55 protein-coding genes (1 of these 55 only partly in view) are annotated in these 55,496 nt (G+C 64.3%); 28 read left to right on the forward strand and 27 right to left on the reverse strand.

Annotated features, from left to right (window positions below):
* Positions 1 to 157: 157 nt before the first annotated feature.
* Both G0P99_RS23675 and mce read right to left on the reverse strand, forming a co-directional pair.
* On the reverse strand, positions 158 to 433 hold the full coding sequence (locus tag G0P99_RS23675) for a DUF1467 family protein (RefSeq protein ID WP_164132966.1): 276 nt from the start codon (positions 431 to 433) through the stop codon (positions 158 to 160).
* A gap of 33 nt (positions 434 to 466) precedes the next feature.
* Positions 467 to 871, reverse strand: a complete 405-nt coding sequence (mce, locus tag G0P99_RS23680) for a methylmalonyl-CoA epimerase (protein ID WP_164132967.1) — start codon at positions 869 to 871, stop codon at positions 467 to 469.
* Between the two features lie 138 nt (positions 872 to 1,009).
* Between mce and G0P99_RS23685 the strand changes: the two genes are divergently transcribed.
* Positions 1,010 to 1,729, forward strand: coding sequence for a response regulator (locus tag G0P99_RS23685; protein ID WP_164132968.1), 720 nt, complete (start codon positions 1,010 to 1,012; stop codon positions 1,727 to 1,729).
* A gap of 426 nt (positions 1,730 to 2,155) precedes the next feature.
* Here G0P99_RS23685 and G0P99_RS23690 read toward each other — a convergent pair whose 3' ends face one another.
* The 4 genes from G0P99_RS23690 to G0P99_RS23705 all read right to left on the reverse strand — a co-directional run bounded on the left by G0P99_RS23690 (position 2,156) and on the right by G0P99_RS23705 (position 7,630).
* The gene (locus G0P99_RS23690) at positions 2,156 to 3,373 is read right to left on the reverse strand and encodes a DUF1501 domain-containing protein (RefSeq protein ID WP_164132969.1); all 1,218 of its coding nucleotides are present in this window, start codon (positions 3,371 to 3,373) and stop codon (positions 2,156 to 2,158) included.
* A gap of 10 nt (positions 3,374 to 3,383) precedes the next feature.
* Positions 3,384 to 4,766, reverse strand: a complete 1,383-nt coding sequence (locus tag G0P99_RS23695) for a DUF1800 domain-containing protein (protein ID WP_164132970.1) — start codon at positions 4,764 to 4,766, stop codon at positions 3,384 to 3,386.
* A 160-nt stretch (positions 4,767 to 4,926) separates the two neighbouring features.
* Complete coding sequence (gene aspS / locus G0P99_RS23700) at positions 4,927 to 6,708, reverse strand: aspartate--tRNA ligase (protein WP_164132971.1); 1,782 nt, start codon at positions 6,706 to 6,708, stop codon at positions 4,927 to 4,929.
* Between the two features lie 325 nt (positions 6,709 to 7,033).
* Positions 7,034 to 7,630 carry a thymidine kinase gene (locus G0P99_RS23705; protein ID WP_164132972.1) on the reverse strand — a complete coding sequence of 199 codons (597 nt, stop codon included), beginning with the start codon at positions 7,628 to 7,630 and terminating at the stop codon, positions 7,034 to 7,036.
* Positions 7,631 to 7,961: 331 nt separating this feature from the next.
* Between G0P99_RS23705 and G0P99_RS23710 the strand changes: the two genes are divergently transcribed.
* Positions 7,962 to 8,423 (forward strand): hypothetical protein, encoded by a 462-nt coding sequence (locus G0P99_RS23710; RefSeq protein WP_164132973.1) that lies wholly within the window; start codon positions 7,962 to 7,964, stop codon positions 8,421 to 8,423.
* A gap of 47 nt (positions 8,424 to 8,470) precedes the next feature.
* Entirely contained in the window at positions 8,471 to 9,397 is a 927-nt protein-coding gene (locus G0P99_RS23715) for a DUF2332 domain-containing protein (RefSeq protein WP_164133109.1), read from the forward strand.
* A gap of 76 nt (positions 9,398 to 9,473) precedes the next feature.
* Here G0P99_RS23715 and G0P99_RS23720 read toward each other — a convergent pair whose 3' ends face one another.
* On the reverse strand, positions 9,474 to 10,601 hold the full coding sequence (locus tag G0P99_RS23720) for a beta-ketoacyl-ACP synthase III (protein WP_164132974.1): 1,128 nt from the start codon (positions 10,599 to 10,601) through the stop codon (positions 9,474 to 9,476).
* Between the two features lie 164 nt (positions 10,602 to 10,765).
* Between G0P99_RS23720 and G0P99_RS23725 the strand changes: the two genes are divergently transcribed.
* Genes G0P99_RS23725 through G0P99_RS23735 form a run of 3 tightly spaced genes read left to right on the forward strand, consistent with a single transcriptional unit; the run spans position 10,766 to position 15,317 of the window.
* Positions 10,766 to 11,239, forward strand: a complete 474-nt coding sequence (locus tag G0P99_RS23725) for a MarR family winged helix-turn-helix transcriptional regulator (protein ID WP_164132975.1) — start codon at positions 10,766 to 10,768, stop codon at positions 11,237 to 11,239.
* Complete coding sequence (locus G0P99_RS23730; protein ID WP_164132976.1) at positions 11,236 to 12,273, forward strand: efflux RND transporter periplasmic adaptor subunit; 1,038 nt, start codon at positions 11,236 to 11,238, stop codon at positions 12,271 to 12,273. The genes G0P99_RS23725 and G0P99_RS23730 overlap by 4 nt, the downstream gene beginning before the upstream one ends.
* Before the next feature lie 11 nt (positions 12,274 to 12,284).
* A complete protein-coding gene (locus tag G0P99_RS23735; protein WP_164132977.1) occupies positions 12,285 to 15,317 on the forward strand; it encodes an efflux RND transporter permease subunit in 3,033 nt (1,010 codons plus the stop codon).
* An 18-nt stretch (positions 15,318 to 15,335) separates the two neighbouring features.
* On the opposite strand, the gene G0P99_RS23740 is transcribed toward G0P99_RS23735, so the two are convergent.
* Positions 15,336 to 15,746: a VOC family protein gene (locus tag G0P99_RS23740; RefSeq protein WP_164132978.1), complete on the reverse strand. Its 411-nt coding sequence runs from the start codon at positions 15,744 to 15,746 to the stop codon at positions 15,336 to 15,338.
* A gap of 185 nt (positions 15,747 to 15,931) precedes the next feature.
* On the opposite strand from G0P99_RS23740, the gene G0P99_RS23745 reads away from it, so the two are divergent.
* Positions 15,932 to 16,561 (forward strand): hypothetical protein, encoded by a 630-nt coding sequence (locus G0P99_RS23745; protein ID WP_164132979.1) that lies wholly within the window; start codon positions 15,932 to 15,934, stop codon positions 16,559 to 16,561.
* Positions 16,562 to 17,025: 464 nt separating this feature from the next.
* Here the strand turns inward: G0P99_RS23745 and carB are convergent, their stop codons facing one another.
* A complete protein-coding gene (gene carB, locus G0P99_RS23750) occupies positions 17,026 to 20,394 on the reverse strand; it encodes a carbamoyl-phosphate synthase large subunit (protein ID WP_164132980.1) in 3,369 nt (1,122 codons plus the stop codon).
* 198 nt (positions 20,395 to 20,592) lie between these two features.
* On the opposite strand from carB, the gene G0P99_RS23755 reads away from it, so the two are divergent.
* Positions 20,593 to 21,714: an aminodeoxychorismate synthase component I gene (locus tag G0P99_RS23755; protein WP_164132981.1), complete on the forward strand. Its 1,122-nt coding sequence runs from the start codon at positions 20,593 to 20,595 to the stop codon at positions 21,712 to 21,714.
* Complete coding sequence (locus G0P99_RS23760) at positions 21,669 to 22,316, forward strand: aminotransferase class IV family protein (protein WP_164132982.1); 648 nt, start codon at positions 21,669 to 21,671, stop codon at positions 22,314 to 22,316. Before G0P99_RS23755 ends, G0P99_RS23760 begins: the two co-directional genes overlap by 46 nt.
* A gap of 78 nt (positions 22,317 to 22,394) precedes the next feature.
* On the opposite strand, the gene G0P99_RS23765 is transcribed toward G0P99_RS23760, so the two are convergent.
* The 5 genes from G0P99_RS23765 to G0P99_RS23785 form a co-directional block, all read right to left on the reverse strand.
* On the reverse strand, positions 22,395 to 23,348 hold the full coding sequence (locus G0P99_RS23765; protein WP_164132983.1) for a D-glycerate dehydrogenase: 954 nt from the start codon (positions 23,346 to 23,348) through the stop codon (positions 22,395 to 22,397).
* Positions 23,348 to 23,686 carry a tRNA-binding protein gene (locus G0P99_RS23770; protein WP_164132984.1) on the reverse strand — a complete coding sequence of 113 codons (339 nt, stop codon included), beginning with the start codon at positions 23,684 to 23,686 and terminating at the stop codon, positions 23,348 to 23,350. Before G0P99_RS23770 ends, G0P99_RS23765 begins: the two co-directional genes overlap by 1 nt.
* Positions 23,679 to 24,494 (reverse strand): pyrroline-5-carboxylate reductase, encoded by an 816-nt coding sequence (proC, locus tag G0P99_RS23775; RefSeq protein WP_164132985.1) that lies wholly within the window; start codon positions 24,492 to 24,494, stop codon positions 23,679 to 23,681. The genes G0P99_RS23770 and proC overlap by 8 nt, the downstream gene beginning before the upstream one ends.
* A 39-nt stretch (positions 24,495 to 24,533) precedes the next feature.
* Entirely contained in the window at positions 24,534 to 25,034 is a 501-nt protein-coding gene (locus G0P99_RS23780) for a YbjN domain-containing protein (RefSeq protein ID WP_164132986.1), read from the reverse strand.
* 411 nt (positions 25,035 to 25,445) lie between these two features.
* Positions 25,446 to 25,694 (reverse strand): accessory factor UbiK family protein, encoded by a 249-nt coding sequence (locus tag G0P99_RS23785; protein WP_164132987.1) that lies wholly within the window; start codon positions 25,692 to 25,694, stop codon positions 25,446 to 25,448.
* Positions 25,695 to 25,790: 96 nt separating this feature from the next.
* Between G0P99_RS23785 and lgt the strand changes: the two genes are divergently transcribed.
* The 5 genes from lgt (at position 25,791) to G0P99_RS23805 (ending at position 30,031) form a co-directional block, all read left to right on the forward strand.
* Entirely contained in the window at positions 25,791 to 26,678 is an 888-nt protein-coding gene (gene lgt / locus G0P99_RS23790) for a prolipoprotein diacylglyceryl transferase (RefSeq protein ID WP_164132988.1), read from the forward strand.
* Positions 26,675 to 27,742 carry a class I SAM-dependent methyltransferase gene (locus tag G0P99_RS23795; protein WP_164133110.1) on the forward strand — a complete coding sequence of 356 codons (1,068 nt, stop codon included), beginning with the start codon at positions 26,675 to 26,677 and terminating at the stop codon, positions 27,740 to 27,742. The genes lgt and G0P99_RS23795 overlap by 4 nt, the downstream gene beginning before the upstream one ends.
* Positions 27,739 to 28,494 carry a peptidoglycan editing factor PgeF gene (gene pgeF, locus G0P99_RS23800; RefSeq protein ID WP_164132989.1) on the forward strand — a complete coding sequence of 252 codons (756 nt, stop codon included), beginning with the start codon at positions 27,739 to 27,741 and terminating at the stop codon, positions 28,492 to 28,494. Before G0P99_RS23795 ends, pgeF begins: the two co-directional genes overlap by 4 nt.
* A gap of 270 nt (positions 28,495 to 28,764) precedes the next feature.
* Positions 28,765 to 28,911, forward strand: a complete 147-nt coding sequence (locus G0P99_RS24625; protein WP_203583245.1) for a hypothetical protein — start codon at positions 28,765 to 28,767, stop codon at positions 28,909 to 28,911.
* Between the two features lie 337 nt (positions 28,912 to 29,248).
* Positions 29,249 to 30,031: a Hint domain-containing protein gene (locus tag G0P99_RS23805; protein WP_164132990.1), complete on the forward strand. Its 783-nt coding sequence runs from the start codon at positions 29,249 to 29,251 to the stop codon at positions 30,029 to 30,031.
* A gap of 97 nt (positions 30,032 to 30,128) precedes the next feature.
* Here G0P99_RS23805 and G0P99_RS23810 read toward each other — a convergent pair whose 3' ends face one another.
* Complete coding sequence (locus G0P99_RS23810; protein ID WP_164132991.1) at positions 30,129 to 30,629, reverse strand: Lrp/AsnC family transcriptional regulator; 501 nt, start codon at positions 30,627 to 30,629, stop codon at positions 30,129 to 30,131.
* A gap of 238 nt (positions 30,630 to 30,867) precedes the next feature.
* On the opposite strand from G0P99_RS23810, the gene trxB reads away from it, so the two are divergent.
* The 4 genes from trxB (at position 30,868) to G0P99_RS23830 (ending at position 35,932) form a co-directional block, all read left to right on the forward strand.
* Positions 30,868 to 31,809, forward strand: coding sequence for a thioredoxin-disulfide reductase (trxB, locus tag G0P99_RS23815; RefSeq protein WP_164132992.1), 942 nt, complete (start codon positions 30,868 to 30,870; stop codon positions 31,807 to 31,809).
* A gap of 4 nt (positions 31,810 to 31,813) precedes the next feature.
* Positions 31,814 to 32,269, forward strand: a complete 456-nt coding sequence (locus G0P99_RS23820; protein ID WP_164132993.1) for an RES family NAD+ phosphorylase — start codon at positions 31,814 to 31,816, stop codon at positions 32,267 to 32,269.
* Positions 32,270 to 32,340: 71 nt separating this feature from the next.
* A complete protein-coding gene (locus tag G0P99_RS23825; RefSeq protein WP_164132994.1) occupies positions 32,341 to 34,029 on the forward strand; it encodes an adenylate/guanylate cyclase domain-containing protein in 1,689 nt (562 codons plus the stop codon).
* Positions 34,030 to 34,222: 193 nt separating this feature from the next.
* Positions 34,223 to 35,932 carry a bifunctional sulfate adenylyltransferase/adenylylsulfate kinase gene (locus G0P99_RS23830; RefSeq protein ID WP_164132995.1) on the forward strand — a complete coding sequence of 570 codons (1,710 nt, stop codon included), beginning with the start codon at positions 34,223 to 34,225 and terminating at the stop codon, positions 35,930 to 35,932.
* Positions 35,933 to 35,997: 65 nt separating this feature from the next.
* Here G0P99_RS23830 and G0P99_RS23835 read toward each other — a convergent pair whose 3' ends face one another.
* The 4 genes from G0P99_RS23835 to G0P99_RS23850 all read right to left on the reverse strand — a co-directional run bounded on the left by G0P99_RS23835 (position 35,998) and on the right by G0P99_RS23850 (position 38,488).
* On the reverse strand, positions 35,998 to 36,873 hold the full coding sequence (locus G0P99_RS23835) for a hypothetical protein (RefSeq protein WP_164132996.1): 876 nt from the start codon (positions 36,871 to 36,873) through the stop codon (positions 35,998 to 36,000).
* Complete coding sequence (locus tag G0P99_RS23840) at positions 36,870 to 37,748, reverse strand: PhzF family phenazine biosynthesis protein (protein WP_164132997.1); 879 nt, start codon at positions 37,746 to 37,748, stop codon at positions 36,870 to 36,872. Before G0P99_RS23840 ends, G0P99_RS23835 begins: the two co-directional genes overlap by 4 nt.
* A gap of 98 nt (positions 37,749 to 37,846) precedes the next feature.
* Positions 37,847 to 38,071: a DUF1150 family protein gene (locus G0P99_RS23845; protein WP_164132998.1), complete on the reverse strand. Its 225-nt coding sequence runs from the start codon at positions 38,069 to 38,071 to the stop codon at positions 37,847 to 37,849.
* Positions 38,072 to 38,074: 3 nt separating this feature from the next.
* The gene (locus tag G0P99_RS23850; protein ID WP_263388848.1) at positions 38,075 to 38,488 is read right to left on the reverse strand and encodes an Hsp20 family protein; all 414 of its coding nucleotides are present in this window, start codon (positions 38,486 to 38,488) and stop codon (positions 38,075 to 38,077) included.
* A gap of 166 nt (positions 38,489 to 38,654) precedes the next feature.
* Between G0P99_RS23850 and G0P99_RS23855 the strand changes: the two genes are divergently transcribed.
* The 3 genes from G0P99_RS23855 (at position 38,655) to G0P99_RS23865 (ending at position 40,504) form a co-directional block, all read left to right on the forward strand.
* The gene (locus G0P99_RS23855; protein WP_164132999.1) at positions 38,655 to 38,879 is read left to right on the forward strand and encodes a YdcH family protein; all 225 of its coding nucleotides are present in this window, start codon (positions 38,655 to 38,657) and stop codon (positions 38,877 to 38,879) included.
* A gap of 70 nt (positions 38,880 to 38,949) precedes the next feature.
* Positions 38,950 to 39,438, forward strand: a complete 489-nt coding sequence (gene purE / locus G0P99_RS23860) for a 5-(carboxyamino)imidazole ribonucleotide mutase (RefSeq protein WP_164133000.1) — start codon at positions 38,950 to 38,952, stop codon at positions 39,436 to 39,438.
* Complete coding sequence (locus G0P99_RS23865; RefSeq protein ID WP_164133001.1) at positions 39,431 to 40,504, forward strand: 5-(carboxyamino)imidazole ribonucleotide synthase; 1,074 nt, start codon at positions 39,431 to 39,433, stop codon at positions 40,502 to 40,504. The genes purE and G0P99_RS23865 overlap by 8 nt, the downstream gene beginning before the upstream one ends.
* Before the next feature lie 132 nt (positions 40,505 to 40,636).
* Here G0P99_RS23865 and G0P99_RS23870 read toward each other — a convergent pair whose 3' ends face one another.
* The 6 genes from G0P99_RS23870 to groES form a co-directional block, all read right to left on the reverse strand.
* The gene (locus G0P99_RS23870; protein ID WP_164133002.1) at positions 40,637 to 41,785 is read right to left on the reverse strand and encodes an alpha-D-ribose 1-methylphosphonate 5-triphosphate diphosphatase; all 1,149 of its coding nucleotides are present in this window, start codon (positions 41,783 to 41,785) and stop codon (positions 40,637 to 40,639) included.
* Positions 41,782 to 42,555 (reverse strand): alpha/beta fold hydrolase, encoded by a 774-nt coding sequence (locus G0P99_RS23875; protein WP_164133003.1) that lies wholly within the window; start codon positions 42,553 to 42,555, stop codon positions 41,782 to 41,784. The genes G0P99_RS23870 and G0P99_RS23875 overlap by 4 nt, the downstream gene beginning before the upstream one ends.
* Before the next feature lie 38 nt (positions 42,556 to 42,593).
* Positions 42,594 to 43,436 (reverse strand): DMT family transporter, encoded by an 843-nt coding sequence (locus G0P99_RS23880; RefSeq protein WP_164133004.1) that lies wholly within the window; start codon positions 43,434 to 43,436, stop codon positions 42,594 to 42,596.
* A gap of 129 nt (positions 43,437 to 43,565) precedes the next feature.
* Positions 43,566 to 44,036, reverse strand: coding sequence for a GNAT family N-acetyltransferase (locus G0P99_RS23885; protein WP_164133005.1), 471 nt, complete (start codon positions 44,034 to 44,036; stop codon positions 43,566 to 43,568).
* Positions 44,037 to 44,211: 175 nt separating this feature from the next.
* Complete coding sequence (gene groL / locus G0P99_RS23890) at positions 44,212 to 45,849, reverse strand: chaperonin GroEL (RefSeq protein ID WP_164133006.1); 1,638 nt, start codon at positions 45,847 to 45,849, stop codon at positions 44,212 to 44,214.
* 62 nt (positions 45,850 to 45,911) lie between these two features.
* On the reverse strand, positions 45,912 to 46,199 hold the full coding sequence (gene groES / locus G0P99_RS23895; protein WP_011046635.1) for a co-chaperone GroES: 288 nt from the start codon (positions 46,197 to 46,199) through the stop codon (positions 45,912 to 45,914).
* A gap of 231 nt (positions 46,200 to 46,430) precedes the next feature.
* Here groES and G0P99_RS23900 point away from each other — a divergent pair, with 231 nt between their 5' ends.
* Positions 46,431 to 47,327, forward strand: a complete 897-nt coding sequence (locus tag G0P99_RS23900) for an alpha/beta fold hydrolase (RefSeq protein ID WP_164133007.1) — start codon at positions 46,431 to 46,433, stop codon at positions 47,325 to 47,327.
* On the opposite strand, the gene G0P99_RS23905 is transcribed toward G0P99_RS23900, so the two are convergent.
* A complete protein-coding gene (locus G0P99_RS23905) occupies positions 47,324 to 47,989 on the reverse strand; it encodes a DUF2161 domain-containing phosphodiesterase (protein WP_164133008.1) in 666 nt (221 codons plus the stop codon). The two genes, G0P99_RS23900 and G0P99_RS23905, sit on opposite strands and share 4 nt — an antisense overlap.
* Before the next feature lie 113 nt (positions 47,990 to 48,102).
* Here G0P99_RS23905 and G0P99_RS23910 point away from each other — a divergent pair, with 113 nt between their 5' ends.
* From G0P99_RS23910 to G0P99_RS23925, 4 genes are all read left to right on the forward strand, one after another.
* Complete coding sequence (locus G0P99_RS23910) at positions 48,103 to 49,089, forward strand: TraB/GumN family protein (RefSeq protein WP_164133009.1); 987 nt, start codon at positions 48,103 to 48,105, stop codon at positions 49,087 to 49,089.
* A gap of 9 nt (positions 49,090 to 49,098) precedes the next feature.
* Entirely contained in the window at positions 49,099 to 50,088 is a 990-nt protein-coding gene (locus G0P99_RS23915; protein ID WP_239059925.1) for a TraB/GumN family protein, read from the forward strand.
* A 103-nt stretch (positions 50,089 to 50,191) separates the two neighbouring features.
* Positions 50,192 to 51,112 carry a manganese-dependent inorganic pyrophosphatase gene (locus G0P99_RS23920; RefSeq protein ID WP_164133011.1) on the forward strand — a complete coding sequence of 307 codons (921 nt, stop codon included), beginning with the start codon at positions 50,192 to 50,194 and terminating at the stop codon, positions 51,110 to 51,112.
* Positions 51,113 to 51,309: 197 nt separating this feature from the next.
* Complete coding sequence (locus tag G0P99_RS23925) at positions 51,310 to 53,268, forward strand: bifunctional 2',3'-cyclic-nucleotide 2'-phosphodiesterase/3'-nucleotidase (RefSeq protein ID WP_164133012.1); 1,959 nt, start codon at positions 51,310 to 51,312, stop codon at positions 53,266 to 53,268.
* Positions 53,269 to 53,293: 25 nt separating this feature from the next.
* Here G0P99_RS23925 and G0P99_RS23930 read toward each other — a convergent pair whose 3' ends face one another.
* Positions 53,294 to 53,701, reverse strand: coding sequence for a GFA family protein (locus G0P99_RS23930; protein ID WP_164133013.1), 408 nt, complete (start codon positions 53,699 to 53,701; stop codon positions 53,294 to 53,296).
* A 102-nt stretch (positions 53,702 to 53,803) separates the two neighbouring features.
* Here G0P99_RS23930 and G0P99_RS23935 point away from each other — a divergent pair, with 102 nt between their 5' ends.
* Both G0P99_RS23935 and G0P99_RS23940 read left to right on the forward strand, forming a co-directional pair.
* A complete protein-coding gene (locus G0P99_RS23935; protein ID WP_164133014.1) occupies positions 53,804 to 54,721 on the forward strand; it encodes a GlxA family transcriptional regulator in 918 nt (305 codons plus the stop codon).
* A gap of 80 nt (positions 54,722 to 54,801) precedes the next feature.
* Positions 54,802 to 55,496, forward strand: partial view of an HAD family hydrolase gene (locus tag G0P99_RS23940; protein WP_164133015.1) — the 5' portion only. Its footprint extends 181 nt past the window's final position; 695 of the gene's 876 nt are visible here — the first part of the coding sequence; the start codon lies at positions 54,802 to 54,804; the stop codon falls past the right edge of the window.

Below are 55,496 nucleotides of genomic sequence, written 5' to 3' on the forward strand. Positions count from 1 at the left end.
CTTTAAGGTAGACGATCGGCCTGCGGTCGTCATCAATTTCTTCTCAAACACCGGTTGCGGGACAGGGGAGACACCCCTCTCCCGGTTGGGTCCGGCATATCAGAGGCGGGAAACGTGTCACGCCTGCCCGCGGATGGAACGGGGGTTGCGGCGCCGGTCAGTCCAGCGGCGGCATCACCTTGAGCAGGTTGATGTCATCGACCGAGATCCAGCCCGACAGGATGATCCCGGCGATCACGCACCAGAGCACCACCGATATCCCGGTGGTGATCCAGGCCTTGCGCTTGAGATAGTGGTGTTCAGGGGCGCCGGCATGGGTTCCGGGCACGATTTCGCCCAGATCGCCCTGGGTCCTGACCCGGATCGGCAGCACGATCAGGAAGGTCATGAACCAGATGACGGAAAACAGCACCAAGGCTGATGTGATCGACATATGCGCCCCCTTGTTGGTTTACCCGAATATGGGTCAGACCTGCTCCAGTTCCACCAGGCAGCCGTTGAAATCCTTGGGATGCAGGAACAGGACCGGCTTGCCATGGGCGCCGATCTTGGGCTCGCCTGTGCCCAGCACGCGGGCGCCGGTGGATTTCAGGTGGTCGCGGGCGGCCAGGATATCCTCGACCTCGTAGCAGACATGGTGGATGCCGCCCGAGGGGTTCTTGTCGAGAAAGCCCTGGATCGGGCTGTTCTCGCCCAGCGGATAGAGCAGTTCGATCTTAGTGTTGGGGAGTTCGATGAACACCACGGTGACGCCATGGTCGGGCTCGTCCTGCGGTGCGCCGACCTTGGCGCCCAGCGCGCTGCGGTATTGTTCGGACGCGGCTTCGAGATCTGGCACGGCAATGGCGACATGGTTCAAACGGCCGATCATGATCATCCTCCAGGCTGTATCGGGTTGGCTGTCTTATGCGGGTTGCGCGCCTGTGGAGCAAGTGCGCCATATTGCCCATTAACCTGCCGTTAGCCCTCGTGACCTAGCGTTGAGCGTGTCTGCTGAAGGAATACGCTCATGGATGATTCTGATCCCTTTGCCACCGCGCACCGCCTGCCGACCAGCACCCGGCCCCTGTTGGGCCTGACGATCCTGGTTGTCGAGGACAGCCGTTTTGCCTGCGAGGCGATGCGGCTCTTGTGTCTGCGCAGCGGCGCCCGGATCCGCCGGGCCGATTGCCTGAAATCCGCCCGGCGGCACCTGCAAATCTATCGCCCTTCGGCCATCGTGGTGGATATGGGCCTGCCGGACGGGTCCGGCGCCGACCTGATCGAGGAACTGACCCAGGCCAGCCCGCGGATCGGCGTGATCCTGGGGACATCGGGCGATCTGGACGGCGAAGAGATCGCCATGGAGGCGGGTGCGGACGGTTTCCTGCCGAAACCGGTTTCCTCGCTGGCAGCTTTTCAGGCCGCGATCCTGACCCGGCTGCCGGCCGACCGTCAGCCTCTGGGTCCACGGCTGCTCTTTGACGAGGAGATCCGGCCGGACCGGCTGGCCTATCAGGACGACATGGCCCATGTGGCCGACATGCTGAGCGAGCGCAACGACGGGCGAACGCTGGACTATGTCGCGCAGTTCCTGCTGGGCGTCGCCCGCAGTGGCGAGGATCATGTGCTGGTGTCGGCGGCACAGTCGCTGGCGCGCACCCGGGCGCGCGGGGCGCCGGTGACGGCGGAAACCGCGCGGGTTGCGGGGCTGGTCCAGGAGCGGTTGCGACAGAGGCAGGCCATCTGAGCCTCGGGGCAACGGCACCGGACCCGGGGGCGGCGGGACCCACCAAGGTCCGGCGTCGGGGCGGTGGCAGGTGTGCGGCGCTGTCGTGCCCCCGGCACGGTCGCCAGCGGGCCGCCCGGTGACCTGTGCGGCCTTTGCCAGCGCTCTGTTTGACCTGCATGTGTTTGGGCTGTGCGGCACCCGGAGCGGAACGCCTTTGCTTCGGGTGTTCCCGGGGCTTGTACGCGGCTGCCACGGGTGCCTTTTGGGATCGTGCCTGGCTGGCGTGGGTGCCCTTCCGGGATCGTGCGGGGCTGGTATGGACGCCCTTCAGGTCCGCGTCCCTGGTGTGGGAAAGAGCTTGATCTGCCTGGGTCCGGCAGAAACAGCGCATGGCGGAACGGATATTGGTGGCGCCGCGCAGGAGGCGCAGGGCGGCGGTGGCGATCAGAGCAGCAGGCCGGGGTTCTGTCCCATCTCCAGACCCGGAAAGACCCGTTGTTCGATAACCGGTTGCGGCAGGCCCGTCGCGCCGTAGAGCACCCAGCCAGCGGCGGCGCGGACATCCGAGGTCGGCATCAGGTCGCGGCGGTCGAACAGGTCGGCCTCGGCCAGTCCGGGCCAGCGGCCCAGTACTCTGCCGCCGCGCAGGGCGCCGCCGGCAAGCAGCAGGGTTCCACCGGTGCCGTGATCGGTGCCCGCGGTGCCGTTTTCGCGCACGGTGCGGCCGAACTCGGTCATCGCCATGACCACGGTCTTGCCCCAGACCTCGGGGCCGGTTCCGGCGCGCAGCGTGAGGATCGTCTCTGCCAGCCGATCCAGCGCCCGCGGCAAGGCCACGCCCTGGCGGTTATGCGTGTCCCAGCCGGTCATGGAAAAGGCCACCAGCCGGGTGTCATGCCGCAGGGCCTCGGCCGCGAAATCGGCCACCCGGACATGCGCGCGCCCGTTGGGTGGTTGCAGCATCTGCATGGCCGGTTCAGTGTCATCCGGCGCTGCGGCAGCCATCGACGGCAGCCCGTCGGAAAGCTCCAGCGCCTCGGAAAGCGAGGCGTGGAACAGTGGATCGCCCTCCATCACGATCTCGGCCAGGCGCCGCGCCTGCGGGCTGATGGCAAGGCGCACGTCAGGCGACCAGTCGGACACCGGCGCCGCCCCGTCCAAGAGGCGCAGCTCGCCCGCGCCGATGGCGAAGGCGGTGCGCGTCTCGACCCCGCCTAGGTTCTGCAAGGAGCGGTTGAGCCAACCGTCGCGGGCGCCCAGCAGGGTCTCGGTCCCTGCTTCCAGCAGGTCCTGGCCGTCGAAATGGCTGCGCTTGTTGCGATAGGGCGTGGCCACCGCATTGACAAAACCCAGCTCGCCCCCCTGCCACAGGGGCAGGAGCGGACCAAGCGCCGGATGCAGGGCAAAGAAGCCGTCGAGGTCATGCGCGCCGGTCTCTGGGCCGCCCGCCAGTGTCGGGCGGAGACCGGCATACTCACGGTCGCCATAGGGCTGGAGCACATCCAGCGCGTCCATGCCGCCGCGCAGGATGATCACGACCAGACGGGTGTCCCAGGGGGCCGCGGCCAGGCTGACCGGGGTGATCAGCGGGTTGGCCGCGAGGCAACATCCCAGGGCCCCTGATCTGAGCAGGAAACGCCGGCGGTCGATCTGATCTGGCATGGGCGGTCTCCTATCTGCGCTGAAAGGCCGGTGAGGCCAGCACCAGGCCGATCCCCTCGGCCCGCGTTTCGGCGGCGCGGGCGGCAAAGCGCACCGGCTCGGCCAGGACCGGGCCCAGGGTGCGCTCGGCAAAGGGGGCGGGATCGGGCAACGTGCCCAACAGCCGCTGTGGCATCTCCAGCGCCCAGACCAACCGGACGGCCAGGCCCTGCGGCGTAATCCAGGCGGCGTCCTGTTCGGGCCAGCCGTCGGGCCCCGGTGGCCGGGTCCAGGGCTGGCCCATCAGGGCCATCGGGTCGAGGAACATCCTGCGGATTTCCCTGGGGGTCTGGAAGGTCACTTCCAGGTCCGGCGGCGCCAGGGCGCGACAGGCCGAGACCATGAAATCGGCGGGCGGCTTGACGTTGCCGACCTCGGCCTGCCAGCTGAACGGGTGTTCGAGCAGGGCGGCATAGACCTCGGCCAGATGGCCGCCGGTGTCGCGGTAACGGGCGGCGACGTGTTCGACCAGGGCCGGGTCGGGCTGATCCGAGACAAAATGCGTGGCCAGTTTGCGGGCGATATGCGCCGCCGTGGCGGGGTGAAGGGCCAGATCGTCGAGCAGCCGGTCGAGACCCGCGACCCCGCCGCGCCCGCCATAGCGCCGACCCAGCACGGTTTCCGGCCCCGGTTCGGCCATCCTGTCGCGAAAGGTGAAGCCTTGTTGCAGGTTGAAGGTCATCCCCGTGAACAGCTCGGCCAGCTGGCGAACATCGGTCTGGTCATAGGGGCCGCCGACGCCCAGCGTGTGCAGTTCAAGGACCTCGCGGGCCAGGTTCTCGTTCAGCCCGCCGGGACCGTCTTTGTCCCGGGCCGCCACGCTGTTGGGGCCGATCGAGTATCGCTGGTCGAGAAAATGCAGCATCAGCGGGCTTTTGACCGCGGATTTCAGCAGGTCGGCGAAGCGTCCGGCCACATGCGGGCGGATCGCCTCTTCGACATAGGGTAGTGCGGCGGGCAGGAACAGGTTGGTCTTGCCCTTGGCGGTGAAGTGATCGGCCCAGAACCAGACCAGCCGCTCGCGGAACGCGTCCCGGGTACGGATCGCGCGCAGGAAGGTCTGGCCGCTCCAGCGGACATGGTCGGCATTGGCCGCGCGTAGCAGCGTCTTGGCCTCTTCGGTCAGGCGGGTGCGTTCGGCCTGATCCTCGGTCTTGCGGGCGGCGCGGCGCAGCAGGAATTGCTCGCGGATCCGGGGCAGGAACGCGGCCAGCGGCGCGATGGGATAGGCATCGGCCATAAGGTCAGGTCCCGCCAGGCGGGCCAGCATGTCCGGGAGCGTATCCGGCGGCGATATCTCGGGCGCCAGCCCGAAACCGAACCGTATCTCTGCAAGAGCGGGAGAGAATCGCACCAGTCCAACACCTCGACACGTCATCGGATGCAGTCTAGCACCGTTTGGGCCAGCAAGGATCCCGCCGCGACAGCGGCGGCCCCGCCGACCGGTTCCGCCTTTGGGCATGAAAAAGGGGACGAAATTCGCCCCCTTTAGTTCCGGTCTGGTTGCTGACGCCTCAATCGCGCGGGATGACGCGCAGGCCCAGTTCCATCAGCTGGTCCGAGGTCGGATCGGAGGGCGCGGCCATCATCAGGTCCTCGGCGCGCTGGTTCATCGGGAACATGATGACCTCGCGGATATTGGCGGTATCGGCCAGCAGCATCACGATGCGGTCGATGCCCGCGGCACAGCCGCCGTGCGGCGGCGCGCCGTAGTGGAAGGCGTTGAACAGCGCGCCAAAGCGGGCCTTGACCTCGTCCGCGCCGTATCCGGCCAGCTCGAACGCCTTGAGCATGATCTCGGGCTTGTGGTTGCGGATCGCGCCCGACACCAGTTCATAGCCGTTGCAGGCGAGGTCGTACTGGAAGCCGCGCACCGCCATCGGATCGCCGTTCAGCGCCTCCATCCCGCCCTGCGGCATCGAGAAGGGGTTGTGTTCAAAGTCGATCTCGCCGGTTTCCTCGTCGCGTTCGTAGATCGGGAAATCGACGATCCAGGCGAATGCGAAACGGTCGGTCTCGGTCAGGCCCAGCTCGGCGCCGATCACGTCGCGCGCCTTGCCCGCGACCTTTTCAAACGACTTGGGCTTGCCGCCGAGGAAGAAGGCGGCATCGCCCACGCCCAGGCCCAATTGCTGGCGGATCGCCTCGGTACGTTCGGGCCCGATGTTCTTGGCGAGCGGGCCTGCGGCCTCCATCCCATCACCCTGATCGCGCCAGAAGATATAGCCCATCCCCGGCAAGCCCTCTTTCTGGGCGAAGGCGTTCATCCGGTCACAGAACTTGCGGCTGCCGCCGGTGGGGGCGGGAATGGCGCGGATCTCGGTGCCTTCCTGCTCCAAAAGCTTGGCGAAGATGGCAAAGCCCGAACCGCGGAAATGCTCGGAACAATCCTGCATCTTGATCGGGTTGCGCAGGTCGGGCTTGTCGGTGCCGTACCATTTGGCGGCATCGGCATAGGCGATCTGCGGCCAGTCCTGCGGCGCGTCCACCTTGCGGCCGCCGCCGAATTCCTCGAACACGCCCGCCAGCACCGGCGCGATGGTGTCGAACACATCCTGCTGGGTGACAAAGCTCATTTCCAGGTCGAGCTGGTAGAAATCGGTGGGCGAACGGTCGGCGCGCGGGTCCTCGTCGCGGAAACAGGGGGCGATCTGGAAATACTTGTCAAAGCCCGAGACCATGATCAGCTGCTTGAACTGCTGCGGCGCCTGCGGCAGCGCGTAGAAGCGGCCCGGATGCAGGCGCGAGGGCACCAGGAAGTCGCGCGCGCCCTCGGGCGAGGAGGCGGTGATGATCGGCGTCTGGTATTCGCGGAACCCCTGCCCCCACATGCGACGGCGCATCGAGGCGACCACGTCCGAGCGCAGCGTCATGTTGCGCTGCATCGCCTCGCGGCGCAGGTCGAGGTAGCGATAGCGCAGGCGGGTTTCTTCGGGGTATTCCTGATCGCCAAAAACCATCAGCGGCAGTTCGCCTGCGCGGCCCAGCACCTCGAGATCGCGGATGAAGACCTCGACCTCGCCGGTGGGCAGGTTCGGGTTGACCAGGCTGGCGTCCCGGGCCAGCACCTCGCCGTCGATGCGGATGCACCATTCCGAGCGGACCTTTTCCAGCTCGGCAAAGACCGGGCTGTCGCCGTCGGCGATCACCTGGGTGATGCCGTAATGGTCGCGCAGGTCGATGAACAGCACGCCGCCATGATCGCGCACCCGGTGGACCCAACCGGACAGGCGGACGGTCTCGCCGACATTGGCGGCGGTCAGGGCGGCGCAGGTGTGGCTGCGATAGGCGTGCATCGGTGATATCCCTTCGGGCGGAGAATTGGTCGCGCCGATACACCGCGATAGGCGGGGGAAGTCAAGGCCGCGCCGCGCGCAAGCTTGGTTTGTGGCGTATTCGCCCGGATTTTACGGGTCGGCGGGGCGCTCCCGCCCGTCGTTGACCTGTCCTTGCGGACAAGTCGCCGCCCGTTGGGCCGGGCAGCGCGGCCGCGGGCCGCGCTGCGGGTGCCACGGCGCGCGCGCCCGGGGCGCGGGCATGGCCCGCGCCCCGGGCGCGCCGGGCCCAACGGCCGCAGGGGTATCCGAAGGATGCACCGAGGCGGGCGGGAGCGCCCCCCGCTCAGGTCAGCGTGTGGCCACGGTCGCCGGTCGCCTCGCGCCAGTGCTTGCGGCAGAGCGAGACATAGGTTTCGTTGCCGCCGATCTGCACCTGTGCGCCTTCGGTGATCGCCCGGCCCTCGGCGTCCTGGCGGATCACCATCGTCGCCTTGCGGCCGCATTTGCAGATCGTGCGCACCTCGCGCATTTCGTCGGCCAGGGCCAGAAGCGTGGCCGAGCCCGGAAACAGCTTGCCCCGGAAATCGACGCGCAGGCCAAAGGTCAGCACCGGGATATCCAGGTCGTCGACGACCCGGGCCAGTTGCCAGACCTGTTCGGGGCTGAGGAACTGCGCCTCGTCCACGAAGACACAGGCGATGGGCCCCTGCCCTATCCTGGTTGCGATCATGGCAAAGACGTCGTCTTCTGGGGTGAAGATATCGGCTTCGGCCTCGATCCCGATCCGGCTGGCGATACGGCCATGTCCGGCGCGCCCGTCGATCGCGGCGGTCAGCAGATAGGTGTGCATGCCGCGCTCGCGGTAATTGTGCGACGCCTGGAGCAGCACGGTCGATTTGCCGGCGTTCATGGTCGAGAAATTGAAGTACAGTTTTGCCATGCACGCGGTTTATTCCGTCGGGAAAGACAGGGCAAGATATCTGGTCGGCACCGCCCCCGCCCTGGTCCTGTCCGAGGATACACCTCTGGGGATGGACCACGAACCAGAGACGGAAACGGTGCCTTCTGCCACCAGGGCAGACCGTACGGACGCCGAGGCTGATCCGAAACCACTCACTACAGGCGAGAAACGTTCGCCACTCGTAGACATCCCAACTATCCTTTGGGATAGAAAAAAAATGGCATTTCCGTATTAAGAAGGTTATGGGAAATTTCCCTGTGGTTTCCCCCAGATGCCACGGCGGGACAAAAACAGGACGGAAAGGGCGAGGATGGCGGACATAGGGGCGTATCTGAAGAAGCATACCGAAGCCTTGGTCAAGGATGTCGGGATCGAGGCGGCCTGTGTCCTGACCGGCAAGTCCAAGGCGACCCTTGGGCGGTATTACTCGGACAATGCCGAGCATTCGGACCGTTTCATGCCGGTCGATGCCGTGGCCCAGCTTGAGGCCGCCGCCGGCTATCCGCATGTCACCTCGGCGCTGGCCGAATTGCGCAACATCACGCTCAGCTATTCAGGCCGGAACGACAACGACACGCGGCGGGGCGGGGTCAATGCCGATGTCATCGCGCTGAGCCAAAGATTCGCCATGCTTATGAGCGAATACCAATCCGCGATCGAGGACGGGATCATCACGGTGAACGAGGCCAAGCGGCTGTTGAAGGAAACGGTGCAGTTGCAGCAGGTGCTGATCGACATGAAGCTGCATCTGGAAGAGGAAAGCACCAGCTGAGGCCGGGGGCCTCACCCGCAGCCCAAGCGGCGCTTGCAGAGCGATATCTGCGGTTTGCCCGGGTCGAGGCGGAGGGGCATTCGCCGCTTTACACCGACTGGGCATGCCACGTGGCGGGATCGGCGCGGGCGCTTGCGTTTCTCGGGGACCTGCCGCCCGACCGGCGTCAACCCAACCTCTTCTTTGCAGCGCTGCGCCTGGTGGGCGGGTTGCCCCGGACCGAGGCCGCATTTGACGATATTCTGACGCGCGAAGGCGATGCCATCGCGGCGGTGATGCGGGCGCGCCGGACCCAGACCAACGAGCCGGGGCGCTGTGCCTGTCTGCTGCCGCTCTTGGCGCGGCTCGACGGGCCGCTGGCCTTGATCGAGGTCGGCGCCTCGGCCGGGCTCTGCTTGCTGCCCGATCACTATGGCTATGACTGGGGCCGTACCCGGCTTGACCCGCCGGGCGGGACCGGGGCGCCGGTGTTTCCCTGCCGGGTGAATGATCGTGCGCCCCTGCCCGACAGGCATCCGCAGATCGTCTGGCGGGCGGGGCTGGACCTGGCGCCGCCCGATCTGAGGGACGCCGGGGATGTGGCCTGGCTTGAGGCGCTGGTCTGGCCGGAACAGACCGACCGGCTGGCACGGCTGCGTCAGGCTGTTGCGGTGGCCCGGCAGGCGCCGCCACCGGTGGTGGCGGGTGACCTGACCCGGGATCTGGAGGCGCTGTTGGCACAGGCACCCGCCGATGCGCGGTTGGTGGTGATGCATTCTGCGGTGCTGACCTATGTCAGTGACCCTGACGCCCGGGCAGATTTTACCCGGCTGATGCGGTCGCGCGATCTGCACTGGATCAGCAACGAGGCGCCCGGCGTCTTTCCCAACCACGCGAAGGGGCTGACCCCGCGCGCGGGCAAGTTCCTGATGGCACTGGACGGTCACCCCGTCGCCTGGACCGGTCCGCATGGACAAAGCCTGGATTGGCTTTAGAGGCTCGTGTGGGGGACCGGATTGAGCGCGCAGCCCCCAGGAACCGGGCCTGAGTGCTGGCGCTCAGATCGCTTCTTCAGGACATATGCCGTCGCAGGATCACCGAACCCACCGAATAGCCCGCGCCGAAGGAGCAGATCAGGCCCAGATCGCCTTCGGCCAGATCGTCGGAGTTCTGCGAGAAGGCGATGATCGACCCGGCCGAGGAGGTGTTGGCGTAGTCTTGCAGTATGTTGGGCTGTTCGCCCGGTTCCGGCTCGCGGCCCAGAACCTTTTTGCCGATGAAATCGTTCATCGTCTTGTTGGCCTGATGCAGCCAGAGCCGTTTCAGATCGGTATTGGCCACGCCCTCGGCGGCCATGTGATCGGCGATATGCTGGCTGACCATCGGCAGCACTTCCTTGAACACCTTGCGGCCGTTCTGCATGAACTGCATGTCGCGGCGGTCTTTCAACCCGTCGGGACGCGAACGGCGCAGGAACCCGTTGTTGTTGCGGATGTTGTTGGAGAACTGGGTGGCGCAGCGGGTCGAGAGGATCTCGAAATGCGGGCCCTTGGCGTCCTCGATGCGTTCGATCAGGGTGGCGGTGGCCACATCACCAAAGATGAAGTGGCAATCGCGGTCGCGCCATTCCAGATGGGCCGAGCAGATCTCGGGGTTGACCACCAGCGCCGAGCGGATGGATCCTGCGCGGATCATGTCGGCGGCGGCCTGGATGCCGAAGGTGGCCGAGGAGCAGGCGACGTTCATGTCAAAGGCAAAGCCCTGAATGCCCAGCGCCTGCTGGATCTCGATCGCGACCGCCGGATAGGCGCGTTCCAGGTTCGAGGCGGCGCAGATCACCGCGTCGACATCGGCGGCCGTCTTGCCCGCCTGCGCCAGCGCCTTTTTCGCCGCATCCACCGCCATCTCGGTCATGATGCCCGGCTCGTCATCGTCGCGCTGACGCAAGAGCGGGTGCATGACCGCAGGATCGAGCACACCGGTCTTGTCCATCACATAGCGGTTCTCGATCCCGCTGGCCTTGACGATGAACTCTTCCGAGGAGTGCTGCATCGGTTCCATCTCGCCTGCGGCGATGGCCCCGGCATTCTCGGCATTCATCCGGTCGGCATAGGCGTTGAAGGCCGTGACCAGCTCGGCATTGGTGATGACGTTCGGTGGCGTGAACACACCGGTGCCGGTGATCGCAGGTCTGAACATGTGAAAGTCCTCGAAAAAGGGGTTTGCCCAAAATGCAGGCGAAACCCGTTGCAATCAAGTGGATTGCCCCAAGGGAAACCGGGCCAAACGGGCGATATTTCAGTTCTGATATTGAATGTTTCATTTTTTGAAGCACATCGCAGGGCGAAACAGGGGGCTGCCCGATGACCGACCACGCTTCTCCTCCACCAAAGACCTACCCGCCCGAGATCGAGGCGATGATGGGTGTCTATGCGCTGTACTGGAAACTGGAAGAGGTGATTGCCAGCGAGGTGGACGAGACCGGCCTCAGCCGTCCCGAGGCGCATATGCTGATCAAACTCGGCACACCGATGCGCATGGGGGTGCTGGCGCGCGAGATGCTGGCGCTGCCCTCGACCATCACCGCCACGGCGGATTCGCTGGAAAAAGCGGGGTATCTGACCCGCAGCCGCGACCCCGACGACCGCCGCGCCTGGCTGTTGGAGCTGACGCCCGAGGGCCGGGCGCTGCGCGCCGAGTTTGTCGCTGATGCGGGCGCGCTGTTTCACGAGGTGTCGGGGCTGGATGCCTGCGAGACCGAGGAATTTGCGCAGCTGGCGCGCAAGATCCGCCTGACCATCCTGGAAACCGGACTATCCGAAGGGTTCAAGACATGAGATTTCTTTTTGCGTTGGGGGCTGTGCTGAGCCTTGCCGCGGCCCCCTTGGCGGCGGACACGCCCGCCAAGCCGGTCAAGCTGATGGTGGTGAGCGAGGCCGCGCCCGGGTTTTCACGCCAGTTCTTTGGACAGGTGGCGGCGCGGCGCACGGTCGATCTGGCCTTTCAGGTGGCGGGGCAGATCGTCGAATTTCCGGTGAACGAGGGCGTATTACTGCCCAAGGGCAGCCTGATCGCGCGGTTGGATCTGGAGCATTTCGAGCTGCAACTGGATCGCGCCCGGCTGCAAAAGGAACAGGCCGACCGCACGGTGGCGCGGCTGAGCCGGCTCCAGGGGACCACGGTCAGCCAGGTGTCGCTGGACGACGCGGAAACCAATGCGCAACTGGCCGCCATTGCGCTGCGTGATGCAGAATATGCGCTGGAACATGCGACGCTGACCGCGCCCTTTGACGCGCTGATCTCGCGCCGCAACGTGGCGGCCTTTACCACAGTAGAGGCGGGGACGCCGGTGGCGCGGATCCATGACATGTCGGAGCTGCGGATTGAGGTGGACGTGCCAGAGATCCTGTTCCAGCGCGCGGGCGAGCCCGAGGATGTGCGCATTACAGCGAAGTTTCCGGCCTCGGACCAGGAGTTTCTGTTGCAGATCCGCGAGTTCGATGCCGAGACATCAAGCGTCGGCCAGACCTTCCGCATCAATTTCGGCTTTACCCCGCCGCCCGATCTGAACGTGTTTCCCGGCTCATCGGTGACGGTGAATGTGCGGGTTCGGGATGGCGAACCGGGCATCGCGGTGCCGCCCTCGGCGATTGTCACCGATGCGGGCGGCGGTCCTGGCGTGATGATCTTTGAGCCCACCGGCGCCGATACCGGAACGGTGCGGCGGCAGGCCGTCGAGATCGCACCGCTGCCGGATGGGTCGGTGCGGGTACTGTCGGGCCTGGCCGAGGGCGACGAGATCGTCAGTGTCGGCGGTGCCAGCCTGAACGACGGGCAATCGGTGCGCCGGTTCACCGGCTTTGGCAACTGAAGGGCCGGGTCATGAACATCGCGCGCCTGTCGATTGAAAAGCCGCTTTATACCTGGCTCATCATCCTGATTTCGCTGGTTGGCGGCATCTGGGGCTTTGCCACGCTGGGCCGCCTGGAAGACCCGGCCTTTACCATCAAGGAGGCGGTTGTCATTACCCGCTATCCCGGTGCCACCGCCGAACAGGTAGCGCTGGAGGTTTCCGAGCCGCTGGAATCGGCGATCCAAAAGATGGACGAGGTGGAGACGATCACCTCGGTCAACCAGCCGGGGCAGTCGCTGATCTCGGTCGAGATCAAGTCGACCTATGACGGGGGCGAGTTGCCCGCGATCTGGACCAAGCTGCGCGCCCGTGTGGGCGATGCTGCCCGCGCCCTGCCCGATGGGGTCGGCGCGCCTTTTGTCGATGACAGTTTCGGCGATGTCTATGGCCTGTTCTATGCGGTGACCGCGCCCGGATACAGCGATGCCGAGCTGCACGAACTGGCCACATGGCTGCGGCGCGAACTGTTGGCGGTGAGCGGTGTGGCGGGGGTTGAGGTGGCCGGTCTGCCGGACGAGGCGATATTCGTCGAGCCCGATCTGGCGCTGTCGGTGAACCAGAACGTGCCGGTACAGGCCATCGCCAACGCCATTGCCACCGCCGATTCCGTGCGCGACGCGGGCACCCTGCGCAACGGGGACGGCAAGACCGCGATCCTGCGGCCCGAAGGCTCGGACAGTGTGGACGCCATCGCGGGCCTGTCGGTGGGCACGCAAGGCAAGGTGATCAACCTGTTCGACATGGCGCAGGTGCATCGGGGGCGTCAGGCTGACCCCGACCTGATCATCCGCCATAACGGGGGTGAGGCGTTCACGCTGGGCATAGCGGGGCTGGCGACCGAGAATATTGTCGAGGTGGGCCAACGGGTGGATGCAAGGCTGGCGGAACTGGACGGCGATATCCCGGCCGGTGTGACGCTGGAACCGATCTATCAGCAGCATGTGGTGGTCGAGGAGGCGAGCAACGCCTTCCTCGTCAACCTGGCCATGTCGGTGGCCATCGTGGTGTCGGTGCTGGCGCTGTTCATGGGCTGGCGCGCGGCGGTTGTAGTGGGGGCGACCCTGCTGCTGACCGTGGTGGGCACGCTTCTCTTCATGGCGCTGTTTTCCATCGAGATGGAGCGCATTTCGCTGGGGGCGCTGATCATCGCCATGGGGATGCTGGTGGACAATGCCATCGTGGTGGCCGAGGGGATGCAGATCGCCATGCTGCGCGGCAAGCCCTCGCGCGCGGCCGCCGACGAGGCGGCGGGCAAGACGCAGATCCCGCTGTTGGGCGCCACCGTGATCGGGATCATGGCCTTTGCCGGGATCGGCCTCAGCCCAGATGCGACGGGTGAGTTTCTGTTCTCGCTCTTTGCCGTGATCGGTATTTCGCTGCTTTTGAGTTGGGTGCTGGCGCTGACGGTGACGCCGCTTTTGGGGCATTACTTCTTCAAGCAAGGGCATGCGGATGCCGCCGATGCCTATGGCGGGCCGCTGTTCCGGGCCTATGCCGCCACTTTGCGCGGCGCGCTGCGGTTGCGCTGGCTGGTGATGGTGGGGCTGGTCGCGGTGACGGCGGCCTGTTTCGCGGGGTTTGGCCTGATGAAGCAGCAGTTCTTTCCCAATTCGAACACCCCGCTGTTCTTCGTGCATTACAAGCTGCCGCAGGGCACGCCGATCGAGACCACCGCAGGCGATCTGGCCCGGGTCGAAGCCTGGCTGGCCGAACGCCAGGATGTGGTGGCTTACACCACATTTGCCGGGCAAGGCGCGACGCGCTTCATGCTGACCTATGCGGCGGAAAAGCCGAACCCGTCTTACGGGCATATGATCGTGCGAACGGCGAGCATCGAGGATATCCCCGCGCTTCAGGCCGATCTGGAGGCGTTTGGCACCGCAGCCTTCCCCGAGGGCGAGTTCCGCACCAGGCGGCTGGTCTTTGGCCCCGGCGGCGGCGACCCGATCCAGGTGCGGTTCTCAGGACCCGATCCGGCTGTGCTGCGGCAACTGGCCGAAACGGCGATGGGCGAGATGCGCGCGGCCTCGGGCGATATCACCGGTGTGCGGTCTAACTGGTACGAGCAGGAACTGGCGCTGCGCCCCATCTATGCCACCGAGCGGGCGCAGATCGCGGGCGTCAGTCGCGACGATATCGCCGACATGCTGCGGTTTTCCACCGATGGCATCACCAGCGGGGTACTGCGCGAGCGGGACCGGCTGATCCCGATCATCGTTCGCCGCCCTGCCGATGGCCCCTATTCCATCGTCGATCAGGTGGTTTATTCACCGCTGTCCGAGAAATTCGTGCCGGTCGAACAGATGGTGGACGGGTTCGAATACGAGGCGGTCAACACGCTGGTGCATCGGCGCGACCGACTGCTGACGGTGACCGTGGGTGCCGACATTCCCGCCGATCTGACCGCGGCACAGGTGCATGCAGAGGTCCGCCCGGCGATCGAGGCCATCCCGCTGCCGCCGGGCTATCGGATGGAATGGGGCGGTGAGTTCGAGGATTCGGCCAAGGCGCAGGAGAGCCTGGGCAAACAATTGCCGCTGAGCCTGTTGATCATGGTGCTGATCTCGATCCTGCTGTTCAACGCGATCCGCCAGCCGGTGATCATCTGGCTGTTGGTGCCGATGTCGGTGAACGGGGTGGTGATTGGCCTGTTGGGGACCGGGTTGCCGTTCACCTTTACCGCGCTTCTTGGGCTCTTGAGCCTGTCGGGGATGCTGATCAAGAACGGCATCGTGCTGGTCGAGGAGATCGACCTGGTCCGGGCCGAGGGCAAGCCGCTGCGGGATGCCATTGTCGAGGCCTCGGTGTCGCGGATCCGGCCGGTGATGCTGGCGGCCGTCACCACCATTCTGGGCATGGCGCCGCTGTTGTGGGATGCGTTCTTTGTCTCGATGGCGGTGACGATCATGGGCGGGCTGGCCTTTGCCACGGTGCTGACCCTGATCGCGGCGCCGGTGTTCTATGACCTGTTCTTTACCCGCGAGGCGCGGGCCGAGGGCTGAGCGGTTCGGGCGCGGGCGTCAGGCGCCCGCGTCCTCTGCCGCGTCGTAGTGGTAGAAAAAGCAGGAGATCTTGTTGCCATCCGGGTCGCGCAGATAGGCCACGTAGAAATCCGGTGTGTAATAGGGCCGGGTGCCGGGCGCGCCCGCATCCGTGCCGCCATGGGCGAGGCCGGCGGCATGAAAGGCGCGCACCTGCGCCGCGTCGCGGGCGGGGAAACCCACCATGGTGCCATTACCGGTGCTGGCGGGTGAACCGTCAAACGGCGCGCAAACCCAGAAGCCGGTGCCATTGTCATAGTCCTGGCCCCAACCGGCCCAGCCTTCGGGCCAATCCGGCAGGCGGGGCTGATCCAGCACGGCAAAGACCGCGTCATAGAACCGGACCGCGCGGGCCAGGTCGTTGGTTCCGAAGGTGGTGTAGATGTTCATGGGGGCCTCCACGAATGGTTAGCCGCATTCTGCGAGACGGAAGAGACGGATGCAATTCCCCCCACGATCAAACAACCCGCTCTTTCTAATTGGTTAAATGTCCGTTGGTGAAGTATTGCTTGGGGTTTGGTTGCGAAAAACACAATTCTATAACTATACTTGGAGTAATTTTTTGGGGGGCGAATATGAGGGCATTCATCTGTTTTCTTGCAATTTCAGTAATTTCTTTGACCTCAGGTTGCGTTAACCGAAGCCAGTTGGCAGAAAAGGAAGGAAACAATGCCGCCACGTATTTCTCGGCGACGACAAACGCCGAGTTGCTTGAGGCAGGACTGACGGTCGCCAACGAATACTTGTCGCTCTCGGATTCCGTTGCGACACAGCAGGATGGGCTTACGGTCTTCAACATCCTGCTGGCCGCCGGGGCGGCAGCCGGTGTGGTCAACGGGATGAGCGCCGACAGTCTGGCACGGATAGGGATCGGCGGCCTGGCCATCAACCAGACCAGTTCCTATTTCGATCCCACAACGACCAGAAATGCGCTGACCACCGCGGCCAAACGGCAATACTGTATCGTAAATGCGGGAAAAACCTATGCTCCGGAAGATGAGGTCGCCCGGGCGGAAATCAGGGAAGCCTTTCTGAATGTACGGTTTCAGTTGCGCGAGGACCTAAACAGAAACCCCGAGTATTATGCGGATTTGTTCAAACAGTATCAGGAAAGAGGGGCTGTGAACGAAAGAGCCCCGCTGGATCACCGCACAATGGAAAGCCTGCATGCCGAGATCCTGAAATGCCTTGCCACACAGGAATGAGCGCAGTTCGGCGGCGCCCGGAGTGAGATGCACCGCCAGCGCTCAGGAATACTCCGGACAATAGCATTGACGCGGTACCCTCGGAAGGCTGCCCCGTAATCGCCCCTTCGGCCTGGGCCTCTCGGTATGTCATCATCGGCAGGTGGACGCGCGGTCGGTGGGCGTTGCCTCAGATAAAAGGGATCAGGGGAATGCCGTTGCAGGCGCTGAGCGCCAGCAGGCTGGCGAGAAAGAGGGTCAGGCGCATTGTCGCGCTCCTTGTGCTGCTGCGATGAGGGTAGCCTGCGGGGCAATCCCTTGCAGGTCAACAGCGCGGGGGGACTTCGGTCGGGGACTGCGGCCCGGAGGGCGCACCCACGCAGATTGCCGGGGGACGCCGTCCCCCGGCCCCCCCTGGGAGTATTTTTCACCAGAAAGAAGCAGGAGAGACCGGGTTTTCGCCGGTTTCTCCTGAATTTAGGGTGTCAGCCCTGAAGGCTGCGCACCTCGATATCCCCTTCGGCCTGCGCCTTGATCGCCAGGGCGGCGGCGTTGCTGCCCGCGGCGGTGGTGAAATAGGGGATCTTGTCGTAGAGCGCGATGGAGCGGATGGCCTTGCTGTCGCTGACGGCCTGGGCGCCCTCGGTGGTGTTCATCACCAGATGCACCTGCCCGTCCTTCAGCATGTCGACCACGTCGGGGCGGCCTTCATAGACCTTGTTCACCACCTCGCAGGGTACGCCGTGACCGGCGAGCCAGCTTTGGGTGCCGCGGGTTGCGACCAGGGTAAAACCCTGATCCACCAGCACCTGCGCGGCCTCGAGCATGGCGGCGCCCTTGTCGGCGTCCTTGATCGAGATGAAGGCGCGGCCTTCGCTGGGCAGCACCATGCCCGCGCCCATCTGCGCCTTGAGGAAGGCGCGTGCAAAGGAGCGGTCCCAGCCCATCACCTCGCCGGTGGAGCGCATTTCCGGGCCGAGGATGGTGTCGACCCCGGGGAAGCGGGCGAAGGGCAGCACCGCCTCCTTGACCGAGAACCAGGGCATGTTGGGATCGGCCAGCGTCATCTGGTCGGCGATCTTGGTATCTTCGCCCTCTTTGTAGGGGGGGCGCATCGGGAAGGCGCTGAGTTTCTCACCCGCCATGACACGCGCGGCGATGGAGGCGATGGCTGAGTCCGTGGCCTTGGCCACGAAGGGCACCGTGCGGCTGGCGCGGGGGTTGACCTCGATCAGGTAGATCTCGTCCACGCCCTGCTCATTGGCCTTGATCGCAAATTGCACGTTCATCAGGCCGACCACGTTGAGGGCGCGGGCCAGCTTGTTGGTCTGATCCTTGATCTGCTCGATGATCTCGGGCGAGAGCGAATAGGGCGGCAGTGAACAGGCGCTATCGCCGGAGTGCACCCCCGCCTCTTCGATATGTTGCATGATGCCCGCCACATGCACCGCCTCGCCATCGCAGAGCGCGTCGACGTCGAGTTCCACCGCGCCGCTGAGATAGCTGTCGAGCAGCACCGGGCTGTCGCCCGAGACCACCACCGCCTCGGCGATGTAGCGGCGCAGCTGATCCATGTCGCGCACGATTTCCATGGCGCGCCCCCCCAGCACGTAGGAGGGGCGGATCACCAGCGGGAAGCCGATAGTCTCGGCAATCGCCAGTGCCTGGGCATCGGTCGAGGCGATGCCGTTCTTGGGCTGTTTCAGGCCCAGACGGTTGACCAGATCCTGGAACCGCTCGCGGTCCTCGGCCAGGTCGATGGCGTCGGGCGTGGTGCCCAGGATCGGGATACCGGCCTGTTCCAGCGCATTGGCGAGTTTCAGCGGGGTCTGGCCGCCGAACTGCACGATGACGCCGTGCAGGGTGCCGTTCTGCTGCTCGACCCGCAGGATTTCCATCACATGTTCGAATGTCAGCGGTTCGAAATAGAGCCGGTCCGAGGTGTCATAGTCGGTCGACACGGTTTCGGGGTTGCAGTTGACCATGATGGTTTCATAGCCGACATCGGTCAGCGCGAAACAGGCGTGACAGCAACAATAGTCGAATTCGATCCCCTGGCCGATCCGGTTGGGGCCGCCACCCAGAATGACCACCTTCTTGCGGTCGGAGGGGCGTGCCTCGCATTCCACCTCGCCCATCATCGGCGCCTCGTAGGTGGAATACATATATGGGGTCTGCGCCTCGAACTCGGCGGCGCAGGTGTCGATCCGCTTGAACACGGCGGTGACGCCCAGGTTGTGGCGGGCGCGGCGCACGTTGTCCTCGTCGCGGCCGGTGAGCTTGCCCAGACGCGCATCGGTGAAGCCCAGCATCTTGAGCGCGCGCAGGCCTTCCTCGGTGGTGGGCAGGCCGGTCTTGCGCAGGACGCGTTCCTCTTCGACGATCTCGCGGATGCGGGCCAGGAACCAGGGATCGAATTTGGTGACGCCAAAGATCTCGTCATCCGACAGGCCGTGCCGCATCGCCTGGGCGATGGTGCGCAGCCGGTCGGGGGTCTGGCGGCTGATCGCCTTGATCACATGCGCCTTGTCATCCGCACCCTCGACCGCGTCCCAGAGGCCGACGGAGAGGCCGGCAATGGTGACCTCGTCAAAGCCGGTCAGGCCCGATTCCATCGAGGCCAGCGCCTTTTGCATCGATTCGTGGATGGTGCGGCCGATCGACATCGCCTCGCCTACCGATTTCATCGCGGTGGTTAGGTAAGGCTCGGAGCCGGGGAATTTCTCGAAGGCGAATTTCGGGATCTTGGTGACGACATAGTCGATGGTCGGCTCAAAGCTGGCCGGTGTAACCTTGGTGATGTCATTGTCCAGCTCATCCAGCGTATAACCCACCGCCAGCTTGGCCGCGATTTTGGCAATCGGGAAGCCGGTGGCCTTGGAGGCCAGCGCGGAGGAGCGCGACACCCGCGGGTTCATTTCGATCACCACCATGCGGCCGTCAGCCGGGTTCACCGCCCATTGCACGTTCGAGCCGCCGGTTTCGACCCCGATCTCGCGCAGCACGGCGATCGAGCCGTTGCGCATGATCTGGTATTCCTTGTCGGTCAGCGTCAGCGCCGGGGCCACGGTGATCGAGTCGCCGGTATGCACGCCCATCGGATCGACGTTTTCGATGGAACAGACGATGATCGCGTTGTCCGCCTTGTCGCGGACGACTTCCATCTCGTATTCCTTCCAGCCCAAGAGGCTTTCGTCGATCAGGATCTGCGCCACGGGCGAAGCTTCAAGCCCCGAGCGGCAGAAATGCTCGTAATCGTCGCGGTTATAGGCCACGCCGCCGCCAGTGCCGCCAAGGGTAAAGGCAGGGCGGATGATCGCGGGCAGGCCGATTTCCTCGAGCGCGTCCATCGCCTGGGCCAGGCCCGCGCGGATGTCGTATTTGCCTTTGTCGGTCTTGGGGGCCGACACGATGGTCGCCTTGGGGTTTTCCAGCCCGATCCGGTCCATCGCCTCGCGAAACAGTTTGCGATCCTCGGCCATTTCGATGGCATGGCGCTTGGCGCCGATCATCTCGACCCCGAATTTCTCAAGCACGCCCATTTCTTCGAGCGCCAGCGAGGTGTTGAGGCCGGTCTGCCCGCCCATGGTGGGCAGCAGTGCGTCGGGGCGCTCTTTCTCGATGATCTTGGCGACCACCTCGGGCGTGATCGGTTCGATATAGGTGGCGTCGGCCAGGCCCGGATCGGTCATGATCGTGGCCGGGTTCGAGTTCACCAGGATCACCCTGTAGCCCTCTTCGCGCAGCGCCTTGCAGGCTTGCGCGCCGGAATAGTCGAATTCACAGGCCTGCCCGATGACAATTGGCCCGGCTCCAATGATCATGATCGACTGGATGTCGGTTCTCTTCGGCATGGCTGGCCCCTTTGATTTTCATGCGAGTCACGAGCGCCCGCCCAGCGCTCAAATTGTCGTGCGTTATAGGCGCCTCGGGGAAAGGTGCAAGAGGGATCGGAAAGCGGCGTGAATTTGCCGCTTTCGACTCTTTCGCCCGGGCGCGAAATCTCTATACCGCCTGCTCACGCCAAATGGCAGTGCAGACGGAGACCGGCAGTGCAGTTTCGCTTTGATCATGGGCCGTGCGGGCCGGGAACCGGATTCGCCAACCCGCAGGACGTGATCCGGGCGGATAGCGCCGATCAGGTGCCCGATGCGCTGGCTGCGCTGGACCGCGCGCGTGCGTCGGGGGCATGGCTGGCGGGCTATGCCAGTTACGAGCTGGGTTATGCGCTGGAGCCGCGCCTTTTGGCGCGTATGCCCGGGGGCCGGCGCCTGCCGCTTCTGTGCTTTGGCCTTTATGACGCGCCCCAGGCACTGCCGCTGGCCGACCCGTCCGGTGGCATCGCCGATTTCGCCCCGCGCTGGTCCGAGCCGCGCTATACCCGCGCGTTCGACAAAGTGAAGCAGGCGATCGGGGCGGGCGACATCTATCAGGCGAACCTGACCTTTCCGGTCGATCTGCGCGTGGCGGGTGACAGTGCCGCGCTTTATGCCGCCCTGGCCGCACATCAGCCGGTGGGCCACGGGGTGCTGGTGACGCAACGGGGTCTGCCCGATATCCTCTGCCGCTCGCCCGAGCTGTTCTTTCGCACCGATGCGGCGGGGCGGATCGAGACACGCCCGATGAAGGGCACCCAGCCGCGCAGCGACGATCCGGCCGAGGATGCGCGCCGCCGCGCCTGGCTGGCGCGTGACGAAAAGAACCGGGCCGAGAACCTGATGATCGTCGATCTCCTGCGCAACGATATCAGCCGGGTGGCCCTGCCCGGATCGGTGCATGTGCCCGAGCTGTTCCAAGTCGAGACCTATGCCACCGTGCATCAGATGGTGTCGCGGGTGGCCGCGCGGTTGCGGCCCGATGTGACTCTCTCGGATATCCTGCGGGCGCTGTTTCCCTGCGGCTCGATCATCGGCGCGCCCAAGATCCGCGCGATGGAGATCCTGGCCGATCTGGAACCCTGGCCGCGCGACATCTATTGCGGCAGCATCGGCTGGGCCGCGCCCGACGGTCGGTCGGAATTCAACGTGGCGATCCGCACCTTGCTGGTCGATGAGGGCGGCGCCACGCTCAATCTTGGCGGTGGTGTCGTCTGGGACAGCACCGCCACATCGGAATACGAGGAGGCGCTGTGGAAAGCCCGCTTTGCCCGCCAGCTGACCCTGGCTTTCGCCTGATCGAGACGCTGGGCTGGCACCCGGACGAGGGGCCGCGCCGGGGCGCGTTGCATCTGGCGCGCATGGGGCGGTCCGCCGCTGCGCTGGGGATGCGGTTCGACCGGACAGAGGCCGAGCGCCTGCTGACCGGGATCACCAGCGCCTTACCGCTGCGCTGCCGCCTGACGCTTGATGCGGGCGGAACCCTGGCGCTGGAGACCGCGCCGCTGGCCCCGGGGGCGCCACACTGGCGTGTGGCGATCCTGCCGGACCGGCTGGAGGCGCGCGATCCCTGGCTGCGGCACAAGACAACCCAGCGCGCGCTTTACGACCGCGCCCGCGCCGCCTTGCCTGCGTGCATCGACGAAGGGCTGTTTCTGAACACGGCGGGCGCGCTTTGCGAGGGCAGCATCACCAATGTTTTTGTCGATACCGGAGACGGCCTGCTGACCCCGCCCCTGTCTGCCGGCCTGTTGCCGGGTGTGCTGCGCGCCGAATTGCTGGCCACCGGTCAGGCGCGCGAGGCCAGCCTGACGCCCGAAGATCTGCATCAGGCCCACGCGATCTATTGCGGCAATTCCCTGCGTGGGCTGATCCGCGCCACGCTCGTCGCCAGCGCGTAACCCGCTCTTTCCTCTTGCTGAAAATATCCCGGGGGTGAATTGGCCAAAGGCCAAGAGGGGGCAGCGCCCCTGCCCCGCTCAAGCTACCGGGTTCGGCAGATCGCGCCCCGCGACAAAGGCCGCCACATTATCCATCGCCATGTGACCCATGCCGGTGCGCACCTCCTCGGTGGCGGTGCCCAGATGCGGCAGCAGCGTCACCTGTTCCATCGCGCGCAACGCCTCGGGCACCTTGGGTTCGAACTCGTAAACGTCAAGCCCTGCCCCAGCGATCTGGCCCTCTGACAACGCGGCAATCAGGGCCGCCTCGTCCACCACTTCGCCACGCGCGATGTTGACCAGAATGCCCGAAGGTTTCATCGCGGCCAGAACCTGCGCGTCGATCAGATGCCGGGTCTCGGCCCCGCCGGGCACGGCGACCACCAGGAAATCGACCGCTCCGGCCAGGACCGCGAGGCTGTCCATCCGCGTTGCCGGGAAATCCACGTCCTTGTCGCTGCGTGCCACATAGGACACCTGCATGCCGAACCCGAAATGGCAGCGCCGGGCGATGGCCTGGCCGATCCGGCCCAGACCAACGATGCCCACATGTTTGCCGGTCACATGGTGGCCCAGCATCTGGGTCGGGTGCCAGCCTTCCCAGCGGCCCGAGCGGACCAGCCGCTCGCCTTCGCCCGCTCGGCGCGCGGTCATCAGCAGCAGCGTCATCGCGATATCCGCCGTGGCATCGGTCACCGCGCCGGGCGTATTGCTCACCGCCACCCCTGCGCCGCGCGCCGCCGCCACGTCGATATGATTGTACCCCACGCCGAAATTGGCCAGCAGCCGACAGCGTGGCTCTGGCACCTGGGCAAAGACGCCTGCGCTGAACATGTCGCCCAAAGTGGGCATGACGATGTCGAACTCGCTCAGGGCGCGCAGCATCTCGGCCTCGGTCATCGGTGCAGTGCTAGTGCGGATCTCGGTGTCGAACTCGGCCCGGGCGCGGGCTTCGACTGCGGCGGTCATCGGCCGTGCGATCAAGAGTTTCATCAATGCATCCTCCCGCCCAGCGGCACCTTGCCATCGGGGCCGATCAACACGATTTCGCCGTTCTCGTCAGGCAGGCCGAGCACCAGCACCTCGGACATGAATTTGCCGATCTGGCGTGGCGGGAAGTTGACCACCGCCATCACCTGTTTGCCCACCAATGCCATCGGATCGTAATGCGCGGTGATCTGGGCCGAGGTCTTGCGCTCGCCGATCTCGGGGCCAAAGTCGATCCACATCTTGATGGCGGGCTTGTGGGCCTCGGGGAAGGGTTCGGCGCGGATCACCTCGCCGACGCGGATATCGACCTTGAGAAAGTCGTCAAAGGAAATCTCAGCCATGGGACAGCTCCCTGGATCGGTTGGTTGCGGCGGCGACGGCGCGGTTGAGCAGGCCCGGGAAGCCGGTCTCGGGCTCCATCAGCACCTCAAGCGCCGCCTGGGTGGTGCCATTGGGCGAGGTCACGTTGACGCGCAACTGCGCGGGGTCCTCGTCGGCCGCCTCGGCCAGGGCGCCTGCGCCCGCCACGGTGGCCTTGGCCAGCTGCATCGCCAGTTCGGCGGGCAGGCCCTGGGCGGTGCCAGCGGCGGCCAGCGTCTCGATCAGGTGGAACACATAGGCCGGGCCCGAGCCGCTGACGCCGGTGACGGCGTCCATCTGATCCTCGCGTTCCAGGCGCACGGTCTGGCCCACCGCCTTGAGCAGCGCCTCGGCCAGGTCGAGATCAGCGGCAGACGCGCGGGCGTTGCCGATGAGCGCTGTGATGCCGCGCCCGATGGCGGCGGGCGTGTTGGGCATGGCGCGCACGATGGGCGTGTCGCCCCCGAGGATCTGTTCGTAGGTGGCGATCGAGGTTCCGGCGGCGACCGAGACAAAGAGGGTCGTGCCGTTGCCCAGCGCCTGCATCTGCGGCAGCGCGGCGCCCATCATCTGCGGCTTGACCGCGATCAGCGCGATGGCCGGATCGGCGGGCAGCTCGGCGTTCACATGCACGCCCTGTGCCTTGACCCAGTCCGACGGATAGGGGTCGATCACCCAGACCGAGCCTGCGGGCAGCCCGCCGTCGAGCCAGCCGGCGAGCATCGCCGACCCCATCTTGCCACAGCCCAGCAACACCAGCCCGCGGCGCGCGATATCAGACATGTCCACGATATGCCCCTCTCCTGTTATCCGGTTCGGGGCACAGGTTTAAGCCCGGCCATAAGCCTCTGCAATGGCGACCTGCATTGCGTCGGACGGGCTGCGGTTACCCCAGACCATCAGCTGGATCGCGGGATAATAGCGCTCGGCGCTCAGGACGGCCGCATTGATCATCGTGTCGATCTGCTCGGGGCTGGCGACCTGACCGCCGGCCAGCACGAGGCCATAGCGATAGACCATCAGGTTCTGCGCCGCCCAATAGGTGAAGGAGCCCGCCCAGCATTGGTCGTTCATCGCATTGATCAGCTCGTAAAGCTGCGGCAGTTTTTCGGCCGGCGGCTCCATCTCGAAGGTGCAGATCAGGCGCAGCGTCTCGTCATAGCCAGACCAGGCCAGTGTCAGCGAGTAGGTCCGCCACTGACCCTCGACCGCCATGGCGATCTGATCGTCGCCGATCCGGTCGAAATCCCACTCGTGATGCTCGGCCAGATGCTCGACGATGTCGATCGGATGGATGTCTTCTTCCAAATAATGTTCGGACAGGGCCATGGTGCCACCTCACTGATCTCTAGCGGTGCGGGGCGGGTAGCGCCCCCAGCGCTAGGTGCCTGCTCAACAGTCCGCGAGTTTTCTCGCCGCCTGTACTAGATATGGTGATACTCAATCCGTTGTCTGGCAACCCTTTATTTGGGGATAAGCGCAATAAGTTGTGGATGGGATGAATGTTGGCCCGAAATAACGGCAGCCGCCACTGTGGATCAATGGACGTAGTTGCGTCGCAGGATCGGCGAAAACAGGATTGAAACGGAGGACATATCGCGCCGATCGAATGGCGCGGAAGAGGGGTGAGCCGGTCTGGCCGGCTCGCCTTGCAGAATGGGTTCTTGGCAATTTGGAAAGCGGGCGGGTGCAGTCCACGTCATGCAAACAGGACGTGACAGCCAGTCCCCGTGGGGCGGGTCACTCGCCCTGCTTTGCCTCGAGCGCGGCGACGCGGGCGGCCAGCGCCTCGTTCTCTTCGCGCGCCTTCTGGGCCATGGCGCGCACGGCGTCGAATTCCTCGCGGGTGACGAAATCGCGGTCGGCCAGCCAGCGGTCCATCAGCGATTTCATCGCCGTTTCGGCCTCGTCCCGCGCGCCCTGGGCCACGCCCATCGCATTGGTCATCAGTTGCGAGATATCGTCCAGAAACTTGTTGCGGGTCTGCATCGGTCTTCTCCGTGTCGAAGTTGACCTCTATATGGGCAACAATGGCGCCGGGCTCAAGGTTGACTTGTGCCGCAGGCCAAAGGCAATGAGGCACATATGCAGGCAGTACTACGTTTTCCCGAGATATCTCCCGAAATTTTCGCAATATCTCTTTTCGGGATGGAGTTCGCGCTGCGCTGGTATGCGCTGGCCTATATTGCCGGGATCCTGATTGCATGGCGGCTGGCGGTCGCCGCCGTCCGGCGTCCGCAGTTGTGGCCCGGCGATGCCGCCCCGATGACCGCGCAACAGGTCGAGGATCTGCTGACCTGGATCATCCTTGGTGTGATCCTGGGCGGGCGGCTGGGCTTCGTGCTGTTCTATCAGCCTGCCTATTACCTGGCCAATCCGGCGGAAATCCTGATGGTTTGGCAGGGCGGCATGGCCTTTCACGGCGGCTTGCTGGGCGTGGTTGCGGCCGCCTGGATCTATGCGGCGCGGCACGGCATCGGGCGGCTTCAGATGGCCGATCTGGTGGCGCATACGGTGCCGCCCGGGCTGCTTTTGGGGCGGCTTGCGAATTTCATCAACGCGGAACTTTGGGGGCGCCCGTCGGACCTGCCCTGGGCAGTGATCTTTCCGGGTGCGGCGGCGCAGGACTGTCCCGATGTTGTAGGGCTCTGCGCGCGCCATCCCTCACAGCTTTACGAGGCGGCGCTGGAGGGGGTGCTGCTGGGTGCCCTGGTTCTGTGGCTGGTTTGGCGGCGCGGGGCGCTGAAACGGCCGGGCATGGTGACCGGCGTCTTTCTGGCCGGATACGGGCTGGCCCGGTTCATCGTCGAGTTCTTTCGCCAGCCGGACGCGCAATTTGTCAGCCTCGGCAATCCGCTGGGGCTCGCCTGGCAGATCAATGGCTATGGCCTCACTATGGGGCAGGCGCTTTCACTGCCGATGATCGCACTGGGTCTGTGGCTGATCCTGCGGGCAAGGCAGGCGGCGGCATGAGCCTGCGCGCGCGGCTGCTGGAACGGATCGCCACTCAGGGGCCGATGAGCCTGGCCGATTACATGTCGGAATGCCTGTTGAACCCCGACTACGGCTATTACGCGACGCGCGACCCGCTGGGCCGGGGCGGCGATTTCACCACCGCGCCGGAAATCAGCCAGATGTTCGGGGAACTGGTGGGGCTGGCGCTGGCGCAGGCCTGGATGGATCAGGGCAACCCGGCCCCGTTCGTGCTGGCCGAATTGGGCCCGGGCCGGGGCACCCTGATGGCCGATGCCCTGCGCGCGACGCGCGCGGTGCCGGGATTTCACGCGGCCGCGCGCCTGCATCTGGTCGAGGCCTCGCCCGTTCTGAGGGCCGAACAGGCCAAGTTGCTGGCCCCCTATGCGCCGGTATGGCTGGATGATGTGCAGTCGCTGCCGCAACTGCCGCTGTTCCTGATCGGCAACGAGTTCTTTGACGCCCTGCCGATTCGTCAGTTCGTGCGGGACGGGGAGCTGTGGCGCGAACGTCTGGTGGGCGCGCGTGCCCAGACCATCTGTCTGGGAAAGGGGGCGGCCGTGGCGCAACCGGCGCTGAACCACCGGCTGGAGGATACGCGCGACGGCGATCTGGTAGAGCTGTGCCCATCGGCACCGGCCATCGTGGCCCCGATCGCCGAGCGGATCGCGACACAGGGGGGCGCCGCGCTGATCGTCGACTATGGCGACTGGCGGTCGCTGGGGGATACGTTTCAGGCGTTGCAAAACCACCAAGCCACCGACCCGTTTGCCGACCCCGGTCAGGCCGATCTGACGGCGCATGTCGATTTCGAAGCGCTGGCGCTGGCCGCCAGCGGCGGCGGATGCGCCCATACAAGGCTGACACCGCAGGGCGTGTTCCTGGAAAGGCTGGGGATCACGCCGCGCGCGCAACAACTGGCGGACCGTTTGACGGGTACGGAACGTGACCTGCTTGTTTCCGCACATCGCAGGTTGACGCACCCCGATGAAATGGGAAACTTGTTCAAGGTGCTGGGACTGTTTCCCACTTCGGCCAATCCGCCTCCGGGACTGGAAAGATGACGCTCGAAATACTGACCGCTGACAGCCTGTCCTTTGTTCGCCACGGCTTCTTTACGCGCCGGGGGGGCGCCTCGTCGGGCGTGTTCTCGGGGTTGAATTGCGGCACCGGCTCGTCGGATCAGACCGATGTCGTTGCCCTGAACCGGGCGCGGGTCGCCGATGCCATGGGTTTGAACGGCACCCCTCTGCAAGCGGTGCATCAGGTGCATTCGAACACGGTGGTCACGGTCACCGAACCCCTGCAAGAGAAACTGCGCGCCGATGCGATGGTGACCAACGTGCCCGGTCTGGCGCTGTCCGTTCTGACCGCCGATTGCCAGCCGGTGCTGTTTGCGGATCGCGACGCAGGCGTCGTCGGTGCCGCCCATGCCGGGTGGCGCGGCACGCTGGATGGCGTGCTGGAAGCCACGCTGGACGCGATGGAGGATCTGGGCGCCGAGCGGGGGAACGTGGTGGCCGTCATCGGCCCGTCGATCTCGCAGCGGGCCTATGAGGTGGGACCCGAGTTCTTCGAGACGTTCTTTGACGAAGACGCTGAAAACGCAAGGTTCTTTGCCAATGGTCCTGGCGACAGGATGATGTTCGACCTGCCCGCCTATGGGCTGTCGCGGTTGCGCGACGCCGGTGTCGGAGAGGCGGAGTGGACCCGCCATTGCACTTATTCTGACGCCGATCGCTTCTATTCCTACCGGCGCTCGACCCATGCTGGTGAGGCCGACTATGGCCGCCTGATCTCGGTCATCCGTCTCTGAGGCAAAGGCAAGCGCGGCGTGTGGCCACCGCTGCCACATTGTTGCCCCGCTTTGCCGCGGCCGTCGACGGCCACAGGATTTTCCCCAAAGGGAATTCACCTTGTTTTTCAAGGCCGGAAATCAAAACATCACTTGATCGCGCAACTTTTCCCCGGCTTGTCCCTGTCGTCTAATTTTCAAGGAACGGCCCCAGACCTGCCTCAAACCTCTGTCAGTTTACGGGCAAGCAAGTTCGAAACCGCAACGGCGGCGCCACGCAGGAGAATACACATGGCCAAAACACGCTTCGTCAAATCCGTGATCGCCTCGGCGGCCAAGACCGAAGTCCAGATGCCCTGGTCGCGTGGTGCGCGCAGAGCGGCGATGATCGCGCGCAGAAAGACCCCTGAAGCATTGCCCCAGGCCCGTTCGGCCTGAGCATGGGACAATCCGGAGGGCCGTTGCTTGCCCCTCCGAGGACCCGGGACCGGACGCTGCCCCTGACCGGCCCGGCACAAGAGCCCGCCTCGCCAGATTTGGCGGGGCGGGTCTGGGGCAAAGGTAGTGAGTTCGGGCAATAACCCGCCCAGTTGGAAACAGTTTTGCAGGGAATCACGTATTGGCCACGGGAACACGCCTGATCTGACGGTTTTTTTGACAATTTGAACCGTCATACGGCATGTTCTAGCCGATCAGATAAGGACAACTCGTCCGTCTGACGTCGTCGGTGGGGGCCGATGCAGATGCGACCCGAAATGGAAAGGGCCGAATAGCCATGACGATCCCCCACTCGCTTGCGCGTGCCGCACGCAATGCTTTGCATACAAGTCCGCTTTTGCAGGATCCGGCTGCCCTGCGGGCGCCGCAGCGCCCCCAGATGCGCCGGTACGAGGTCAGCACGCTGCTCGGCAAGGGGAACGTCGTTCAGACCCGTCATATCGCCCCGGCCCTGCCCTTGTTCGAGGATGCCTTTTGCGCGTTTTCGCGGGGGTCGCTGGTCGATACCGATTGCGGGCCCATGGCGATCGAAGACCTGCTGCCGGGCGACCGGGTAATCACCCAGGACGGATCAGCGCAGGAGATCCTGTGGAAAGGCTCTACCGTGATCGTGCCTGGCCGTGTTTCGGCGACCGGCCGCGAGTACAAGCTGACCCGAATCATGTCGGATGCCTTTGGCATGCAGCGCCCGCTGTCGGGTGTGGTCGCGGGACCGTCCGCCCGGCTGCTTGCAACACCCGGGCATCTGCGCGCCCTGGCAGGAGATCAGCCGATGCTGACCCCGATCCAGCATTTCGTGGATGGCATGGGGATCATCGAAACTGCGCCGCCGACGCCGGTCGAGGTGTTCCACATCTGCCTGCGCCGCCATGCGGTGATCCGGGTGGATGGGTTGCAGTTCGAGACATACCATCCCGGGGTTCAGGCGGTTCGCGTTCTGAGCCACGCCATCCGGTCGCTTTACCTGAACCTGTTTCACCATATCGACCAGTTGACCGATTTTGGTCCGCAGGCCTTCCCGCGCGCGGGCGATGGTGAAATCGACGCAATCTCGGCGTGAGAGGGGACAATGGGTTTATTGATTAACTGGTTGCTTTGTACGATTGCCGCCCTGGCCCTGCCGCCCATTGCGGGCAGACAGAGCAAGGCTTCGGCCCTCACGCCGAACGGCTCAGGCGCTCCTCGAGAACATCGAATGGAACGCCGGGTTCGTCCTTCGCACCGCGAATGACCAGCGAGGTCTTGACGCTGGCGACGTTGGGGGTCGACAGAAGCTGACCGGTCAGAAAACTCTGAAAGCTGCTGAGGTCGGGCGCCACGCATTTGAGCATGAAGTCCACCTCGCCGTTCAACATGTGGCATTCCCGAACCAGCGGCCAGTTGCGGCATCTCTCTTCGAAGGCGTTGAGTTCAACCTCGGCCTGGCTTTCCAGCCCGACCATCGCGAAGACCTGCACCTCGAACCCCAGTTCGCGCGCGTTCACCTCGGCGTGATAACCGCGGATCAACCCCTGTTCTTCGAGCGCGCGCACCCGCCGCAAGCAGGGTGGCGCCGAGATTCCCACCCGCTTTGCCAGCTCGACGTTGGTCATCCGACCATCGGCCTGTAGTTCTGCCAGAATCTTGCGGTCTATTTCGTCCAGTCGATGAGCGACCATGAACAACTCCCGTATTTTTGCAGTTCTTATAGCAGCAGGCTGCGGCTGCGCAATATTATTTCGCGGTTGCGCAATTTTCTGATTTCAACTGCTTTTGCGTCGCCCCGGGAACGCGATGCCCCTGTTGCGGGCAAAGCGATACACGAGCATGTGCAAAGGGGTTTAAGACCGCGCCCCGGACCGTTATATGCGATCCTCGACAGGCGGCATGCCGCCAAGCCAATTGAATGGGGATATCATGGCCGAGACACGCCACACCAGGGTTCTGATCATCGGGTCCGGGCCTGCCGGATATACCGCCGGCGTCTATGCCAGCCGCGCCATGCTGCAACCGATCCTGGTGCAGGGGATCGAGCCGGGCGGCCAGCTGACCACCACCACCGAGGTCGAGAACTGGCCCGGCGATACCGAGGTGCAGGGTCCCGACCTGATGGTACGGATGGAGGCCCATGCGAAGGCGATGGGCTGTGAGATCATCGGCGATATCATCACCTCGCTCGACACCTCGGCGCGCCCCTTTGTCGCCAAGGGCGACAGCGGCACCACCTATACCGCCGACGCGGTGATCCTGGCCACCGGCGCCCGCGCCAAATGGCTGGGGATGGAGAGCGAGGAGAAGTTCAAGGGCTTTGGCGTTTCGGCCTGCGCCACCTGCGACGGGTTCTTTTATCGCGGACAAGAGATCGTGGTGATCGGTGGCGGCAATACCGCTGTCGAAGAGGCGCTGTTTCTGACCAATTTCGCCTCCAAGGTGACGCTGATCCACCGTCGCGACGAGCTGCGCGCCGAGAAGATCCTGCAAGACCGCCTGTTCAAGAACGAAAAGATCGTGCCGCTCTGGTTCCACCAGCTGGAAGAGGTCTATGGCACCGACGCCCCGCTGGGCGTCGAGGGGGTCAAGGTGCGTAACGTCAAGACCGGTGAGATCACCGATATCCCCTGCAAGGGCGTGTTCGTGGCCATCGGCCATGCGCCCGCGAACGAGTTGGTCAAGGATGTGCTGGAGCTGCACAATGGTGGTTATGTCACGGTCAAACCCGGAACGACCGAGACCTCGATCCCCGGCATCTTTGCCGCCGGCGACCTGACCGACCACAAGTACCGCCAGGCGGTGACCAGCGCCGGCATGGGCTGCATGGCGGCGCTCGATGCGGAACGGTTCCTGGCGGAGCAGGAGTGATCCGGTGATCCCCTTCTCCGGCACCGTCTGGAGAATAGTGTTCGCCGATCAGGCCGGGGCGCCCACCGCCCCGGCGCGTGCGCCCGAGGGGCGATTTCACCATTCCGGCCAATCGGCGCTTTATGCCTCACTGACGCCCGAGGGCGCGGGCGTGGCGATCCGGCGCTATGTGGGTCCACAGGACCCGCCTCGTGTGATCCTGCCACTTCTGGTGACCGGTGTCCGTCTGGCCGACCTGCGCGGCCGCAGCGACGCCTCGATCATATGGCAGGATATCCACGAAGCCGGTGCCCCCTCGCCCACCTGGGCATTCTCCGACGCCGCCCGGGTGGAGGGCGCGCAGGGCCTGCTCTATTCCTCGCGGTCGCGTCCGGACCTGACCCATATCGTTCTGTTCGATCTACGCGCGCCTTTGGTCTGTCAGGCCGGAGACGCCAGCCCCTGGCTTGCGGTCACCTGACCCGGCTGTGACTTGACCAAAGCCGGACCACCACCCAGACTTTGCACAAGAGAGCGCAAAGCGAGGGCAAGGTGGCAAGCGTACTTTGGCGGGGCAGTTTGGCGACACGTCTCAGGATCGCGAGCGGACTGGTCCTGTTCACCTATGCCTTTTTCCATTTCATCAATGTTGGCCTTGGCCTGATCGACCCCGTCTGGATGGAGGAATTTCAGGATGCCAGACAGATCTTCTCCCGCAGCCTGATCGGCACGGTCATTCTATATACCGCGCTTTTGCTGCATGCCGGTCTGGCGATGGTCACGCTGGCGCGGCGGCAGACCCTGCGGATGACCCGCGCCGAGGCGGCACAGGTTGTCCTGGGCCTGCTCATCCCGCTGCAACTGATCGCGCATGTGGTTCACACGCGGTATGCCCACGAGGTCTACGGCGTACAGGATGAGATGAGTTATCTCATCATCCTGATGTGGCCCAATATCTCGGTCTGGCAGCAAAGCGCCCTGCTGCTGGTGGTCTGGACCCATGGCTGTATCGGACTGCATTTCTGGCTGCGTCTCACTTCATGGTGGAAGGCCTGGGTGCCCTGGATGATCGGCGTGGCGGTTCTGGTGCCCTCTTTCGCCCTGGCCGGGTTGCTGACCGAGGGACGGCGCATGTTCGCCATATTCAGCGATGACGCGCTGCGACCCGGGTACATGGAGGCGTACAACTGGCCCGATCTGGCCACGTTCGGTGCGCTGTTCGATGTCAAGGATGCGGGCCTTGCGATATTCTGGGGGCTGCTGGCGCTGACGGCGGCGACCTATGCGGGGCGCAAGCTGCTGCGGCGGCGCAACGCGGTGCGCATCCGCTATGTGGACGGGCCAGAAATCGTGTCCGAGCGGGGCCTCACCCTGCTTCAGATGTCGCGCCTGCATGGCATCCCGCACACCGCGCTTTGCGGTGGCAAGGGGCGCTGCACCACCTGCCGGGTGGTGATAGAGGAAGGTTCCGACTTGCTGCATCCGCCGTCTGAGGTGGAACTGGCCAGCCTACGCGCGGTGAAGGCGCCGCCGAACACGCGCCTGGCCTGCCAGATTCGCCCGACCGACCCGGCCACCGTTTTTCGGGTTTTCCGGCCCGAAGGTGGCCGGAACAGGGCGCATGCCAGCCAGGGGCAGGAAGGGCAGCTTGCGGTGCTGTTTCTGGACATGCGCGGGTTCACCGCGCGCACCACCGGGCAGTTACCCTATGACGTGGTGTTCCTGTTGAACCGGTTCTTTGACGCGATCGTGCCCTCGGTCATCGGGGCGGGTGGTACGGTGGACAAATACCTGGGCGACGGGTTTCTGGCGGTGTTCGAAGCTCGGGACGCCGCGACTTCGGCCCGGGCCGGATTGGAAGCGGCGCGCAGCATTGGCGCGGCGCTGAAGCTGTTCAATCGGACGCTTGTGGCCGAAGGCGCCGCACCGGTGCGGATCGGCATGGGCCTGCATCTGGGCAATCTGGTGCTGGGCGAGATCGGGGCGGGCGGCCATGCCCCCCGCACCATCATCGGCGATACCGTAAATGCCGCCAGCCGGCTTGAGGCCGAGACCAAGGGCTTGGTTGTAGAACTGTTGATCTCGGAGGCTGTGTTGCAGGCGGCCGGGGTCGATACAGCAACGCTCGATCTCCAGGAATTCTCGCTGCGGGGGGTACCGGAACCCGTTCTTGCCCTGCCCGTCCCGGATGCCGCGACCCTCTTCTTGCCGCAAACAGCGACGGAACAGAGTTCTGATTGATTTCGGTTCTGGCCTCAAAGCCCTGAAAAAGTTTGCATCCCGGACGCCAGAACGGCACCCTGTTCCCGTTTTTTGGCCAAATGCCACAATTTACCCTTTGTTCGCCCAGAGGCCTAGACATTCAGAGGCAACAGGGACTATTGCATGGCCCGAATCCGCCCACGAAACCGATCTCAAGTATCAGAGTATTCCCATGACCATGTTGAGTAATCTCGCTCCCATTCCGGAGCTGTATGTTTCCTACGAGTCCGCGCAAAAGCTGAAGCTGGAAGCAGCCGACCTGCAAAGCCACGATCTGACGCCGCGCCAGATCTGCGATCTCGAACTGCTGATGAACGGTGGTTTCAATCCGTTGAAAGGGTTCCTGAGCGAAGCCGATTACGACGGTGTTGTCGAGAACATGCGCCTGACCGACGGTACGCTGTGGCCGATGCCCATTACCCTGGATGTCAAGGAAGAGTTTGCTGACAAGATCGAGATCGGCCAGGACATCGCGCTGCGCGACCAGGAAGGCGTGATCCTCGCCACCATGACCGTGACCGACAAATGGGTGCCGAACAAAGCGCGCGAAGCCGAGATGGTCTTTGGCGCTGACGATCTGGCGCATCCGGCTGTCAACTACCTGCATCACACCGCAGGCAAGGTCTATCTGGGCGGCCCGGTCACCGGGATCCAGCAGCCGGTGCATTACGATTTCCGCGCCCGCCGCGACACGCCTAACGAGCTGCGCGCATTTTTCCGCAAGCTGGGCTGGCGCCGTATCGTCGCCTTCCAGACCCGCAACCCGCTGCACCGCGCGCATCAGGAACTGACCTTCCGCGCCGCCAAGGAAGCGCAGGCCAACCTGCTGATCCACCCGGTTGTCGGCATGACCAAGCCGGGCGACGTCGATCATTTCACCCGCGTGCGCTGTTACGAGGCGGTGCTGGACAAATATCCGGCGGCCACCACCACCATGTCGCTGTTGAATCTGGCGATGCGGATGGCAGGCCCGCGCGAGGCGGTCTGGCACGGGATCATCCGCCGCAACCACGGGTGCACCCATTTCATCGTCGGCCGCGACCATGCCGGCCCCGGCAAGAACAGTCAGGGTCAGGATTTCTATGGTCCCTACGACGCGCAGGAACTGTTCAAGAAGCATCAGGACGAGATCGGCCTGGAAATGGTGGACTTCAAGCACATGGTCTATGTGCAGGAGAAGGCCCAGTATTATCCGGTTTCCGAGGTTCCCGAAGGGTCGACCGTGCTCGACATCTCGGGCACAGAACTGCGCCGCCGCCTGCGCGAAGGGCTGGAGATCCCCGAGTGGTTCTCGTTCCCCGAAGTGGTCAAGGAACTGCGCCGCACCTCGCCGCCGCGGTCGAAACAGGGCTTTACCGTGTTCTTCACCGGTTTCTCGGGCTCGGGCAAATCGACCATCGCCAACGCGCTGATGGTCAAGCTGATGGAAATGGGCGGTCGCCCGGTCACCCTGCTGGATGGCGACGTGGTGCGTAAGCATCTGTCAAGCGAGCTGGGCTTCTCGAAAGAGCACCGCGACATCAACATCAAGCGCATCGGCTATGTCGCAAGCGAGATCACCAAGAATGGTGGCATCGCCATCTGCGCCCCGATCGCGCCTTATGCCGCCACTCGCCGCGCCGTGCGCGAGATGGTCGAAGCCTATGGCGCCTTCTGCGAAGTGCATGTCGCCACCACGATCGAGGAATGCGAACGCCGCGACCGCAAGGGGCTCTACAAGCTGGCCCGCGAAGGCAAGATCAAGGAGTTCACCGGTATTTCGGACCCCTATGACGTACCGGAGAACCCCGAGCTGCGCGTCGAGACCGAGAATGTGGATGTCGACAACTGCGCGCATCAGGTTCTGCTGATGCTGGAAAGCATGGGCCTGATCACAGGCTGAATTCAAACGGCCCGGGAGAGAACCTCCCGGGCCTTTTTCTTTGGTGCGCTGTAAAACTGCGGGAGTCAGCCGCCGATCTCATTCCGAATCATGCGCGCGGCCCGCAATTCATGATCGGCAAACGGCGCAAGCTGTTCCCTCAGGGCCCGCAGGGCGGGTAGGCGCGCAGCGTAATCTTCTGGACCAACCTGAAGCACGGCGGCGCGAACCTCTTCCTCTGTCTCGCACAGGATCATCGCCGCAGGATCGACGAAATCGTCGATATTCGGGCAGCCCCAATAGATCGGCACCGTTTCACAAAACACCGCGTCGAGAAGTTTTTCGGAAAAGTAGTTCCGTTCCCGCACATTTTCGATCACGACGGAATAGCGGTAAGGTGCGAGACCGTCGGCCTTGGTCTCGAACGGCTGATAGCCGCGACCCAGAACATCCATCGCCTGCCCCGTTGCACGCGCCCAGTCCACGACGGCATGGCGCAGCTTGTGACCCTCGCTGTCGCGCTTGGCAGAGGCGATCAGGGAGCAGTTTTTCGTTTTCGACGGGGTCAGGCCGCGCCATTCGGGAACCCAGGTCGTGCCGAAGGGCACAAGCCGTGCGTTAGGCAGGCGGCCGAGTGCCTCCTGGTTGAAGGTCAGAACCCGAAAGAACCGCCGCCAGGTCAGGCGCAACAGCGCATAGTGCTTGCCATGGATCACCGCCGGTTCGGCCATGATCAGCGAAATCTGCGCCCGGGTTCCCCGTTGCAGGCGGAAATGCGTATCCGTCCGGGGGTAGACGATCAGGTGATCATCCGGCCCAAGGTCGCCGACAGTGGCCCCGGAGAGGCGCGCCGGACAGCCCAGCGGCCAACTGAGCCGATCCACCGGCATCCGGGCTAGATCCGGCCCTAGACGCTGGCCGTAGGGGAGGATGGCAATGGCGGTATCGCGGGCCGGTGTCATTGGGGTAAACAGACCTGTCCACGCATCAGGACAAAGCCCTGACCGGCAACCTTGACCCCTGTCATCGCCTGCGCCGGACCAACGCGCGTGACGCGCGCCTGCCCCGGCCGCCCCATGCCGTGCCCCTGCTCGGCGGTGAAGGTCTCCTTGTCCATCAGACCATGTTTCCAAAGATAGGCGGCCATGGCGCCGGTGGCCGAACCGGTAAAGGGATCCTCGGGCGGGCTGGGCGGCGCGATCAGCAGGCGGGCATAGGTGTCGCCCGCCAGGGTCGCGCCGGACAGCGTGACCATGAAGGGTTCGAGCATGTCGGAGCCCTTGTACCCCTGGCTGGCGGCCAGGTCACGCAAGGCGTCGACATTCAGCACCGCCGCATCAAGCGCGGCGCGGTCCCGCAAGACGGTGATGCAGAACGGCAGGCCGGTCGAGACCATCTGCGGCGGCGAGACGATAGCGTCGGCGGGCAAGCCGATGACGCGCGCCACCAGATCCACCGGGATCTGCGCCCCGAACCGGGGCGCGATCTGGGTCATTTCGATATCGTCCCCCCGGATGCGGATCGGTACCAGTCCCGCCCCGGTTTCCAGCACCAGGTCATCCTTTTCGAGGAATCCGCGCGCGCGCATGGCCGCGACTGTGGCGATGGTGGGGTGACCGGCAAAGGGAATCTCGCGGCTGGCCAGGAAATAGCGTACCCGCACGTCGGCCACGTCGGAGGGGCCGGTAAACGTGCATTCCACCAGAGAGGTTTCGCGCACAAAGGCCATGCACGTCTCGACCGACAGATGCGAACCGCCATGCACCACAGCACAGCCGTTGCCGCCAAAGGGCCGCGCTGAGAAGGCATCCACCCAGTCGAAATCGTGCCAATCCATGGTGCTGTTCCTGGTTCATGTCACAGGACTGCATGTTTCGGCGGTTTTGGTCCCGTTGTCACGCGGGAAACGCCGGGCACCATAACGCTATACGGGGATCAGTGCACCGTGACCGGCGACAGGTCGTTCTGGCGGGCCAGGACAAAGGCCATCTTGCGGTCGGCAACCAGGGCCAGCCGCTCTCCTTGCGCGTTGTGAACCGCATAGAGATGGTCGCGATCCCCGGCCTGCTGGCGCACCTCGTCCGGCAGATCGGCGACATCCACCGCCTTCACATAGACGATCCGGTCGCCGTCATCCTTGAAATCATAGGGAGTGTGCATTTCTTACCCTTTCCTGATGTTGATCGTCTGCACCACCGATTGCGGCACAGCCCGGGTCAGGTCGACATGCAGCAGACCGTTTTCCATCACGGCCTCGCCCACTTCGACCCCGTCAGCCAGCACGAACATGCGCTGGAACTGTCGCGCGGCAATGCCACGATGCAGGAAGATCCGCCCTTCGCTGTCGTCGCGCTGACGTCCCCGGATCACCAGCTGCCGGTCTTCGACAGTGATCACCAGATCGTCTTCGGCAAATCCCGCGACGGCCAGGGTGATGCGATAGGAGTGATCTGAGGTCTGCTCGATGTTGTACGGCGGGTAACCCTCGTTTCCGGATTTGGCCGACCGTTCCAGCAAGCGTTCCAGTTGCTCGAAACCCAGCATGTGAGGGTAAGAGTTCAGAGTAAGTTTCGACACGTGTATCTCGTCCTTATCAGAAAAGCGACGTTCTGGCGCGACCCCGACAACGGCAGCCGCATGTAAGGAATATGGGAAGAAAAGGCGCGCATCACAAGGTCTGGCCGAAAACTGTGTGAATGCGTATCCTTACGGACACCTCTGGCACCGTCTTGCGAGTCGCTTCATGAATGCACCCAGCGATCTTTCGATGAAATCCGATGACGTGCTGCGCGTGGAACTGGAAGTGTTCCGCCGCCAGCATCGCGACCTGGACGAGGCGATTTCCGCGCTCGAGGAAAAAGGCACGGCGGATCAGTTGACCATCAAGCGGCTGAAAAAGCAGAAATTGCGCCTGAAGGACATGATCGCCCTGATCGAGGACCGACTGACCCCGGATATCATTGCCTGACGCCCTTGCCGCATTGCCAGCCGGTGCGATTTGGCTATAGTGCGCGCTCCTTTCAAAGCGAGCGGAGCGCATGGCCGGGGTCAAGGTAGGGATCATCATGGGCAGCCAGTCGGACTGGCCCACCATGAAGCAGGCAGCAGAAATTCTGGATGAACTGGGCGTGGCTTACGAGGCGCGGATCGTCTCGGCGCATCGCACCCCGGACCGGTTGTGGGACTATGGCCGCGCCGCTGCCGGGCGTGGCTTGCAGGTGATCATCGCCGGAGCCGGCGGGGCGGCGCATCTGCCGGGGATGATGGCCTCCAAGACGCGGGTGCCGGTGATTGGCGTGCCGGTGCAGACCCGGGCGCTGTCGGGGGTCGATTCGCTTTATTCCATCGTGCAGATGCCCAAGGGCTATCCGGTCGCCACCATGGCGATCGGGGCGGCGGGGGCTGCCAATGCGGGGCTGATGGCGGCCGGCATCCTCGCCTTGCAGGACGCGGATCTGGCCGAACGGCTGGACGCCTGGCGCGCGGCACTTTCGGCCTCGATCCCCGAGGAGCCGGTCGATGAGTGAGGCGCTGAAACCGGGGGCGCGGATCGGTATTCTGGGCGGCGGCCAGTTGGGCCGGATGCTGTCGGTTGCCGCCGCGCGACTGGGTTTTGTCACCCACATCTACGAGCCGGGTGCCAACCCGCCCGCCGGTCAGGTGGCCGACCGCGTCACCACCGCAGGCTATGACGATGCCGAAGCGCTGGCACAGTTCGCCGCCGCGGTCGACGTGATCACCTACGAGTTCGAGAACATCCCGACCGAAGCCCTGGATATCCTCGAGGCGCACCGCCCGATCCGGCCCGGACGCGAGGCGCTGCGGGTGAGCCAGGACCGGTTGACCGAAAAGAGCTTTCTGCGCGATCTGGGCCTGATGACGGCGCCTTTTGCCGATGTCACCGATCTGGCGAGCCTCGAGGCCGCGATTGGTGAGATCGGCACGCCAGCGATCCTCAAGACCCGGCGCTTTGGCTATGACGGCAAGGGGCAGGCGCGGCTGAAGTCACCCGGGGATGCGGCGGCGGCGCTGGCCGATATGGCCGGTGCGCCCGCGATCCTGGAAGGGTTCGTGGAGTTCAGCCACGAGGTCTCGGTCATTGCCGCGCGCGGGCTCGACGGGCAGGTTGCCTGTTTCGATCCCGGCGAGAATGTGCATCGCGACGGTATCCTGCACACCACCAGCGTGCCCGCACGGCTAAGTGCGGCGCAGCGCACCGACGCGGTGCTGCTGGCGGCGCGGATCCTGAATGCGCTCGATTATGTGGGCGTGATGGGGGTGGAACTGTTCGTGACGCCGGCCGGGCTGATCGTGAACGAGATCGCGCCCCGGGTGCATAACTCAGGCCACTGGACCCAGAACGGCTGCGCCGTGGATCAGTTCGAGCAGCATATCCGCGCGGTGGCGGGATGGCCGCTGGGCGACGGGCAGCGCCATGCCGATGTGGTCATGGAGAACCTGATCGGCGCCGACATGGAGCGTGTGCCGGAGCTGGTGGCCGAGCGCGATCTGGCGTTGCATCTTTACGGCAAAGCCGAGGTGAAACCCGGCCGCAAGATGGGCCATGTCAACCGGATCAAGCGCAAAGGCTGAAACAGGCTGCGAAATCCGTCCCGGATTTCGCGCGCGACGCCGATGGCCCGCCGGGCCTGAGGCGGGGCGCAGCCCCTGTCGCGCTGTGCGCGATGCCTCCGGCGGGAGTATTTCCCGGCAAGGTGAAAGCGCTTAGCTCAGGAAGCGGGTCGCCACATCGCCGGACAAATAGCTGACGCGGCCACCGGCAAAAGTCGCAGCGACCCTATGGTTCTGCGCATCGAGGATCACCAGATCTGCACGTTTGCCGGGCGCCAGCTCTCCCCGGTCGCTCAGCCCGAGGATCTTTGCGGGGCCGGAACTCACCAATGCCCAGGCCGCTGGCAGGTCGAGAACGCCGGTGCGGGCCAGCATCAAGGCGGCCCGGCGCGGGCTGGGGTAGTGATAGTCCGAGGCCAGCGCATCGCAATAGCCCATGGCGATCAGTTCCACCGCGCTGGCATTGCCCTTGTGCGAGCCGCCGCGCACCACGTTGGGCGAGCCGAGGATGACATGCCCGCCTGCCGCACGCCTGGCCTCGGCCGCTTCGGCGGTTTCCGGAAACTCCGAGATGCGCAGGCCACGCGCTTGCCAGGCGGCACAATCGGCCGCACTGTGGTCGTCATGGCTGGCCATGATCACCCCCCTGCCCTGTAGCTCCAGGCAGAGCGCATCGAGCGCGGCGGGCACTCTGTCACCGTTGGCATGCAGCGCCATGAGCATCTCCAGATGCGCCTCGGGGCTGCGGCCCGCCTTCAGGGCCTGCCCAGCCAGTCGCGGCGGCTTGCGCCCTTCTGCCAAGCGGTCATGCGGCAGGTGATCGTTGAACACCAGATAAGGAACCTGCCATTCCTCCAGAAGGTCCGGCAACGCCTCATAGTCATCGAGCATATGGGTCTCGAACCGGAGTTGAGGGATCAAGTCCGTCACCAGCTGTTCGCGCACTTGCTGAATCGCCCGGAACACTCCGGCCGCGAACTCGGGGCTGCGCAAGCCGCCCTCCCAGCTCCAGAACTGCGCCATGACGGCGGTGGTGATGCCGTTGGCGGCCAGTTCGGCCTCGGCCGCGACGACGCCCTCGGCCATCTCTTTCATGGCGCCGCGCCGTGGCGCCATGTGCCGTTCGAAACCGTCGCCGTGCAGGTCGACAATCCCCGGCAGCACCAGATATCCCGCAAGGTCGATCCTGCGGCCGGTTGCCGAGGACACAAAGCAGCCATCGGCGAGGCTCAGATCGGCCCGTTCCAGTCCGCTCGGAAGCAGGACCTGCGCGCCGGTGAGTGTCAGTTCAAGAGAGGTCATCGGCCACGGGTCCCCGATCCATTCGCGCAGTTTGCGCCCAGGCATCCCTTGTCGAACGCGCCGAACACGGAATCGATCCAGGTCAGCTCGGGATCGAAACGGCCGTTTTCGAGAAAGAAGAGGGTCTGGGCGATCACACGCGGGTTGTTCATCATGAATGTATGCGTGACAGGCAAGACGATGTGGTCCGTCATGCCGGCAACCTTGGTCGAGGCGACCGAAACCTTGCCATCGTCGGGCCCGGGAATGATCGACGAAAAGACCGGGTTCAGCGTGTTGTCCCCGGCGATCACGCCCAGCGGAAAATCCACCGGCGGTAGTTTGCGCGGCACGCTGTCCGGCCCGGTTCCCAGCGCCAGCCCGGCCGGGCCGTTCAGACGGCCGAACACCTCCCAGGCGCCCAGTTCGTCAACCAGTTCGCTGCCCTGGTTCGGCGGCCCCAGCATCACAACGCGGCCAAGCCCGGCGGGGCGATTTGTCAGCAGCCACTGGCGGATCAGGATGCCGCCCATCGAATGCGCCACCATGTGGATCGTTTCGCCCGAACATTGCGCCACCGCCGCAGGCAGAGTGTCTTGTGCCAGTTCGGGGATCGGCAGGTCCGTCGAGGGGTAGCCCGGACGCACAACGCGCAAACCCCGCGCCTCGAACACCTCGTCCATCAGGGTAAAGGACGCCTCGGTGCGTGCCAGCCCATGCAACATCACGACGCAATCCGCCCAAAGCGGCGCAGGCAGAAGCAACAGAAACAGGGACAATACCAGACGCATAGGCGGGAGATACTGCGATTTACCGGCGTGCGAAACCCTCAACGCGCGGGCGTGCGACGGATGGAAAGCGCGATACCGCCCAGCAACAGCACGCCCCCGAGGAGCAGCCGGAGCGGGAGATCCTCTCCCAGCAGAAGCACGCCAGCCAGGACGGCGATGGCAGGGGCGGAAAGCTGCACCGTTGCGGCGCGCGCGGATCCGAGGCGCGGCACCAGACGGTACCAGAGCGCATAGCCCAATCCAGACGTCACCGCGCCAGAGATCACGGCCAAGGCGGCCCCTTCCCAGGTCAAGGCAAGAGATGTGCCCAGCATCAGGATCGCGGCAGCCGAAACCGGCAAGGCCATGACAAAGTTCGCGCTGGTCGCCGACAACGCATCCGTTTCAAGACGCCCGGCAAGCGTGTATGCGGCCCATCCCAGACCTGCCAGCCCCATCAGACCGGCGCCAACCAGATCAACGCGCACGCCACCGGCTGGCCATAGAATCCAGGTCAGGCCGGAAAAAGCGACCACAGCCCCGATGATCTGACGGACCGTAGGCGGGATACCCGACACGGCGGTCCAGCCGAACATGGTGATCTGCACAACGCCAAACAGGATCAGCGCGCCCAGACCCGCATCCAGGCTGAGGTAAGCGAGTGAAAACGCGACCATGTACAATGATAAGGCCCCGGCGCCCACTATTCTCTTGCGATGGAAAAGCGGCAGCGGCTTGTGTTGCCAGAGGACCAGACACACCAGCATGGCAGCGCCCGCGAACAAGCGCAGCAGTGCAAACGCCCCTGGGTCCGCCAGATTTCCGGCCACGGCAAAACGATTCAGAATGGAATTGGCGGCAAAGGCCACCATGGTCAGGGTTGTGAGCAAAAACAACTGCATGAGGGCCCCTTGGATCGCTCTACCGGGACGTTGGTCCCGCTTCCGCCCATCTGTTTGGTCGAAACCGGCGGCAGAAAGCAACTCTTTCTACATCACGACTACGATGGATGGCCGGAAGAGAACCTGCCTTCATGCCTCTCCGAAGGCAATGGGGTAGATCAGCCGCGACGCCGGTGCGTTCTGGCCTGGTCCGGCCAGCAACAGATGTTCGACCGGATAGGGGGCGGTCAGGTTGGCTGCCCGCTTGGAGGAAAAACCGCGCTTGCCGTAGTAATCCCGATCCCCAAGCACAACGATGGTGAGATCGCGTTCCTTTGCCCAGGCAATTGCCAGTTTCAGGACCTTGGACCCGATGCCGCGGTTCTGATGTTCCGGCGACACGGCGACAGGCGCCAGGCACAGCCACCCATCCGGCGCCCGCATCCAGGACAGGGCGGCATAGCCCAGCAACTGGCCGAATTCCTGATAGACGATCTCGGTCGCCAGATCCCGGTCGGCCCGCAACGCGCGCACCAGTTCCGCCTCTGCCTCACCCTCAAAAGCCGCGCGCAACAGGGCGTCGACCATGTCAGGGAATACTGCGGGGGGAAGCGGGTTCATGTCTGGATCTGCTCGGGATATGCGGTGCTGCGCTTTCTTGCATGAAACAAACTGTGATTACAGGCCGCACACGCAGAATTCACGGGTTCCCAAGTGCTTTTGTTCCCCATTAACCGGAAATGAATAAGGGGCCGCCCGAAAGCGACCCCTTGTTTTCCGATCGGCTCGGACGTGCTTACATCATGCCGCCCATGCCGCCCATGTCGGGCATGCCGCCTGCGGGGGCATCTTTTTGCGGCTTGTCGGCCACCATCGCTTCAGTGGTGATCAGCAGGCCAGCAACCGAGGACGCGTCTTCCAGAGCGGTGCGGACAACCTTGGCCGGGTCGATCACGCCGAACTTGAACATGTCGCCATATTCTTCGGTCTGCGCGTTGAAGCCAAAGGCCGGATCGCCCGATTCACGCACCTTGCCGGCAACCACGGCGCCGTCGACGCCTGCGTTCTCGGCGATCTGGCGCAGCGGTGCTTCGATGGCCTTGCGCACAATGTTGATACCGGCGGTCTGGTCGGCATTTGCGCCTTCCAGGTCGGCCAGAACCTTGCCCGCCTGAACCAGAGCGACACCGCCGCCCACAACGACACCTTCCTGCACGGCAGCGCGGGTGGCGTTCAGGGCGTCATCGACGCGGTCCTTGCGCTCTTTCACTTCGACTTCGGTCATGCCGCCGACGCGGATCACGGCAACACCGCCGGCCAGCTTGGCCACGCGCTCTTGCAGTTTCTCACGGTCGTAGTCGCTGGTGGTCTCTTCGATCTGGGTGCGGATCTGGGCCACACGTGCTTCGATCTCGGCCTTCTCGCCTGCGCCATCAACGATGGTGGTCTCGTCCTTGGTGATCGAGATTTTCTTGGCGGTGCCCAGCATGTCCATGGTCACGGACTCGAGTTTCATGCCCAGGTCTTCGCTGATCACCTGACCGCCGGTCAGGATGGCGATGTCCTGAAGCATGGCCTTGCGGCGGTCGCCGAAGCCCGGTGCCTTGACGGCTGCGATCTTCAGGCCGCCGCGCAGCTTGTTGACCACCAGGGTTGCCAGGGCTTCGCCCTCGACATCCTCAGCAATGATCAGAAGCGGTTTTTGCGACTGGATCACCTGCTCGAGCAGCGGAACCATCGGCTGGAGCGAGGACAGTTTCTTTTCGTGCAGCAGGATCATGCAGTCTTCGAGTTCTGCGATCATCTTGTCTGCGTTGGTGACGAAATAGGGCGACAGGTAGCCACGGTCGAACTGCATGCCCTCGACCACGTCGGTCTCGGTTTCCAGACCCTTGTTCTCTTCGACGGTGATGACACCCTCGTTGCCGACCTTCTGCATGGCTTCGGCGATCTGGCGGCCGATTTCGGTTTCGCCGTTGGCCGAGATGGTGCCGACCTGCGCCACTTCGGCGCTGTCGTTGACGGGGCGCGAGGCGGCCTTGATGGCCTCGACAACCTTGGCGGTGGCCAGGTCGATACCACGTTTGAGATCCATCGGGTTCATGCCGGCGGCAACCGATTTCATGCCTTCCTTGACGATGGCCTGGGCCAGAACCGTCGCGGTGGTGGTGCCGTCGCCGGCCTCGTCATTGGTGCGGCTGGCGACTTCTTTCACCATCTGCGCGCCCATGTTCTCGAACTTGTCTTCCAGTTCGATTTCCTTGGCGACCGACACACCGTCCTTGGTGATGCGGGGCGCGCCGAAGCTCTTGTCCAGAACCACGTTGCGGCCTTTGGGGCCCAGGGTCACCTTGACCGCGTCGGCCAGGATGTTGACGCCCTTGAGCATCTTGTTGCGGGCTTCGGTGTTGAACTTGACGTCCTTAGCAGCCATGTTCTTTCTCCTTGAGAAATTTGATTGGAATGTTGCGACCAGAGATCAGAGAAGCGCGCGGCTTACTCGATGATCCCCATGATGTCGCTTTCCTTCATCATCAGCAGTTCTTCGCCATCGACGGTGACTTCGGTGCCCGACCATTTGCCGAACAGAACCCGGTCGCCCGACTTGACGGCCATCGCGATCAGCTCGCCGCTATCCTTGCGGGCGCCTTCGCCACAGGCGACAACCACGCCTTCGCTGGGCTTTTCCTTAGCGCTATCGGGGATGATCAGGCCGCCAGCTGTTTTCTCTTCGCTTTCGGTACGGCGAACCAGCACGCGGTCATGAAGCGGTTTCAATGCCATCTTTGCAGCTCCTTGAGGCTCAAAGTTTGTTTCCCTCCCCCTGCTCTGTGTCAGAGGCATTAGCACTCTCTCTTGCTGAGTGCTAACGGCGCATAGCTAGGGACATGAAATGCCTGAGTCAACATCTTTGCCCGGAAAAAAATCACCCGGTTTTGTCGGGACGGAGACGGTTTACAACCGGGTGCCCCCGAAGCAGAGTGCATGCCGTATGACAGACGCGGGACAATCGACATGCAGATCAAGGCAAACGGCATTCGGATCGAGGTCGAGGAGCACGGACCGTCGGACGGCGTACCGCTGATCCTTATCCGGGGGCAAGGCAGCCAGCTGGCGCATTGGCCGACCGAGCTGTATGACGGTTTTGCCAAGGCCGGATACCGGGTGATCCTGTTTGACAATCGCGACGTCGGCCTGACCCAGCGCTGCCCGGCAGAGGGCGTGCCGGGGGATGCCGACAGAATTCTCGACCTGCTACGCGGCGGCGCGGATATTCCCAAACCCTACGGGATCGAGGACATGGTCGGCGATATCACTGGCCTGATGGATGCGCTGGGGATCGAACGCGCGCATATGTTCGGCATCTCGATGGGAGGGGCAGTGCTGCAACAGCTGTGCATCGACCACCCCGGCCGCATTCTGTCAGCGACCATTGTGATGACCGCTTGCAGCCCGTTCACCGAGCGGGCGCCCGACGATCATGCGAAAATGCTGGCGCTGGTTGAAAGCCTGTTAGTGCGCGACGTGACGCGCGCAGAGTATCTGGATGCGCAGGTTGCTGAACATGGGTTGTGGGGAAGTCCCGGTTATCCGATGCCCGAGGCGGAGATCCGCGCCATGGCCGCACGCGCCTGGGATCGAGGGGTCGATGCGGCCGGAAAGAACCGCCAGGTACTGGCCATCCTGCACGCCCCCGACCGGCGGCCGGACTTGCGCAAAGTCACCCTGCCCTGCCTGGTGATCCACGGCACCGACGATACGCTGATCCCACTGGCGATGGGTGAAGAGATCGCCGAGACGATTCCCGGTTCCGAATTTCACGCTGTGAAAGGCATGGGCCATATCATCACCCCCGCGCTCGCCCCGGTCATGGTTGACATGGTGACCGACTTCATCGCGCGGCGGGCCTAGGTCCAGCTATAGGCCCAATGGACCAATCCGGCGCGGCCTTCATCCGTAATGCCATAGATCCCCTTCTCGACCCGTAGAAACCAGCCATAGTGGTTTTCGCGCATCAAGCGGGTTGCCGTGGTAACGCCCGTGGCGCGGGCGACCTCGCTGCCTTTGCTCTGCCCGTTCTCCGCCAGATGCGCGGCACAGCGCAACGCATCCTGGCGATAGGCGGTGACAATGCCATGCCGGGTCGAACCACCCGCGTTTGGATCGCCAGTCAGGCGGTCGAATTCTCGGAGCAACTTGTCCGTCCGCGCCCTGGACTTGCGCGGCTGGTAGGGCCCGGGGTCGCACAGCACCTCGACCCGCCCATCGGCGCGCACTGTGATCAGGCCCAGCCCCAACCGCCGGCACAGCGCGAGATTGTCGCGTAATGCCCGCCGGGCCGTTTTTCCCTTGGGCCGCAGGACCGCCATATAGACGGTATCGGTCAAGGCCAGACGCGCCACGGCCTGATGAAACAGCGAAAGGGAGAACCGCAGTTTCAATTCCACCACTACCGGCGGCTCATCGCCCCGCCGCGCGACAATGTCGGCGGCGCCGACCTCACCCTTGACGGTGTAGCCCTGCCGTTCCAGCATCTGTTTGATTGGTGGGTATAGATCCTGCTCTCGCTGCATGGTTGCAGGCTAGGCACATTGGAGGGGCAATACAATCGCGCACCCAAGCGTGACTTGCCCCGGGCCAATGTGAACCTTAGCTGTTGATTCAGTTCGCGATTGAAGGAGGCCCCATGCTGCGCGCCCTGATACTCTGCCTGGGCCTGCTGGCCGCAACCGGGGTCGAGGCCCGCTGTACCGGCACCGATCTGCGGACACGGTTGACGCCCGAGGGCGAGGCGCTGCTGGCGCGCGAGATAAAGAAGGTCCCGTTTGCCTATGGCAACCACTGGATCGCGACAAAAGGGTCGCAACGTATCCATCTGATCGGAACCCAGCACACAGGGGACAGCCGTATGCGGGCGGTGATGCGAAAGCTCACGCCGGTGATCCAGACCGCCGATGCCGTGCTGTTGGAAGTCACCGCCAAGCAGCTTGCCACGCTCGAAGACACGTTGCGCAAGACGCCCTCGATCCTGACGATACCCAAGGGCTCTCCGGGACTGGACAAGCTGATGGAACCGGAAGAGTGGCAGATGCTGAGCCTTCAGATGCGGGTGCAGGGGGTCGATGAAAGAGTTCTGGCCCGTATGCAGCCCTGGTTCATCTCGATGAACTTGTCCCGCTCGGGCTGCGGCGGGCGCGGGCTGTTTGCCTATCGCGGCCTGGATGACCGGATCGAGCTGTTGGCGGCGCGGGCCGGTGTGCCGGTTGGGTCGCTGGAAGCGGTGGGAACCGGCATGAGCTCGTTATCCGCCATCCCGATCCGCGACCAGGTCAAGCTACTTGTGCTGGACATGAAGAGCGAGCTCAATTTCGACGATCAGGTCGTGACCCTTTCGAACGCCTATTTCGAAGAGAGGTTGGCCGAGGCAATGCTGATCGAGGACTGGACGCTCTATCGCGACCTGGACGTTTCGCGCAAGGAAGTGTCCCGCCTGCTGCGCCAGTTCGATACGCATATCCTGGACAAGCGCAACCGGGCCTGGATGCCGGTCATCCAGCGGACCAAGGCGCAGACTCTGGTCGTGGCGGTCGGGGCCGCGCATCTGCCGGGAAAGGCCGGCCTGCTGAACCTGTTGAAACAACGCGGCTACAGCCTGAGCCGTGCGGAATTTTAAAGAGTGCGAATGACATCCATGCGATTTCTGGCCGTTTTCCTGTTTCTGACAATGCCAATGGCGGCCTTTGCCGCCTGCGAAGGGCGCGACCTGCGGGACGACTTGCCGAACGACGTCCGCGCCGAGATGGAACAGGCCGCTGCCGCGACCCCCTATCCCGAGGGCAACCATTGGGTCGCGACCCGGGGCATAACCGTGCTGCACCTGATTGGCACCCTGCATGTCAACGATCCCCGAATGGGGCCTGCCGCCGACAGGCTGGAACCGCTGATCGAGCGGGCGAATTCTGTCTGGTTCGAGCTGAACGCCGCCGACCTTGCCGCGTTCGAGCGCGAGGTCATGAGCAACCCGAAGGTGGCACTGATCACCGAAGGCCCGACTCTGATCGAACTGATGAGCGAAGAGGGATGGAACCGCGTCGCCCAGGCCCTGGCCGAGCGCAATGTCCCGGCCTGGATGGGGGCAAAGATGCAGCCCTGGGTGTTGGGATCCGTCCTGTCGCTGCCGCCCTGCCTGATGCGCGATCCCGAGGCAAAGCGCGGCATGGACAAGCGACTGTCGGTTCTGGCGGACATGCATGACGTGCCGCAGCATTCGCTGGAGACCGGGGCGGAGTTGCTGGCGCTGTTCACCGCCACCCCGATCGAAGAGCAGGCGCGCGAGTTGGAGATGTTCTCGGGCAGTCTGGGGGCCGATGCCGACCAGTTGGCGACATTGAGCGAGATCTACTTTGAAGAGCGCCATGCCGAGTTCATCGAATTCTCGCGCCGTGACGCGCTGGCGCGCACCGGTTTGTCGCCCGAGTCGTTCGATCCGCTCTGGGAAAGTTTCATGTTGGACCTCGTAGAGGGGCGCAACCGCAACTGGATGCGCCATATTCTGGATATCCGCGACAAGACTGCGGTAATCGCCGTTGGCGCGGGCCACCTGCACGGCGAAAGTGGATTGCTGAACCTCCTGGCGCTGGAGGGGTATACGTTGGAACGCGCCGCGTTCTAAGGCGGAAACCTGACCAAGGGTCGCAGCCTGCGCGGCCCCCCGTGACAATGCCGATCCGCGCCCCTATAAGGCGCGCAAATTTGACCTTGCGCAGGATAGACACATGACCATTCAGGTATTTGGCCACAAATCCCCCGACACCGATTCCACCGGCTCGCCCATCGTCTGGGCCTGGTATCTGAACGAGGTAAAGGGCGAGGCCGCCAAACCGGTGCTGCTGGGCGAACCCAACACCGAAGCGGCCTTCATGCTGAGCCGCTGGGGTTTCGACAAGCCCGAGATCATCTCGGACGTGGACGCAGGCGCCCCGGTAGTGATCGTGGACACCAACAACCCCGCCGAACTGCCCGCCAGCGTCAATGACGCCGATATCCGCCAGATCATCGACCACCACGCGCTGATCGGCGGGCTGAAAACCAAGGGCCCGATCGACATCACCGTGCGCCCGCTGGCCTGCACCGCCACCATCATGGTCGACCTGATGGGCGACGATGCCGCGCGCATGCCCGAGGCGATCAAGGGCGCGGCGCTGACCTGCATCCTCAGCGACACGCTGGAGTTCCGCTCGCCCACCACCACCGATCATGACCGCGCCGTGGCCGAGAAGCTGGCCGCCGATCTGGGAATCGACATCCCCTCCTATGCCGCCGAGATGTTCGCAGCCAAGTCGGACGTGTCCTCGTTCTCGGATGCCGAACTGCTGCGGATGGACTCGAAAGAGTACAATGTCGACGGCAAGGAATTCCGGGTCTCGGTTCTGGAAACCACAGCGCCCAAGGTGCTGCTGGACCGCAAGGACAGCCTGATGGCCTCGATGATCGACGTGGCCAAAGAAGACGGCGCCGATCAAGTGCTGCTGTTCGTGATCGACATCCTGAACGAGGAAGCCACCCTGCTGGTGCCCAACGATCTGGTCAAGACAGTGGCCGAAAAGAGCTTTGGCGCCTCGGTCTCGGGCGATACGGTTGTCCTGCCCGGCATCATGAGCCGCAAGAAGCAGATCATCCCGAACCTGAAGGTCTGACGACACCAGGATCGAAACCCGACAAACGGGTTGGAAAGGGCGCGGATACGCGCCCTTTTTTTGTGGCCACGATAATGAGACACTTCGGTCAACGACCCCGGGAATCGGGTCGTTCCATTATTACGCCGCAGGCAGGGCTCTGCGTCCTGCCCGGCCAAACTGATAAAAACAAAATCTCACCAACCGGAGGTACTGACATGCCGCTTCTCCTAGACCGCCGTTCCTTTATCGGCGCAACCGCTGGCTTTATCGCGCTGCATCCGTTCTCGGCGCGGGCATCCGGGATGCAGGCCCATTTGCGGATCATGGAGACGACAGACCTTCATGTGCATGTCTACCCCTATGATTACTACGCCGACAAACCGATCGACACCGTCGGCCTGTCGCGCACAGCAGCGCTGATCCAGTCGATCCGGGACGAAAGCACCAACTCGCTGCTGATCGACAACGGCGATTTTCTGCAAGGTAACCCGATGGGCGATTACATCGCCTATGAACGCGGTATGGCCGAGGGCGACAACCACCCGATCATCACCGCGATGAACACGCTGGGGTTTGACGGATCGACCTTGGGCAATCACGAGTTCAACTATGGGCTGGATTTCCTGACAAAGTCTCTGGCGGGTGCGAATTTCCCGGTTGTGTGCGCCAATATCGCCCGCGAGGCGGGCAGTTCCCCGCGCGAGGACAAGACGCTGTTGCCGCCCTATGTCATTCTGGATCGCGAGGTCATCGACGGCGACGGGACACCCCATCCGATCCGGATCGGTCTGATCGGTTTTGTCCCGCCACAGGTGATGAGCTGGGATCGGCGGCATCTGGAGAACAACGTGGTCGCGCGCGACATCGTGGACACCGCCCGGGCCTATGTGCCGCAAATGAAGGAGCAAGGCGCAGACATCATCATCGCCCTCTGCCATTCCGGCATTGGCGAGGCCAATCACGTGGACGGACAGGAGAACGCCGCAATTCCACTGGCGGCCGTCGACGGTATCGACGCGATACTGACCGGCCATCATCACCGCGTCTTCCCCGGCCCGCAATATGAGGGAACCGCAGGCGTCGACTCGACCGCCGGGACCATCATGGGCAAACCTGCGACCATGGGCGGTTTCTGGGGCTCTCACATGGGGCTGATCGACCTGATGCTGGAACGCGACGGCGGGGCATGGCGCGTGGTGGCCCATACCGCCGAGGCGCGCGCCATCTCGAAGCGCAACGAAGACCGCTCGATCACGCCGCTGGTCGAAAGTGTCGCCAAGGTCGAAGAGGCGGCCAGCGCCGAACACGAGGCGACGCTTGCCTATGTCCGCCGTCCGGTGGGCAAGACCGACGCGGCGCTGCACAGCTACTTCGCTTTGGTGGCCGACGATCCCTCGGTGCAGATCGTGTCGATTGCCCAGACCTGGTACATCGGCGAGATGATGAAGGGCACCGAGCATGAAGGTCTGCCGATCCTCTCGGCCGCAGCGCCGTTCAAGGCGGGCGGGCGCGGCGGGCCGCAGTACTATACCGATGTCCCGGTGGGCGACGTGGCGATCCGCAACGTTGCTGACCTATACTTGTACCCCAACACGGTGCGCGCCGTGCGCGTGAACGGGGCGCAGCTGCGGGGCTGGCTGGAACGGTCTGCCGGGATCTTCAACCAGATCACGCCAGGCGAGGCCGATCAGGTTCTGCTGAACCCCGATTTCCCGTCTTACAATTTCGACGTGATCGACGGGGTGACCTATCAGATCGACCTCAGCCAGCCGTCCCGCTTTAGCGCCAAGGGCGAGATGGCCAATCCCGAGGCCCAGCGGATCGTCAACCTGTCCTTCAATGGCAAGCCGGTGACGGATGACATGGAATTCGTGATCGCAACGAATAACTACCGGGCCAGCGGCGGCGGAAACTTCCCGGGCGCCTCGCCGGATACGGTGATTTTCGAGGGACCTGACACCAACCGGGACGTGATCGTGCGCTACATTGTCGAACAAGGCACGATCAATCCCAGCGCCGACGCGAACTGGTCGTTTGCGCCCCTGCCCGGCACCTCGGTCCTGTTCGACACCGGGCCAGCCGCCGCGCAATATGCCGAAGGTCTGAAGGGCGTAAAGATCGAGGCCGCGGGCGATGGGCCGGACGGCTTCGCCCGGTTCCGCATCGCGCTGTGATCTGAGCCGGCGGGATAGCTCCCTGCTACGCGGGGGGCAACCCGTCAAAGGCGTGTACGCCTTCGGGAATGTTGTGAAAGGCCTGTTTCTCGGCGGCAAAGACCGCCGCTTTGGGGCCCTTGAACAACGCGGGGTCGTCCAGCGTGCCGATCTTGAGGATCACCGCCGGCAGGCCGGGCCGGTGCGAGGCGACCCCGGTGCCGCAGGTGGCGCAGAAATCGCGGGTCACGCGGTCGGGGCGGTCCTCCAGCCTAAAACTCTTGGGCGTGCCTTTGACATAGCGAAAGCCAGCGGCGGGCATCACCATGAACAGGTTCGGCGCGCCGCCGGAGTAGGTTTGGCAGGCGCGGCAGTGGCATTGTGCCTTGAGCATAGGCGCGCCTTCGGCCTCGTAGCGCAGCGCGCCGCAGTAACATCCGCCAGTAAGAGTCATTCCGGGTCTCCTGTTTCGGTTTCTCGGGCGAGGATGGACGCAGGGGGCACAGGCCGCTAGTGTCACAAATGACATTATCCAGATCAAAATGGACAACACCCCTTGGACGTTCTCCTGCTGCATCCCACCCCCTGTCAACGCTCCAGCCTGGCCATCGCCGAGGACATGCTGGACAGCGCCAACCGGGTGGCCGCGTTGCGCGGCGAGACGGCGCCGTTTTGCTGGCGCACCCTGCACCCCGAGGCGGTCTGCCCGGATACACCGGCGCCGGGGCTGGTGGTGCTGCCGGGGATGGGGCTTGCCTCGGCCGAGGAGTTGCGGGCGGCGATGGACAGTCCTGCCTTTTTTGCGCTGACCGCGGCGCTGCGCCACTTCGTCCAGCCCGGTACCCGCATTGCCAGCGCCTGCTCTGGCGTCTTTGCGCTGGCGGCGGCGGGGCTTCTGGATGGGCGCTGTGCCACCACAACCTGGTGGCTGGCGCCGCTGTTGCGGGGCTGGTTCCCCAAGGTCCGGGTCGAGATGGGCGAGGTGCTGTGCAGCGATGGAGCGCTGGTGACGGCGGGGGCGTCCTTTGCCCAAATCGACCTGATGCTGCACCTGATCGAAACCCAGGCAGGGTTTGCCCTGGCCGAGGATTGCCGCCGCTTTCTGCTGGCTGACAGCCGACCCAGCCAGCTGCCCTATCTGTCGGTGGCGATCCTGGTGGCGGGCGATCCGGCGCTGCAACGGGCCGAGCTGCATTTACGCCGCCATATCGCCCGTCAGGTGCCGCTGGCCGAACTGGCCGATGCCGCCGGTCTGGGCGCGCGCACCTTTGCCCGCCGTCTGTCCCGGGTCGCGGGCATGACCCCGGGTGAGTTTGCCCAGACCCTGCGGGTGACCGAAGCGATCCGGCTTTACCGGGCGGGCGGGCTGAGCCTGGAACAGATCGCGCATCGGGTGGGATATGGCGATGCCACCGCGCTCCGCCGTGTAATGACCCGCCGCACCGGGCGACGGCTGGAAAGTTTTCGCAGCTGAGCGCCAGCCCTTTCCCATGGCCATTGTCCAACGCATGCGGCATACAAGCCTTTGCGACAATACCCAAACCGGACCCAGACATGACCCAGATCATAAACGCCCTCTCCGACATCTCCGACCGTTATCGCGCGCTGTTCGTCGATCTGTGGGGATGTGTGCACAATGGGGTTACCGCATATCCAGATGCGATCTCTGCGCTGAGAGCCTATCGTGCCCAGGGCGGCAAGGTCGTGCTGGTGACGAACTCTCCGAAACCGCGCGCCGGGGTTGCGACCCAATTGGTCCAGTTCAACGTGCCCGAGGACGCCTATGACACCATCGCCACCAGTGGCGACAGCGCGCGCTCTGCCATGTTTCGGGGCGCGGTGGGGCAAAAGGTCTTCTTCATGGGCGAGTGGCAACGCGACGCCGGGTTCTTCGAACCGCTCAAACTGCTCGACAACCCGGTCGAGATTACCCGCGTGCCGCTGCAAGAGGCCGAGGGCATCGTTTGTTGCGGCCCCTTCGACCCGATGGCCGACCCGGCGGTGAACCGGCCCGAGTTCCTCTATGCCAAGACCAAGGGGATGAAGCTGCTCTGCGCCAATCCCGATATCGTGGTGGACCGGGGCGAGGTGCGCGAATGGTGCGCCGGCGCGCTGGCGCGGCTTTACACCGAGATGGGGGGCGAGAGCCTGTACTTCGGCAAGCCACACCCGCCGATCTACGATCTGGCCCGCCGCCGTCTGCTGGAATTGAGGGCGGATATTCCCGATTCCGAGATCCTGGCGATCGG

Source organism: Ruegeria sp. PrR005 (assembly GCF_010500245.1).
Classification (GTDB): domain Bacteria; phylum Pseudomonadota; class Alphaproteobacteria; order Rhodobacterales; family Rhodobacteraceae; genus Ruegeria_B; species Ruegeria_B marisflavi.

What these genes read in the sequence shown, in the direction of transcription:
- G0P99_RS23710 (WP_164132973.1), top strand. Translation starts at nt 7,962, where the DNA reads ATGGCGGACATAGGGGCGTATCTGAAGAAGCATACCGAAGCCTTGGTC.
- G0P99_RS23675 (WP_164132966.1), bottom strand. Translation starts at nt 433, where the DNA reads ATGTCGATCACATCAGCCTTGGTGCTGTTTTCCGTCATCTGGTTCATG.
- G0P99_RS23745 (WP_164132979.1), top strand. Translation starts at nt 15,932, where the DNA reads ATGAGGGCATTCATCTGTTTTCTTGCAATTTCAGTAATTTCTTTGACC.
- G0P99_RS23780 (WP_164132986.1), bottom strand. Translation starts at nt 25,034, where the DNA reads ATGGCCCTGTCCGAACATTATTTGGAAGAAGACATCCATCCGATCGAC.
- G0P99_RS23870 (WP_164133002.1), bottom strand. Translation starts at nt 41,785, where the DNA reads ATGACCTCTCTTGAACTGACACTCACCGGCGCGCAGGTCCTGCTTCCG.
- G0P99_RS23830 (WP_164132995.1), top strand. Translation starts at nt 34,223, where the DNA reads ATGACCATGTTGAGTAATCTCGCTCCCATTCCGGAGCTGTATGTTTCC.
- carB (WP_164132980.1), bottom strand. Translation starts at nt 20,394, where the DNA reads ATGCCGAAGAGAACCGACATCCAGTCGATCATGATCATTGGAGCCGGG.
- G0P99_RS23910 (WP_164133009.1), top strand. Translation starts at nt 48,103, where the DNA reads ATGCTGCGCGCCCTGATACTCTGCCTGGGCCTGCTGGCCGCAACCGGG.
- purE (WP_164133000.1), top strand. Translation starts at nt 38,950, where the DNA reads ATGGCCGGGGTCAAGGTAGGGATCATCATGGGCAGCCAGTCGGACTGG.
- G0P99_RS23810 (WP_164132991.1), bottom strand. Translation starts at nt 30,629, where the DNA reads ATGGTCGCTCATCGACTGGACGAAATAGACCGCAAGATTCTGGCAGAA.
- G0P99_RS23690 (WP_164132969.1), bottom strand. Translation starts at nt 3,373, where the DNA reads ATGCCAGATCAGATCGACCGCCGGCGTTTCCTGCTCAGATCAGGGGCC.
- G0P99_RS23770 (WP_164132984.1), bottom strand. Translation starts at nt 23,686, where the DNA reads ATGGCTGAGATTTCCTTTGACGACTTTCTCAAGGTCGATATCCGCGTC.
- G0P99_RS23885 (WP_164133005.1), bottom strand. Translation starts at nt 44,036, where the DNA reads ATGAACCCGCTTCCCCCCGCAGTATTCCCTGACATGGTCGACGCCCTG.
- G0P99_RS23915 (WP_239059925.1), top strand. Translation starts at nt 49,099, where the DNA reads ATGACATCCATGCGATTTCTGGCCGTTTTCCTGTTTCTGACAATGCCA.
- G0P99_RS23865 (WP_164133001.1), top strand. Translation starts at nt 39,431, where the DNA reads ATGAGTGAGGCGCTGAAACCGGGGGCGCGGATCGGTATTCTGGGCGGC.
- lgt (WP_164132988.1), top strand. Translation starts at nt 25,791, where the DNA reads ATGCAGGCAGTACTACGTTTTCCCGAGATATCTCCCGAAATTTTCGCA.
- G0P99_RS23920 (WP_164133011.1), top strand. Translation starts at nt 50,192, where the DNA reads ATGACCATTCAGGTATTTGGCCACAAATCCCCCGACACCGATTCCACC.
- G0P99_RS23845 (WP_164132998.1), bottom strand. Translation starts at nt 38,071, where the DNA reads ATGCACACTCCCTATGATTTCAAGGATGACGGCGACCGGATCGTCTAT.
- G0P99_RS23835 (WP_164132996.1), bottom strand. Translation starts at nt 36,873, where the DNA reads ATGACACCGGCCCGCGATACCGCCATTGCCATCCTCCCCTACGGCCAG.
- G0P99_RS23740 (WP_164132978.1), bottom strand. Translation starts at nt 15,746, where the DNA reads ATGAACATCTACACCACCTTCGGAACCAACGACCTGGCCCGCGCGGTC.
- trxB (WP_164132992.1), top strand. Translation starts at nt 30,868, where the DNA reads ATGGCCGAGACACGCCACACCAGGGTTCTGATCATCGGGTCCGGGCCT.
- G0P99_RS23705 (WP_164132972.1), bottom strand. Translation starts at nt 7,630, where the DNA reads ATGGCAAAACTGTACTTCAATTTCTCGACCATGAACGCCGGCAAATCG.
- groL (WP_164133006.1), bottom strand. Translation starts at nt 45,849, where the DNA reads ATGGCTGCTAAGGACGTCAAGTTCAACACCGAAGCCCGCAACAAGATG.
- mce (WP_164132967.1), bottom strand. Translation starts at nt 871, where the DNA reads ATGATCGGCCGTTTGAACCATGTCGCCATTGCCGTGCCAGATCTCGAA.
- G0P99_RS23905 (WP_164133008.1), bottom strand. Translation starts at nt 47,989, where the DNA reads ATGCAGCGAGAGCAGGATCTATACCCACCAATCAAACAGATGCTGGAA.
- G0P99_RS23840 (WP_164132997.1), bottom strand. Translation starts at nt 37,748, where the DNA reads ATGGATTGGCACGATTTCGACTGGGTGGATGCCTTCTCAGCGCGGCCC.
- G0P99_RS23795 (WP_164133110.1), top strand. Translation starts at nt 26,675, where the DNA reads ATGAGCCTGCGCGCGCGGCTGCTGGAACGGATCGCCACTCAGGGGCCG.
- G0P99_RS23930 (WP_164133013.1), bottom strand. Translation starts at nt 53,701, where the DNA reads ATGACTCTTACTGGCGGATGTTACTGCGGCGCGCTGCGCTACGAGGCC.
- G0P99_RS23785 (WP_164132987.1), bottom strand. Translation starts at nt 25,694, where the DNA reads ATGCAGACCCGCAACAAGTTTCTGGACGATATCTCGCAACTGATGACC.
- G0P99_RS23735 (WP_164132977.1), top strand. Translation starts at nt 12,285, where the DNA reads ATGAACATCGCGCGCCTGTCGATTGAAAAGCCGCTTTATACCTGGCTC.
- G0P99_RS23725 (WP_164132975.1), top strand. Translation starts at nt 10,766, where the DNA reads ATGACCGACCACGCTTCTCCTCCACCAAAGACCTACCCGCCCGAGATC.
- G0P99_RS23925 (WP_164133012.1), top strand. Translation starts at nt 51,310, where the DNA reads ATGCCGCTTCTCCTAGACCGCCGTTCCTTTATCGGCGCAACCGCTGGC.
- G0P99_RS23720 (WP_164132974.1), bottom strand. Translation starts at nt 10,601, where the DNA reads ATGTTCAGACCTGCGATCACCGGCACCGGTGTGTTCACGCCACCGAAC.
- G0P99_RS23900 (WP_164133007.1), top strand. Translation starts at nt 46,431, where the DNA reads ATGCAGATCAAGGCAAACGGCATTCGGATCGAGGTCGAGGAGCACGGA.
- aspS (WP_164132971.1), bottom strand. Translation starts at nt 6,708, where the DNA reads ATGCACGCCTATCGCAGCCACACCTGCGCCGCCCTGACCGCCGCCAAT.
- G0P99_RS23855 (WP_164132999.1), top strand. Translation starts at nt 38,655, where the DNA reads ATGAATGCACCCAGCGATCTTTCGATGAAATCCGATGACGTGCTGCGC.
- G0P99_RS24625 (WP_203583245.1), top strand. Translation starts at nt 28,765, where the DNA reads ATGGCCAAAACACGCTTCGTCAAATCCGTGATCGCCTCGGCGGCCAAG.
- G0P99_RS23730 (WP_164132976.1), top strand. Translation starts at nt 11,236, where the DNA reads ATGAGATTTCTTTTTGCGTTGGGGGCTGTGCTGAGCCTTGCCGCGGCC.
- G0P99_RS23875 (WP_164133003.1), bottom strand. Translation starts at nt 42,555, where the DNA reads ATGCGTCTGGTATTGTCCCTGTTTCTGTTGCTTCTGCCTGCGCCGCTT.
- G0P99_RS23805 (WP_164132990.1), top strand. Translation starts at nt 29,249, where the DNA reads ATGACGATCCCCCACTCGCTTGCGCGTGCCGCACGCAATGCTTTGCAT.
- pgeF (WP_164132989.1), top strand. Translation starts at nt 27,739, where the DNA reads ATGACGCTCGAAATACTGACCGCTGACAGCCTGTCCTTTGTTCGCCAC.
- G0P99_RS23685 (WP_164132968.1), top strand. Translation starts at nt 1,010, where the DNA reads ATGGATGATTCTGATCCCTTTGCCACCGCGCACCGCCTGCCGACCAGC.
- groES (WP_011046635.1), bottom strand. Translation starts at nt 46,199, where the DNA reads ATGGCATTGAAACCGCTTCATGACCGCGTGCTGGTTCGCCGTACCGAA.
- G0P99_RS23880 (WP_164133004.1), bottom strand. Translation starts at nt 43,436, where the DNA reads ATGCAGTTGTTTTTGCTCACAACCCTGACCATGGTGGCCTTTGCCGCC.
- G0P99_RS23765 (WP_164132983.1), bottom strand. Translation starts at nt 23,348, where the DNA reads ATGAAACTCTTGATCGCACGGCCGATGACCGCCGCAGTCGAAGCCCGC.